Genomic DNA, 54604 nt, shown 5'->3' with positions numbered 1-54604 from the left:
ACGCTCGCGCGGATGAAGCCCGAGCGCTGGGACCGGGTGCTCGACATCAACCTCTCGGCCGAGGAGCGGATCGACGACGTGCTGCTCGAGGAGGGCGTCCTCGCCGCCGGCTCGCGCATCGTGTGCGTCTCCTCGATCGCCGGCATCGCCGGCAACAACGGGCAGACGAACTACGGCACCTCGAAGGCCGGCGTCGCCGGGATGGTCCAGGCGCTCGCGCCGGTCCTCGCGAAGCAGCGGATCACGATCAACGCCGTCGCCCCCGGGTTCATCGAGACCCAGATGACCGCCGCGGTCCCGATCGCGATCCGCGAGGCCGGGCGCCGCATGAACTCGATGTCGCAGGGCGGCCTGCCCGTCGACGTCGCCGAGGCGATCGCGTGGCTCGCCGCGCCCGACTCCGGCGGCCTGAACGGCAACGTCGTCCGCGTCTGCGGCCAGTCGCTGCTGGGGGCGTGAGCGCATGACGACGATCAAGGAGCTCAGCGGCGAGCCGTCCATCCTCGCCGGCTACGGGAAGGCGTTCGCGTCGGCCCTGCCGGTGGTCGGGTCCCTCCCCCTGCCGATCGGGCTGCCCGGCGGCGGCGGGGACCTCCCCGACCTCGAGCTGCGCGCCCCGCTGACCACCGACCTGAACCACCTCGCGGCCTACGCGAAGGTCTGCGGCTTCACGCTGCGCGACACGCTGCCGGCGACGTACCTCAACGTCCGGGCCTTCCCGGTCCACATCGCGCTGATGACCGACGGTTCCTTCCCGTTCGGCCCCGTCGGCCTCGTGCACCTGACGAACACGATCGAGCACCGCCGCCCGGTCGGCGTGCGCGAGGAGCTCGCGCTCCGCGTCTGGGCGACCGGCCTGGACCTGCACCCGAAGGGCCGGACGGTCACGCTCCACACCGAGGTGTCGGACGCGGCCGGCGAGGTCGTGTGGACCGCGGCGTCGACGATGCTGCGGACCGGCGCGCCGAGCGGGCCCCGGGCCGAGCGCGGCCCCGACCCCGAGGTCCCCGCGTCGGTGACGTGGAGGGTCCCGGGCGACCAGGGTCGCCGCTACGCCGCCGTCTCCGGCGACCGCAACCCGATCCACCTGTACGGCCTCACGGCGAAGGCCTTCGGCTTCCCGCGGGCGATCGCCCACGGGCTGTGGACGAAGGCCCGCGCCGTCGCCGCGCTCGAGGCCCAGCTGCCCGACGCGTTCACGGTGGACGTGGAGTTCCGCAAGCCCGTCCTGCTGCCGACGACCGTGACGTTCGGGTCGGTCACGGACGCGAAGACCGGCGTGACGTCGTTCGCCGTCAAGGACCGCAGGAAGGGCTCGGCGCACCTCGTCGGGTCCGTCACGCCCCTCAAGCCCGTCAAGAAGCCGCGCGCCACCGCGCGCCGGGCGCCCAAGACCACCAAGAAGTCAGGAGCAACGTCATGACCACCGTCGCCGAACGCAGCATGGGCATCGGGCTGAAGGCCCTCCGCCAGATCGCCGCCCTCGAGGTCATCGACCGCGTCGGCCTCCGCGGTCCCGCCGAGCGCGCCCTCTACTCCGTCACGAAGAACGGCATGGGCGCCGCGGCGTCCGCCGGCCGCACGTTCACGATCGTCCGCGGCAGCGGCAAGCCCGAGCGCGCGCGCCCGGCCTCGCCGAAGGGGGTCTTCGACCTCACGCCCGACGAGGACCAGCAGATGATCGTCGAGGCGATGAAGGAGTTCGCCGCCGCCGAGCTGCGCCCCGTCGCGCTCGCGGCCGACACCGCCTGCGCCGCCCCGGCGGAGCTGCTCGCCTCCGCGAGCGAGCTCGGCCTCGCGACGCTCGGCGTCCCCGAGGAGCTCGGCGGCTCGGCCGCGGAGCGCTCGGCCGTCACCGGCGTCCTCGTCGCCGAGGCGCTCGCGCACGGCGACCTCGGCCTCGCCGTCGCGACGCTCGCGACGAGCGCCGTCCCGACCGCCCTCGGGCTGTGGGGCGACGCCGACCAGCAGGCGACGTACCTCCCGGCCTTCACGGGTGACGAGGTCGCGGTGAGCGCGCTGGCGATCCTCGAGCCGCGGCCGCTCTTCGACCCCTTCGTCCTGGAGACGAAGGCGCGCCCGGCCGACGGCGGCGGGTACGTCCTCGACGGCGTCAAGTCGCTCGTGGCCCGCGCGGCCGACGCCGAGCTCTTCCTCGTCGCCGCCGAGCTGCAGGACCGCGGCCCGGCGCTGTTCCTCGTCCCGACGAGCGGCGGCGGGGTGAGCGTCACGGCCGAGCCCGCGATGGGCGTCCGTGCCGCGGCGACCGCGACGGTCGCGTTCGACGGTGTCGTCCTCCCGGAGGCCGCGCTGCTCGGCGGCGCTGACCAGGACGTCTACGCGGAGTGCATCCACCGCGCGCGCCTCGCCTGGTGCGCGGTGGCCGTCGGCGCCTCGCAGGCCGCCCTCGACTACCTCGTCCCGTACGTCAACGAGCGGGTCGCCTTCGGCGAGCCGATCGCCAACCGGCAGGCCGTCGCCTTCACGGTGTCCGACATCGCGATCGAGACCGCCGGCATGCGCCTGGCGACGTGGCGCGCCGCGTCGCGGGCCGACGCGGGCAAGGACTTCTTCCGCGAGGCGGCCGTCGCCCGCCAGCTGTGCGTGAAGCACGGCGCGGAGATCGGGTCCTCCGCCGTCCAGCTCCTGGGCGGGCACGGCTACACGAAGGAGTACCCGGTCGAGCGCTGGTACCGGGACCTCCGCACCGCCGGCGTCTACGAGGGCGCCCTGCTCGTCTAGGGCCGCCGCTCCCATCGACTTCGAAAGCTGAGAGACACATGATCAATCTCGAGACCCCCAAGAAGTTCCAGCCCCTCATCGGGCAGGCCCACACAGTCGCGCAGGAGGTCCTGCGCCCGATCGCCCGCAAGTACGACGTCGCCGAGCACGAGCGCCCCAAGGAGCTCGACTTCCTCGCGGCGATCCTCAACGGCATGAGCGACTCCGGCGCCACGAGCGGCGCGGGCGCCGCGGGTGCCGGCAAGGGCGAGGACAAGCCCGCGAGCGGCAACGGCAACGGACACGCCGAGGGGACCCGCAACGGGTCGAACCTCTCGACCGCCCTGTCGATCATGGAGATGTGCTGGGGCGACGTCGGCCTCCTGCTGTCCATCCCCGGCCAGGGGCTCGGCAACTCGGCGATCGCCGCCGTCGCCACGCCCGAGCAGCTGAAGGAGTTCGGCGGGCGCTGGGCCGCGATGGCGATCACCGAGCCCGAGGCCGGCTCGGACTCCGCCTCGATCCGCACGACCGCCGAGTACGACGAGGCGACCGACGAGTACGTCCTCAACGGCGAGAAGATCTACGTCACCGCCGGTGAGCGGGCCGAGCTCGTCGTCGTGTGGGCATCGCTCGACCGCTCCGTCGGCCGCGCCGCGATCAAGTCGTTCATCGTCGAGCGCTCGAACCCGGGCATGAAGCTCGACCGCCTCGAGCACAAGCTCGGGATCCGGGCGAGCGACACCGCCGCGTTCATCCTCCAGGACTGCCGCGTCCCCGCGAGCGCGCTCCTCGGCTCCCCCGAGGTCGACGTGAAGAAGGGCTTCGGCGGCGTCATGCAGACGTTCGACAACACCCGCCCGCTCGTCGCCGCGATGGCCGTCGGCTGCGCGAAGGCGTGCCTGGACTTCACCCGTGAGGCGCTCGAGGAGGCCGGCGTCGCCGTCGACTACGACAAGCCGCTGCTGTCGCAGTCGGCCGCCGCGGCGAAGTTCCTCGCCATGGAGGCCGAGTACGACGCTGCGCGCCTGTTGACGATGCAGGCGGCGTGGATGGCCGACAACAAGAAGCCGAACTCCGTCCAGGCGTCGATCGCCAAGGCGAAGGCCGGCCGCACCGGCACGGACATCGCGTTCGGGTGCATCGAGCTCTGCGGCGCCCTCGGCGTCACCGAGACCGAGCTGCTCGAGAAGTGGGCCCGCGATGTGAAGATCCTCGACATCTTCGAGGGCACCCAGCAGATCCAGCTGCTCATCATCGCCCGGCAGCTGCTCGGGCGGACGAGCGCGCAGCTGAAGTAGGGGTTGGGCGCGAGCGGCGGGTCGGCGGGGCGTCCGGCGCCGCGTCCGCGTCCGCGTCCGCGCGGGGGACACACCCCCTCCGCTCCGCACGGCTCGTCCCTCGCCTTGTGCGGGAGCCGCTGCGGGGGTGTGTCCCCCGGCGCTCCCGCTGCCGCTCCCGGCTACCTGTCCCCGCCGCGCGGTGGGGTGGGGGAGCGGGGTGGCGGGGTGTCGGGTGGCGGGGTGGTTCGCTCCATCACGACGTGCGGCCCCATGGGCGGCAGGTCGAAGACGCCGGAGGTCGCGGTGAATCCGGCGCGCTCGTAGAGGCTCAGCGCCGGGGTGCGGGCGTTGCACCAGACGCGCACGGCGCCGTGGGCGGCCGCGTGGTCGAGGAGGACCGCGAGCACCGCGCTGCCCGCCCCGCGGCCGCGGGCCTCCGGGGCCGTCGCCATCCCCCGCACCCGCCACGCGGCGTCGCCGGGCGCCGCGTCGGGGTCGGGGTGGACGAAGCCGACGGCGACGAGCGCGCCGTCGTCGCCGCGGACCCCGGCGGCGAGGGCCAGCGGGTCGTCCGGCTCCGCGGCCGCGAGCTCGGCCGGCGACTGGTGCGGGCGGAGGATCGCGCGGCGCAGGTCACGCGTGTCCGCGAACGGGACGGGCCCGGCGGGGTGCCTCACTTGTCCCGCGTGGCCCGGAGGATCGCGCCGAGGAGCGTCGCCGCGACGAGCGCGAGCATGAGCGCGGGCTGCAGGCCCCGCACGCCGCCGTGGGCGACGAGCGCCGCGGGGAGGCCGGCGGTGAGCGCGCCGACGAGCGGCCACAGCAGCAGGTACCCGATGACCATGAACCCGCTCGCTCCGGTGGGGTCCGCGGTCGCCATCGAGAGGACGCTCATCGGCAGGCGGCCACCGCGGCGGGCGCTCAGCGCGGCGGCGAGCGTCGCCGGGACGGCGCCCGCCAGCGCGGCGACGACGAGGGCCCCGCCCGGGTGCAGGATGCCCCCGGCGGCCGCACAGCCGCCGGCCCCCACCGCGACGCTCAGGACGACGAGGACGAGCGGGAGCGTCACGTGCGCGAGCAGGATGTGGCCCCACGAGGCGCGCAGGAGGATGCGGGCGCGGCCGGGCTTGTCGATCTCCTCGCGCAGCGGCTCCAGGACGCGGGTGGCCGCGATGAACAGGAGCAGGCCGCCGACGAGGGCGGCGGTCACGCGGTCGGGCGTGACGAGCAGGAGGGTCGTCGCCCCCGCGCCGAGGACGAGCGCCTCGGCGACGCGCGCCGGCGTCCTGCGCAGCGCGCTCGCGCTGCGCCAGGCGAGCTGCCCGGGCAGCGAACGGCGGCGGACCCAGCGGAGGTTCGCCGTGCCGCGCGCCTGCTTGCCGTTCGAGGCGGTCTGCAGCGCCTGGCGCATCGAGCGGGTGTCGAAGGCGACGAGCGACGCGGCCGCCCCCGCGCGGGCCTCGGCGCGGCGCAGGTGGCGCTCGACCGGGCAGGTGCCGCACGCGCGCAGCGCGACGGTCGCGGCGGCGGCCGCGGTGAGGACGAGCAGGCCGAGCGCGAGCGGCCACCCGCCGCCGCGGACCGGCGCCACCGCCCAGCCCCAGGGCCCCGACCAGCGTGCGACCCGGACGACGGCGTCGTCGTGGCGGCCCGCGAGCCCGAGCGCGATCGCCGCCGCGAGCGCGAGCCACGTCAGCGGACCAAGCGTGCGCTCGAGGCGGGCGGAGGCCTGGACGCCCCAGGCCGCCGCGACGCCGATGACGCCGACGGCGGCGATCGCGGCGACGAGCCCGGCCCCGCGCGCGGCGGAGAACCCGTGGCTGTGGCCGGCGAGGCCGACGACGGCGACGCCCCCGATGAGCGCGCCCGCCAGCGCACCTTCCGCCATCGACACCGCAAGGCGGCGGGCGGCGAGCCCGCGCCGGCTGAGCGGGGCCGCGAGGAGGTGCGCGACGTCGGCGACCGCGAAGACGACCGGCCCCTGGTAGGCGCCCCAGCGGGCGGTGATGACGACGCCGAGCAGGACGATCCCCGTTCCCCACGTCGCGGTCCCGTCCGCCGACATGACCTGCGCGAGCGCGGTGTGGACCGCGTCGAAGAGGCCCGACCCGAAGATCGCGCAGACGAGGACGAAGGTGTAGACCTTCTCGGCGCGCTGGCCGAGCGAGGGGCCGGCGACCGTCGCGTCGATCCAGGCGCGGACGTCCTTCAGCCGCTGCTCGCGGGTCGTCACTGCCATCCGCGCTCCCGCGCCCGCTGGCGGACCTTCGCCCACGCACCGGTGTCGAGGACGACGCCCTCCTGGAGGACGACGGCGCGATCGGCGAGGCCGTCGGCGAACGCGAGCTGATGGGTCGTGAAGAGGACGGCGACGCCGGCCTCCTTCGCCTCCTGCAGCAGCTCGACGAGCAGCTGTTGGGACGGCGGGTCCAGGCCGACGACCGGTTCGTCGAGGACGAGCAGCTTCGCGGGGCGCACGAGGGCGCAGGCGAGGGCGGTCTTCTGGCGCATGCCGCGGGAGAGCTCGCGCGGGAGGAAGTCGCGGCGCGGCTCGAGGCCGAGGCGGTCGAGCAGCTCCGGGATGCGGACGACGAGCTCGTCGTCCGGGACGCCGTGCGCGAGGCCGACGAGCTCGAGGTGCTCGGCGATCGTCAGGTCGTCGTAGAGGAGCGGGTTGTCGGGGACGAGCGCGAGCGCGGCGCGGGCCTGCTCGCCGTCCGGCTCGACGTGCGGGTCGGCGCCGGCGATCTCGACCGTGCCGCTCGTCGGCGCGAGCATGCCGGCGATGATGCGCACCGCCGTCGACTTGCCCGAGCCGTTCGCGCCGATGAGCGCGACGCACTCGCCCGGGCGCACGTCGAGGGTCAGGCCGGCGAGCGCCTCCAGGCGGCCGTAGCTGTGGGCGATGCCGCGTGCGCGCAGCACCGTCTCTGCCGTCGTCGTCGCGCTCATCGGCGCTCGACCCTAGCGCTCAGGCCTGCAGGTCGTAGCGCCAGTCGTGGCACCGCAGCGTGAGGTCCGTCGCGGTCAGGGGGAGGTCGACCGCGCCGCGCAGCTCGAAGCCGAGGCTCCGGCACACGCCGTTGGAGCCGGCGTTGTCCACGCCGGGGTAGGCGTGGACCCAGCGCAGGCGCCGCTCGGCCCGCGCGAGGTCGAGCACCTGCGCGGTCGCCGCGCGCGCCACGCCGCGGCCCCAATGCGCGGGCAGCACCGACCACCCCGTCTCGAACACGTGGGCGCCCTGCCACTCGCGCTCCCAGTAGCCGACCCAGCCGATACCCGCACCGGAGGCGACGTCGACGACGCGCATGACCGGGTCGCCCGACGCGAGGTAGCGGGCGTGGCGGGCCTCGATCTGCTCGACGGTGTCGGGGCCGCCGAGGTGCTCCATCATCGCCGGGTCGCCCATCAGGCCGTGGAGCAGCGGGAGGTCGCCCTCGCCCCAGGGCTCGATGCGGACGTCGGCGCGCGCAGACGGGGCCATGGTGCCGAGGGTAGCCGCGGATAGGCTCGTGCCCATGTCCCGCCGCGCCGCCGCCGTCCTGCTCACCGCCGCCGCCTTCCTCGTGGCGTGCGTCCTCACCGCCGCCCCGGCGTCGGCCGTCACCTACGCGCCGGTGAGCCGGCCGGGCCCGGCGCTGAGGGTCCCGAAGGCGCTGCTCGCCGCGTCGCTCACGTGCGGCGGAGCGGTCGACCACGCGACGCGCGAGCCGGTGCTCCTCCTCCCCGGGACGGCGACGACGCCGCGCACCGACTTCGGCTGGAACTACGAGCCGGCGCTCACCGCGGCGGGGATCCCGTGGTGCGCGGTGACGCTGCCGCACAGCTCGCTCGGCGACATCCAGGTCGCGGGCGAGTACGTCGTGAACGGCATCCGCCGGCTGCACGCGCGCAGCGGCCGCCGCATCGGGATCATCGGGCACAGCCAGGGCGGCATGATCGGCCGCTGGGCGCTGCGCTGGTGGCCCGACACCCGGCCGATGGTCGCCGACCTCATCGGCAACGCCCCGTCGAACCACGGCACGATCGACGCGCAGGCCTTCGGGGTGGAGTGCGCGACGGTCGGCTGCTCAGCGGCGATCCTGCAGCAGCGCGACACCGCGGCCTTCATCAAGGCGCTGAACTCGCGCCAGGAGACGTTCGCGGGGATCGACTACACCGTGAACTACTCCGCGTACGACGAGATCGTCGTCCCGAACACCGGCGCGCGGCTCACCGGGCCCGGCCGGATCGCGAACACGCGGATCCAGGACGTCTGCCCGGGCGACCTCGCGGAGCACCTCGCCATCGGCACCTACGACAACACGGCGTGGGCGCTCGCGCTCGACGCGCTGACCCACGACGGGCCGGCCGACCCGGCCCGCCTGAACCGGACGGCGGTCTGCGCGGATCCGCTCATGCCCGGCGTCGACCGCGCGTCCTTCCTCGCGGACTACGGCTCGGCGGCCGCCGCGCTCGGGGCGGCGATCGCGGGTGAGCACGGCGTCCGCGCCGAGCCCGCGCTCGCCTGTTACGTCACCGCGTCGTGCCCGCGCCGGGCGCGCCCGCGTCCCGCGCGTCGTCCCCACCGCGGCGGCTGACCCGTGAGATGCGGTGGACGACGACCGCCGCGATGAGGACGGGGACGACCGCGAGCCACACGACGGGGTCGCTCAGCGAGAACGAGCGTAGGCGCGTGCCGACGGCGATCACGACGAGCGAGATCGGGATGTTGCCGACGAGCGACGTCCACGCGAATGTGAGGAACGGGACCCGCGCCGCACCGGCGACGTAGCCGACGAGGCTGTAGGGGACGACCGGGATGAGGCGGGCGGCGAGGAGGGCACCGGCCCCGCCCCGCGCGACGGCGGCCTCGGCGCGCTCGAGCCGGTGACCCCCCGCAAGGCTGCGCAGTAGCGGGCGGCCGGCGTGCTGCCCGATCCAGTAGCTCGCGACGCCGGACAGCAGCCAGCCGCCGAGGACGATCGGGATCGCGGGCAGGAAGCCGTAGACGTAGCCGGCGGTCCCGCTGACGAGCTCGGCCGGGAAGAAGACGACGGCGTGGACGAGCATGACGGCGACGAGCACGAGGACGCCGACGGCGCCGAGGTCGCGGAGCTGGCGCCGCAGCAGCTCGCCGTCGCCGTGCAGGGCGTGGCTCGCCGCCTCGCGCAGGGCCGGGATCGCGAGGATGACGAGCGCCGCGAGCACGAGGGCGGCGACGGTCAGGCCGAGGCCGAGCCAGCCGGCGTCGCCCGAGCGGCCGGGGACGACCGCGGGCGCGGGCGCGGCGCCGCCGGGTGCGGCCGCGGGCTCGGGACGCGGATCGGCGACGGGGTCGGGCACCGCCTGCGAGCGTAGCGACGGGCCCGAGCCGTCTGCCGCAGCTCGTGTGAACGACCGCGGGGACCGACCGCGCAGCCGGGCCGCCGGCCCGGGTTATGGGAAGATCCGCGGGCCATGAGCACCCCGAGCACCAGCCCCCGCGTCGCCTTCATCCGTGCCCGCTGGCACGCCGACATCGTCGACCGCGCCGAGGAGTCCTTCCGCGCCGAGATCGGCCGGCTCACCGACGGCGGGGCGACCGTCGACGTCTTCGACGTGCCGGGCGCGCTCGAGATCCCGCTCCACGCGAAGGCGCTCGCGCGGAGCGGCCGCTACGACGCGCTCGTCGGCTGCGCGCTCGTCGTCGACGGCGGCATCTACCGGCACGAGTTCGTGGCCGGCGCGGTTCTCGACGGCCTCATGGCGGTCCAGCTCGAGACCGAGGTCCCGTTCTTCTCGCTCGTCCTCACCCCGCACCACTTCCACGAGGCCGAGGAGCACCGCAGCTTCTTCTCGGACCACTTCATCGTGAAGGGGCGCGAGGCGGCGAGCGCCTGCGTGCAGACGCTCGCGGCGCGCGCGGCGCTGCCGGCGGCCGCGACGGCCTAACCCGCCGCGCGGACCGCGGCGGCGGTCACCCGCCGCGGCAGCAGCACCGTCAGCGCGAGGAGCGACCCGAGCGCGGCCGTCGCGATGACGACCGCCATCGGAACGCCGTGCCGCAACCCGGCGACGCCGACGAGCGGCGCCGCGAGCGCGCCGAACGAGTACTGGCTGAGGCCCAGGAGCGCCGACGCGCTGCCCGCGGTCCGGGGGTGCCCGGCCATCCCGACGGCGGCGGCGTTGGGGAGGATGAGCCCGATCGAGGCGACGACGAGGAAGAGGCAGACGAGCACGGCGGCGAGGCCGGCGTGGGCGATGCTCACGACGAGCAGCCCGACGGCGCCGGCGGCCGCCGCCCGCACCCCGACGGTCAGCAGCCGGGCGGGCGCGACCCGGCCGACGAGCCGCCCGCTCGTCTGGCTGCCGAGCAGGATGCCGAAGGCGTTGAGGGCGAACAGCGCGCTGAAGGTCTGCGGGGAGACGCCGTACACCTCCTGCAGCACGAACGGCGACCCCGCGATGTAGGCGAACATCGCCGCGAACGACAGGCCGCAGGCGAGCGTGCAGGCGAGGAACGTCCGCTCGTGCAGCAGGTCGGCGAAGACCGCGGTCGTCTCGCGCACGCCGCCCGTCCGGCGCCGCTCGGGGGCGTGGGTCTCGGGGAGGGCGCGGGCCGTCGCCGCGGCGAGGGCGAGGCCGATCACGGCGAGGACGCCGAAGACGCCGCGCCAGTCGGTGAGGCGCAGGACCTGCCCGCCGAGGACGGGCGCGAGGATCGGGGCGAGGCCGCTGACGAGCATGAGGCGGGCGAAGGCGCGCGCGGCCGCGTCCCCCTCCGCGACGTCGCGGACGACCGCCCGCGCGATGACGATCCCCGCGGCGCCCGCGACGCCCTGCACGTAGCGCAGGAGCGTGAGGGCGAGGACCGACGGCGCGAGCGCGCAGAGCGCCGACGCCGCCGCGTAGGCGAGCAGGCCGAGGAGGAGGGGACGGCGGCGGCCGTGGGTGTCGCTCAGCGGCCCGACGAGCAGCTGGCCCGTCGCGAGGCCGGCGAGGCATGCGGTGAGCGTCAGCTGCGCGGCCGACGTCGACGCCCCGAGGTCGTCCGCCATCGCGGGCAGGCCGGGGAGGTACATGTCCATCGAGAGCGGCCCGAACGTCGACAGGCACCCGAGGAGCAGCAGGAGGTGGCGGGGGTGGCCGTCGCTCACCGGGCCCAACCTAGCGGCGGGGCGCGCCCGGGCCATCGCGGGGCGCGGCCGGGGCGCGCCCGGGCCGTCGCGGTGGACCGGCGGTCAGTCGTCGCCGCGGGCCGCGCGGGAGTCGCGCGAGGAGGCGAAGCCGCGGTGGCGCAGCCAGTCGGTGACGCCCGGCGCGAAGACGTCCGCGACGTTCATCGCCTGGCCGACCGGCGGCGTGAGGCGGCGCGGGCGCTCGACGATCGCGCGGGTGAGGTAGCCGGCGGCCTCGTCGGCGCTGATGGCGGGCACGCCGCGGTAGGCGCCGGTCGGGGCGATCATCGGGGTCCGGACGAGCGGCATGTGGATCGTCGTCACGCGGATGTCCTCGCCGAGGACCTCGGCCTGGAGGCTGTCGCCGAACGCGTCGAGCGCCGCCTTGGAGGCGACGTAGGCGCTGAACCGCGGGACGCGCGTCAGGACGCCGAGGGTCGAGACGTTGATGATGTGCCCGTGGCGGCGCTCCTGCATCGCCGGGAGCAGCCCGAGGGTCAGGCGGACGGCGGCGAAGTAGTTCAGCTGCATCGTCCGCTCGTAGTCGTGGAAGCGGGTCGTCGAGTTCGCGACGGACCGGCGGATCGACCGGCCCGCGTTGTTGACGAGGATGTCGATGTGGCCGTGGCGGGCGAGCGCGTCTGAGGCGAGCGCGTCGATCGCCTCGAGGTCCGCGAGGTCGACCGGGTGCACGCTCGCGTGGCCGCCGGCGGCCTCGACCGCGGCGGCGACGTCCTCGAGCTTGGACTGCGTGCGGGCGGCGAGGGCGACGGTCCCCCCGGCGGCGCCGATGGCGCGGGCGGTCGCCTCGCCGATGCCGGACGAGGCGCCGGTGACGAGCGTCACGCGGCCGGTGATCGCCCTGTCGAGCGGCCAGCTCCCGAGGGTGCGGCCGCCGGTGCCGACGGGGCGCATGACGAGGCGGTTGGCGAGCCCGGCGGAGTCGGCCGCAAGGCGCTGCAGGGCACGGGACGAGGAGGCCATGCGCCAGATGTTACGCCTCCGTAGCTCACCCGTGTTTCGACCGTCCGCCGTCAGGGGAACAGTGGTTCTCATGCCGTGGTTCGAGGTCATCCCCCTCGTCGTCGCCGTCATCTGCCTCATCGACGCCGTGCTCGTCACCGGGCTCTACGTCACCGTCCGCCGCAACGAGCGGCGGTCGCGGGCGCGCGGCAGGGTCGTGCAGCTGTGGCCGGCCCCGGGCCGCGACGCGCTCGGGCGCGCGCGCCGCGTGCCCCAGCCGTAGCCGGTCGCTGGTCGCGGCCGGGCCGGGCCGAGGGGCGCCGCGGCGAGGTGTGTCCGCGCAGCGCGCCTCCGGCGACGTGGGCGGTCACACCCGCCGGGCGAGCAGCACGCGGAGGTCGCGCAGCACCCGCTGCGGGTGGTGCATCACGTCCTGCCACGTGAACCGCGGCGTCGCGAAGCCGAGCTTCTGCAGTTCGCGGTCACGCTCGCGGTCGGTCGCGAACCGGAGCGAGCGGTCGTGGCTGTCGCGGCCGTCGAGCTCCATCGCGACGCGAGGCCCACGGAACACGACGTCCACGCGGATCATGCGGCCGCTACCGAGGGTGACGGGGCCGTTGACCTCGTGTGGCGGGAGGTCCGCCTGCCCGCCGAGCAGCGCGCTGAAGCGCTCGAGCAGGCTGAGGTACTCCGCCTCCGGGATCGTGTCGTAGGGGACGAGCGCGCGGCGGAGCTTCGCGATGCCGTCGCGGCCGCGGGCCGCGCGCAGCGCCGCGTCGAGCCGCGGGAGGTCGAGGAGGCCGCGGCGCTCGAGCCCGTCGAGGACGGACTGCAGCTCGGCGACCGACGCTCGCGCGGCGAGGTCCGTGAGCGTCCGCGGCCACCAGGCGAAGCGCAGGCCGGCGGCGTCGGTGTAGATGTCCGCCGGGTCGAGCGCTCGGGTGCGGAGGACGTCGACGCCGTCGAGGGTGAGCGGACCACCGCGGACGAGCACCTGCGGGCGCGCCGGCCACGCGGCGGCTCCGACGACCGCGGCGGCGGACCAGCCGCCGAGGCCGCCACGGTCCCCCACCGCGAGGGCGGCAAGCCAGGACTCGCCGTACGGCGCGAGCCGGCGGTGCGGGCCGAGGGCGTAGACGGCGCGGTGGCGGCGATGGAGGTCGCCGCGGGCCACGCGGGTCTCGACCATGGACGGTGTCAGCCCGGCGCAGCGCAGCTGCGAGACGCCGATGGCCCCACCCTGACGCCCGGCCGTCGCGGCGGCCTTCGTGCAAGCCGTGACCGCCCGCCGGCGAGGTGTGTCCGCTGAGCCCGGCTGAGTCGACCTGGGAGGACACACCCCGCCAGGGTGCCGCACCCCGCTGCGACGGATCTACCCGCGAGGTGTGCCGATTCTGCGCGGCGGGCCGGCGGCCGCGCGGGCCGGCGGCCGCGCAGGCGCCTCAGCTGCGCTTCCGCGGCTGCGGGAGGTCCGTGATCGTCCCCTCGATGAGGTCGGCGGCGAGGCCCATCGTCTCCGAGAGGGTCGGGTGCGGGTGGACGGTGAGGGCGAGATCGCCGGCGACGGCGCCCATCTCGAGCGCGAGGACGGCCTCGGCGATGAGGTCGCCCGCGTGCACGCCGACGGCGCCCGCGCCGAGGATGCGGTGGGTCTCCGGCTCGACGAGGAGCTTCGTCGTCCCCTCGCTGCGCCCGAGCGACAGCGCACGCCCGGACGCGGCCCACGGGAACGACGCCACCTCGTAGGCGATGCCCTGGGCCTTCGCCTCGGTCTCGGTGAGGCCGGTCCAGGCGACCTCGGGGTCCGTGTACGCGACGGACGGGATCGTCCTCGCGTCGAAGACGACGTCCTCCCCCGCGATGACCTCGGCCGCGACCTTGCCCTCGTGGATCGCCTTGTGGGCGAGCATCGGGCCGGGCACGAGGTCGCCGATCGCGGAGATGTGGGGGACGTTCGTCCGCAGTCGCGCGTCGACCGGGATGAAGCCGCGGGCGTCCACCTCGATGCCGGCGGCGTCGGCGTTCAGCCGCCCGCCGTTGGGGCGCCGGCCGACCGCGACGATGACGCGGTCGAAGGTCGTCGTGTCCGGGGTCTCCTGGCCGGCGAAGCGGACGTGCAGGCCGTCCTCCTCGGCCGCGATCGCCTCGACGCGGGTGCCGAGGTGGATGCCCGCGTAGCGCTCCTTGACCCGCTTCTGCAGCGGGCGGACGAGGTCGGGGTCGGCGCCGGGGAGGAGCGCGTCGGCGAGCTCCACGACGGTGACGGACGAGCCGAGCGCGTCGTAGACGCAGGCCATCTCCAGGCCGATGATGCCACCGCCGACGATGAGCAGCCTCGCCGGGATGTCGCGGAGCTCGAGCGCCCCGGTCGAGTCCATGATGCGCTCGTCGTCCGGGAGGTCGGGGAGCGCGACGGCCTCGGACCCCGCCGCGACGATGCACTGCTGGAAGGCGACGGTCTGCACGCCGTCGTCGGTGACGACCTCGAGCTGGTGCGGCCCGGCGAACGTCGCGCGGCCCTGGAGCGTGCGGACCTTGCGCTGCTTCGCCATGCCGGACAGGCCGCCGACGAGCTTGCCGACGACACCGTCCTTGAACTCGCGCAGCGCGTCGAGGTCGATCTCGGGCGCCGCGAAGGCGACGCCGTGGGCGCCGGAGTCCTCGGCGTCGGTGATGAGCTTCGCCACGTGCAGGAGCGCCTTGGACGGGATGCACCCGACGTTCAGGCAGACGCCGCCGAGCTTCTCGTAGCGCTCGATCATCAGCACGTCGAGCCCGAGATCCGCCGCGCGGAACGCCGCCGTGTAGCCGCCGGGCCCCGAGCCCAGCACCACGAGCTGCGCCGTGTGGTCGGAGTCGGGGAGGTCGGCGGGGGCCGGGGACGGAGCGGGAGCGTTCGGCACCCCCTCCGGAGCGGCTCCCGTGACCGGAACCCGCCCGCCCGAGCGAGTCGGAGCGGAGGAGGACGTCACCGGCGCGGACGCGGAGCCGGCGGCGTCGGAGTCTTCGCCGTCCCCCGCCTCGACCTCCAGCGTCAGCAGCGCCACCCCCTCCTTCACGCCGTCCCCCACCTTCACGAGGATCTCGACGACCTTGCCCGCCGCGGGCGACGGGACCTCCATCGTCGCCTTCTCGGACTCGAGGACGACGAGCGAGTCCTCCGGGGCGACGACGTCGCCGGGCGCGACGAGGATCTCGACGATCGGGACGTCGTCGAAGTCCCCGATGTCGGGGACGGGGACCGTGATCGTGGTCGTGGCCATCTAGAGGAGCACCCGCCGCAGGTCGGTGAGGGTCTGGCAGAGGTGGACGACGAACCGCGCGGCGAGGGCGCCGTCGATGACGCGGTGGTCGTACGAGAGCGACAGCGGGACCATGAGCCGCGGCTGGAAGGCGCTGCCGTCCCAGACCGGTTTCATGGCGCTGCGGGTGACGCCGAGGATCGCGACCTCGGGGGCGTTGACGATCGGCGAGAACGACGTGCCGCCGATGCCGCCGAGCGACGAGATCGTAAAGGTCGAGCCCGTCATCTCCTTCGGGCCGAGCTTGCCCGCCCGGGCCTTGCCCGAGAGCTCGGTGAGCTCCCGCGCGACGTTGAGGATCCCCTTCTGGTCGACGTCGCGGATGACCGGGACGACGAGCCCGTTCGGCGTGTCCGCCGCGAACCCGAGGTGGTAGTAGCGCTTGAGGATCAGCCCGTCGCCGTCGAGCGACGAGTTCAGCCGCGGGTAGGCCTTCAGCGAGGCGACGCAGGCCTTCAGCAGCAGGGCGACCATCGTCACCTTCGCGCCCGCCTCCCCCTGCTTCGCCTGCTCGGCGTTGATCTCCTTGCGGAACGCCTCGAGGTCGGTGATGTCCGCCTCGTCGTTGTGCGTGACGTGCGGGATCGCGACCCAGTTGCGGTGCAGGTTGGCCGCCGACAGCTTCTGGATCCGCGTCAGCTCGACCCGCTCGACCGGCCCCTGCTTGGCGAAGTCCGGCGTCGGCCACGGCGCGAGCGGGAAGCCGAGGATCGAGGTGGCGTCGCCGGCCGGCACGCCCCCGGGCACGATCGGCTTCGCGGTGTCGGCGGCGGCCCGCAGGTCGCTCGCCTGGATGCGCCCGCCGCGGCCCGTGCCGGTGACGGACGTGAGGTCGATGCCGAGCTCGCGGGCGCGGCGGCGCACCATCGGCGAGGCGTAGACCGGCGCGCCGGGAGGGGCGGCGGGGGCGGCGGGCGCGGGTGACGCGGCCGGAGGCGCGGGCGCCCCGCCGAGGTCCGCGGGCGGCGCGTCCGGCACCTCGACGTGGTCGGGCAGCTCCTGCGCCGGGGCGACACCGAGGTCGTCCTCCGTGTTCGACGGCGCGGCCTCCCCCTCCTCGACGGTGAGGATGAGCGACCCCTCCTTCACCGTGTCGCCGATCTTCACGTCGATGGACGCGACCCGGCCCGCGACCGGCGAGGGCACGTCCATCGTCGCCTTGTCGGACTCGAGCGTCACGAGCGGGTCCTCGATCGAGACGGTGTCGCCGATCTCGACGAGGATCTCGATGACGGGGATGTCGTCGAAGTCGCCGATGTCCGGCACCTCGACCTTCGTCACCTGCGCCACGGTGCCACCGCCTCGGGATCGATGTCGTATGCGGAGATCGCCTGGGCGGCGTCCTCGCGGCGGCCGAGCGCGTGGAGCGCCGCGACCACCACGTGGCGCCGGTCGACCTCGAAGAAGGAGCGCAGGGCCCTGCGGTAGTCGCTGCGACCGAAGCCGTCCGTGCCGAGCACGGTGTAGGGCGCGTCGACGTACGGCCGGATCTGATCGGCGAACGCCCGCATGTAGTCGCTCGCGGCGACGACGGGGGCGTCCCCGGGCAGCGTCGTCCCGACGTGCGAGACGCGCGGCGGCTCGGTCGGGTGCAGCCGGTTCCAGCGCTCGGTCGCCATCCCGTCGCGGCGCAGCTCGTTGAAGGACGTGGCGCTGAAGACGTCCGCGTCGATGCCGTGGTCCTCCTTCAGCACGGCGGCGGCCGCCTCGACCTCGCGGAGGATCGTGCCCGAGCCGAGCAGCCGGATCGCCCCGTTCCCGTCCCCGGCGATCCGGTGCAGGCCCTTGAGGATGTCCGCCTCCGCGCCCTCGGGCATCGGGGGCTGGACGTAGTTCTCGTTCATGACCGTGAGGTAGAAGAAGACGTCCTCGTGCTCGGCGACCATCCGCCGCAGCCCGTCCTGGACGATGACGGCGACCTCGTAGCCGTAGGTCGGGTCGTACGCCACGCAGTTGGGGATCGTCGAGGCGAGCAGGTGCGAGTGGCCGTCCTCGTGCTGCAGGCCCTCGCCGTTTAGCGTCGTGCGTCCCGCCGTCCCGCCGATGAGGAAGCCGCGGGCCCGCGAGTCGCCCGCCGCGTAGGCGAGGTCCCCGACCCGCTGGAACCCGAACATCGAGTAGTAGATGTAGAAGGGGATCATCGCGACGCCGTGGTTCGCGTACGAGGTCGCGGCGGCGATCCACGAGGACATCGCGCCGGGCTCGTTGATGCCCTCCTGGAGGATCTGGCCGTGCTTGTCCTCCCGGTAGAACATGAGCTGCTCGGAGTCCTCCGGCGAGTAGAGCTGACCCACCTGGCTGAAGATCCCGAGCTGGCGGAACATGCCCTCCATGCCGAACGTCCGTGACTCGTCCGGCACGATCGGGACGACGCGGCGGCCGAGCTGCTTGTCGCGCACGAGCGTCGCGAGCACGCGGACGAAGGCCATCGTCGTGGAGATCTCCCGCTCGCCAGAGCCCTCGAGCTGCCCGTGGAAGGCCGACAGCTCAGGGACGGGCAGCACCTCGGTGGTCGGCCGGCGCTGGGGCAGGTAGCCGCCGAGTGCCTTGCGGTGCTCCTGCAGGTAGACCATCGCCGGGTCGTCGTCGGACGGCTTGACGAACGCGGTGTCGTCGATCCGCTCGTCGGTGATCGGCAGGTCGAACCGCGTGCGGAACGCGCGGATCGAGTCGCGCGTCATCTTCTTCTGCTGGTGGGTGATGTTCTGGCCCTCGCCGGAGGTCCCCATCCCGTAGCCCTTGATCGTCTTCGCGAGGATGACCGTCGGCTGGCCGGAGTGCTTGGAGGCGGCGGCGTAGGCGGCGTACACCTTCTGCGGGTCGTGGCCGCCGCGGTTGAGCGCCCACACCTCCTCGTCGCTCATGTGCTCGACCATCTTCAACAGCTGCGGGTCCTTCCCGAAGAAGTGCTCGCGGACGTAGGCGCCGTTGCGGGACTTGTACGTCTGGTAGTCGCCGTCGACGGCCTCCTCCATGCGGCGGACAAGGCGCCCGTCGGTGTCGGCGGCCAGCAGCGGGTCCCACTTGGAGCCCCAGATGACCTTGATGACGTTCCACCCCGCGCCGCGGAAGTTCGTCTCGAGCTCCTGGATGATCTTGCCGTTGCCGCGCACCGGGCCGTCGAGCCGCTGCAGGTTGCAGTTGATGACGAAGATGAGGTTGTCGAGCTTCTCGCGCCCGGCGAGGGAGATCGCGCCCATCGACTCGGGCTCGTCCATCTCGCCGTCGCCCATGAAGGCCCAGACCTTGCGGCCCGACGGCCTGCCGAGGTCGCGGCCCTTGAGGTACTTCATGAACCGCGCCTGGTAGATCGCCATGAGCGGGCCGAGGCCCATCGAGACGGTCGGGAACTGCCAGAAGCCCGGCATGAGCCACGGGTGCGGATAGCTGCTCAGCCCGGGCTTGCCCGCGTCGGTCTCCCGGCGGAAGCGGCGCAGCTGCTCCTCGTCGAAGCGGCCCTCGAGGAAGGCGCGGGCGTAGATGCCGGGCGAGGAGTGGCCCTGGATGTAGACGAGGTCGCCGCCGCCGTTCTCGTCGGTCGGGGCACGCCAGAAGTGGTTGAAGCCGGTCTCGTAGAGGACCGCCGCGGACTGGAAGGAGGCGATGTGGCCGCCGAGCTCGGAGGACTCCTTGTTCGCCTGCAGCACGAGCTCCATCGCGTTCCAGCGGACGAGGGAGCGCAGCGCCCGCTCGACGGCCGGGTCGCCCGGGAGCTGCTCCTCCTGGTCGACGGCGATCGTGTTGACGTAGGGCGTGGGCCCCTCCGTGTGGGGGTGGGCGCCGAGGCGGGAGGAGAGCGCGAGCAGGTGGTCGAGGATCTCGCGGGCCCGGTCGGGGCCGCTCTCGCGGGCGACCGCGTCGAGCGCCTCGAGCCATTCGCGGGTCTCTTGCGGGTCTACGTCACTGGGGGTCATGCAGGCTCCGGCGGCCGGGGAGGGGTGATCGGCGTCGCCTCCGTCCTACCAGCTTGCCCCGGCCCCTGCCACCCGTGCCACCCGGAAACCACCCGGGACGGGGGACACCGGGGTCTTCCGGGATTTCGGCGTTTCTTCGTTCTTCCTTCACTCGGTCTGGGGTCGTGCTGGTTCCGTGGAGGACGTCCGCACAGGCCGCGGCCTGAGTCCCTTCACCTTCCGGAGCCCGTTCTTGCCCGATCTCGCCCGCCTCCACCCCCGCCCGGCACCACGCGAACGGACCGCGCGTGTCCGGCGCGGGCTGCTCGCCGCGTCGGGCGCCGTCGTCCTCGCCGCGGGGCTCGGGGCCTGCGGGTCGTCCGCGGCAACATCGACGGGCGGTGCGGCGGGCACCTCGGCGGCGGGCGCGCCGGACGCCGGGCAGGCCGGTGGCCCCGGGCGGATCTTCGGCGCGGCGCGGGACCCGAAGGTCGCCGCGTGCCTGAGGAAGCAGGGCGTGAGGCTGCCGACCGGGCGGCGGCGGCCGCCGCGCGGCAGTGCTGGTCCGTACGGCGGCCCGGGCGCCGGGCCGGGCGCCGGGCCTCCGCCGGCGGGGGCGGGCGTGCCGCCGGCGGGAGCCGGGACGCCGCCGGCCGGCGCGCGTCGCTTCCGGCGCGGCGGGACGGCGCAGTTCCAGCAGCTTCGCAAGGCGCTCGCGGCGTGCGGCGTGAGCGTGCCGCAGGCGCCGGGCGGGGTGCCGGGCGCAGCGGCGCCCGCGACCCCGGCCACGACGACGGGGGCGCCGACCTCCTGATGGCACGCCGTCCCTCCCTCGTCGAGCTCGCCGTCGGCGCGGTCGCCACCGCGGGCGTGATCGTCGCTGCGACCTCGGTCGGGTCCTCGACCGCGAGGACGAGCCCCCGCGAGCAGCTCGTCGCGGTCAAGCGCGGTGTCGTCGAGAGCACGGTCTCCGGCACCGGCAACCTCTCGCCGTCCTCGGAGCGGGAGCTGAACTTCGGCGCGAGCGGCACCGTCACGAAGGTGTACGTCAGGGCCGGGCAGCACGTCGGCACCGGCCAGCTGCTCGCCCGGATCGACGACGCATCCGCCCGCGTGGACCTCGCGGCGGCCGAGGCGACGCTCGCGAGCGCGCAGGACACGCTCACCGCCGCGACGGCGGCGGCCTCGACGACCACCGCGTCGCTCCCGGTCGCGGCGAGCGTCCACACTGAGTTCGCCTCGGCGACGCTCCCGGCCGGGACGACCACGACCCCGGCGGCCACCACCGCACCCGCGGCCACCACGCCCACGACGCCGTCGCCGGCCCCGGCCGCCACGACGACGGCACCCCGGACCACGACGCCGGCGCGGACGACCACCACCCCCGCCGCGACCACGACCGTCCCGCGGGCGACGACCTCCGGCGGCTCGGGCTCACGGAACGCGCCGGGTGCGGGCGGTGCCTCCGGCGCCGGGTCAGGCGGCACGTCGAGCAGCGGCTCCGGCAGCGGCTCGGCGACCCCTGCGACGTCGAAGGCGGCCGCGGAGGCCGCCGTCGCCTCGGCGCAGCTCAGCGTGACGAAGGCCGAGGCGGCGCTCCAGGAGACCGTCCTGCGGGCGCCCTACGCCGGCACCGTCGCCGCGGTCGGCGGCCGGGTCGGCGACAGCGTTACCGCCGGGTCGGGCTCGTCCTCCTCGTCGGGCGGCTCAGGGTCGTCCGCGTCCTCCGGCGCCGGCGGCGGGGCCGCCACCGGCGGGAGCGGGTCCCCCGGCGGCTCGGGCGCGTCCGCCGCGGCCGGGTTCATCACGCTCGCGCAGCTCAGCCGCTACACGATGCAGGTGTCCCTCAGCGAGTCGGACATCGGCAAGGTGAAGGTCGGCCAGCGCGCGACGGTCACCGTCAACGCCGCGTCGGGCGCCGAGTTCGCCGCTCGGGTGAGCGACGTCTCGGTCCTCGCGTCGTCCTCCTCGGGCTCCTCGGCCGTGAGCTACCCGGTGACCCTGCGGCTCACCCAGTCGGGCTCGAAGCTCAAGGCGGGCATGAGCGCGTCCGCCGACATCGTCGTCGGCCAGGCGAGCGGGCTGATCGTCCCCACGGCCGCGATCACCGGCGGCTCGGTCACCGTCGAGCGCAGCGGGGTCCGCAGCACGCAGCCGGTGCAGACCGGGGTCGCGGGCGACACGAGCACGCAGGTCGTCGCCGGGCTGCGGACCGGCGACCAGGTCGTCGTGCGGCCGCTTGCCGCCGGGAGCGGGACCGGCTCCGCGGCCGGCGGCTTCGGCGGCGGCCGCGGGCTCGCGGGCGGCGGCATCGGCACGGCCCTCGGTGGCGGGGCGTCGGCGGTCGGTGGCGGCTTCGGCGGCGGGTTCGGCCGCGGCGCGCGCTTCCGCGGGGCGCCATGAGCACCGCCCGGGCCCCCCTGGCGCCCCGCCGCCCGCCGGTCATCGACGTCCGCGGCGTCGAGCGGGTCTACCACGTCACGAACGAGGTCGAGGTCCGCGCGCTCGCCGGCGTGAGCCTCCGGATCGGGCGCGGCGAGTCGGTCGCGATCATGGGTAGCTCGGGCAGCGGGAAGTCGACGCTCATGCACATCCTCGGGTGCCTCGACACGCCGACGGCCGGGCGCTACCTCCTCGACGGCGTCGACGTGCGCGACATCGCGGAGGACGACCTCGCCGACCTGCGCGGCCGGAAGATCGGCTTCGTCTTCCAGGCCTTCAACCTCGTGCCGCGGACATCCGCGCTGCTGAACGTCGAGCTGCCCCTGGCCTACGCGGGCCTCGGTCGCGCCGAGCGCCGCCGCCGGGCGACCGACGCGCTGCGCGCCGTCGGTATGGGCCGCCGCCTGGACCACCCGCCCTCCGAGCTGTCGGGCGGCCAGCAGCAGCGCGTCGCCGTCGCCCGGGCGATCGTGACGAACCCGTCGCTCGTCCTCGCCGACGAGCCGACCGGCAACCTCGACTCGCAGTCGACTGCCGCCGTGCTGGCGATCTTCGAGGAGCTCAACGCCGAGGGCCGGACCGTCGTCCTCATCACCCACGAGGACCACGTCGCCGCCCGCGCGCGGCGGATCGTGCGGCTCGGCGACGGCCTCGTCGTCGAGGACACCGGCCCCGTGGCGGCGCCCGCGTGAGGGGCCTGGAGACGCTCCGCGTCGCCCTCGCGGGCATCGGCGCGAACAAGCTGCGCTCGGGCCTGACGATCCTCGGCCTGACGATCGGCGTCGCCTCGGTGATCGTCCTCGTCGCGGTCGGCAACGGCTCCAGGCGGCAGGTGCAGGCCGGGATCGACGCGCTCGGCTCGAACGTCCTCATCGTCTCCGCCCAGAGCGGGCCCGGCGGCCCCGGCGGGCTGTTCTTCCGCCGGGGCGGCGGGGGCGCGGACGTCACGCTCACGACGAAGGACGCGGCGGCGCTCGTCGATCCCTTCAACGCGCCGGCGGTGAAGAGCGCCGCGCCGGTCATCACCGCGACCGGGACGACGCTCGTCGCCGGCTCGACGAGCTACGCACCGGCGTCGTTCGTCGGGACGACGCCACCGTACGCGGCGACCCGCGACTACCGGGTCGCGACCGGCGCGATGTTCACCGCCGCGGACGTGAAGAAGCACGCCCACGTCGTCGTCGTCGGGCCGACCGTCGTCACGAACCTCTTCGGCGGCGCCGACCCGGTCGGCCAGACGCTTCGCGTCAACGGGTCGAGCTTCACCGTCGTCGGGGAGACGAAGGCGAAGGGCTCCAACGGCATCGCCGACCAGGACGACGTCGTCATCGCGCCGCTTACCGCCGTGCAGGACACGATCAGCGGCTACACGACGATCGACAACCTCACTGTGCAGGCGACGTCGGCGGGCGCCCTCGACGACGCGCAGGCGCAGGTCACCGCGATCCTGAACGAGCGCCACCGCGTCACCGACACGACGAACCCCGGCTACCAGGTGACGAACCAGGGCTCGGTCCGTGCCGCGTCCGACGCGTCGACGCACGTGTTCACGACCCTGCTCGGCGCGGTGGCGGCGATCTCGCTGCTCGTCGGCGGGATCGGCGTCATGAACATCATGCTCGTGTCCGTCACCGAGCGGACGCGCGAGATCGGCATCCGCAAGGCGATCGGCGCGCGGCGCTCGGACATCCTCGCCCAGTTCCTCACCGAGGCCGTCCTCGTCTCGATGTTCGGCGGCGTCGTCGGCGTCGCGGCGGGCATCGCCGGCAGCCAGTTCACGATCGCGGGCGTGACGCCGGCCATCGCGGCGCCGTCCGTCCTCCTCGCCTTCGGCGCCGCCCTCACGAGCGGCCTCGTCTTCGGCACCTACCCAGCCGCCCGTGCGGCGCGCCTCTCACCGATCCAGGCGCTGCGCTTCGAATGACCACCCCAGACGACACCCCGGAGCACCCGATGTCCGAGACCCAGACCGACCCGCCGGCCACACTCGACGACCGCTACGCCTGGGAGGACGACGAGCACGACGAACTGCCGGCCCGCCCGCGCCGCCGCGGCCTGACGCCGGCGACGGGCATCCTCGCACTGGTGGCGGTGGGCGCCGGCGGCTTCATCGGCGGCGTGCAGGTGCAGAAGCACCACGACCCGAGCGGGGGCGGCGAGACGGTCGGTGCGGGCGCCGCGCGGGCCGGACTGCCGCCGGGTGGGTTCGGCGCGCGGACGGGGCGGCCGGGCGCCGGGGCCGGCGCGGGTGCGGGTGCGGGCGGTGGCGCGGCCGCCACCGCCTCCGGCTTCACCGCCGGCACCGTCTCGAGCAAGGACGGCGACGTCCTCTACGTGAAGTCCGCCGACGGCACGACCGTGAAGGTCCGCACGACGTCGTCCTCCAAGCTCACGCGCAACGCCGCCGCGTCGGTCAAGGGCATCTACCCGGGCGACACCGTCCTCGTCACCGGCACGACGGCCGCCAACGGGACGATCAAGGCGACCCGCGTGACCGCGACGGCCGCGAGCGCCGCGTCCGCCGGCGGAGGCTTCGGCGGCTTCGGGCGGTTCGGCGGCGGCGCGGGCGCCGGCGGCGGCGCGGCGGCCGGCGGCGGCGCGACAGCCGGCGGCGGCGCGACCGCGGCGGGAGGTGGCCCGCCCGGCGGCGGCGCGGGCGCCGTGGGAGGCCCGCCCGTGGGCGGCCCGCCGGCAGGCTTCGTGCCGCCGGGCGGCTGAGCCCCACCGCCGCCGCCACCGGGACGCCGTCCATTTCCCCCGATCAGGGTCGGTAGAAATGGACGCGCCCCCACGGCTGCGTCGGACGCCGTCCATTTCCCCCCATCAGGGTCGGGAGAAATGGACGTGCCTCCACGGCTGCGTCGGACGCCGTCCGTTTCCCCCATCAGGGTCGGGGGAAATGGACGGCCTGGCGTTGTGCGGTCAGGTTGGTGATCGGACGGCGGCGTCAGGCCCGCAGCAGGTCGGCCGCCGGACCCGGCGCGGCCTCGGGCTCCCGCGCCGCCGCGACCCGCGCCGCCGCGACCCCCGCCGCCGCCAGCTCGAAGCGGACGACGGCACCGCCGTCCGGGGCGTTCGCGACGGTCACGGCGCCGCCGTGGGCCGTGACCGCCTGCCTGGCGATCGCCAGGCCGAGGCCCGAGCCCGCCCGGTCGCGCGCGCCCGCCCCACGGAAGAAGCGGTCGAGGACCTGGCCGACCTCGCCGGCCGCGAAACCCGGCCCGTGGTCGCGGACGACGAGCGTCCCGCCCGCGAGCGTCACCGCGATCGGCGCGCCGGGTGCATTCCACGCGACGGCGTTGTCGAGGACGTTGTTCACCGCACGGGCGAGGCGGTCGTGGGAGCCGACGACGAGCGTCGGCTCGAGCTCGACGACGAAGGCCTGGCCGGGAGCGTGGCGGCGCGCACGGGCGACCGCGCCTGCGACGAGCTCGTCGAGCGACAGCGTCGACGGCGCGCCCTCCGGCCCCTCGCCACGCGCGAGGTCGATGAGGCCGTTCATGAGGAGGGTCAGCTCCTCCGCCTGATGCGTCGCGCGCTCGACGAGCGTCGCCCGCAGCTCCGGCGAGAGGTCGGGGTTCGCGCCGAGCACCTCGATGTTCGTCCGCAGGCTCGTCACCGGCGTGCGCAGCTCGTGCGAGGCGTCGGCGATGAGCTGGCGCTGCGCGTGCACCGACGCGTCGAGCGCGCGCATCGACACCTGCAGCGTGTCGAGCATCTCGTTGAAGCTCGTCGCGAGGCGGCCGATCTCGTCGCCACCCGGCGCCTCGATGCGCCGCCCGAGGTCCTGCGTCGCGGCGACGTGCTCGGCCGTCTCGGTCAGGCGCGCGAGCGGGCGCATCGCCCGCGCCGCGACGATCCGCCCGAGGACGACGGCAAGCGCGATCCCGCCGAGCGCGACGATGAGCAGCAGCCAGCGGATGTGGGCCAGCGTCGTGTCGACCTCCTTGAGCGGACGGCCGAGCTGGACGGCGCCGCCGCCGGGCAGGCCGGTCGTGAGCAACCGCACCCGCGTCCCGCCGACGCGAGCGACGCGGAGCTCGGCGCCCGCGCCCCGCCGCGCGATGGCGCGGGCCGTGCCGTCGACCGGCAGCCGGTCCGACCCGCGGCCGGGCGGGCCCGTCGCCCGCGTCCCCGCCGCGGTGAGGAACTGGTCGTAGAAGTCGATGTCGCCGCGGCGCTGGGGCGGGCGGACGAAGAGGCGGCTACGGGCGACGCCGAACCCGGGCGAGCCGCCGCCGGCCCGCAGCGACGGCGTCGCCGTGCCGCCCGTGACGCCGACCGCGGCGGCGGGCGGCGGCAGCAGGGGCCGGCGGACGAAGGAGACGAACTGGCTCGCGCGGCCGCGCAGCGACGAGTCGACCTGGCCGAGCAGCTGCCCCCGGACCGTGACGTACGCGAGCGTCGAGGCGAGAAGGATCGAGACGGCGACCGCGGCCCCGGTGAGCAGCGCGATGCGACGCCTGAAGCTCACGGCTCCCGCCGGAGGACGTAGCCGATCGCGCGCACCGTGTGGATGACCCGCGGCTCGCCGCCGTCCTCGAGCTTCCGCCGCAGGTACCCGACGTACACGCCGAGCGAGTTGGAGGCGACGCCGAAGTCGTGGCCCCACACGCGCATGAGGATCTGCTCGCGGGAGAGGACCTGCTCGGGGTGCTCGAGGAAGCACTCGAGCAGCAGCCACTCGGTGCGTGTGAGCTCGAGGAGCCGGTCACCCCGGTAGGCGCGGTGCGCGCGCCGGTCGAGGCGGACGTCGGAGAACGTCGCCTCGTCCGCCCCGGCCGCCGGGCCCGTGAGGTTGCGGCGCATGATCGCCCGCACGCGCGCGGTCAGCTCGCGGAGGGCGAACGGCTTGGCGAGGTAGTCGTCCGCCCCCGCCTCCAGGCCGGCCACCCGGTCGTCGAGCTCGTCGCGCGCGGTGAGCATGAGGATCGGGACCTCGTTGCCCGACGCACGCACCCGGCGGCAGACCTCGAGCCCGTCGACGTACGGCATCGACAGATCGAGGATCACCGCGTCGAACGAGCGGCTGCTCAGCGCCATGATCGCCTGCAGCCCGTCGTCGACCGCGAGGACGTCGAGCTGCTCGAGCTCGAGGGCGATCGTCAGCGCCTCCCGGACACCCGGCTCGTCGTCGACGACCATCACGGTGGGGTGCGGGACGGCGCTCAAGCCCCCGAGGATGCCGGACGGCGATGAAGCGTTCCGTAAATCCGGCTGGGAATCCCCTGAGAACCCGCCCCTACACGTGCGCGTGCTCGTCCGCCTCGAGCGCCTGGCTGCGCGCGCTGAGCGAGCGGCCGAGCGCCGCGACCTCGGCGTCCATCTGCGGGAGGAGCTCCGGCACGGCCCTGCGCACGTCACGCTCGCCGACCGGCGTGGAGACGAGCGGGCGGATCCAGCGGAAGAGGCCGACCCAGCCGGGGACGTTCACGCGGCTCCGGCGGGCCTCGATGCCGGCGACGAAGCGCTTGCCGCAGGCCTCGACCGAGGTCGTGTTCTTCAGCGGGCCGGGGAGCGTCTTCAGCATCTTCGTGAAGGACGGCAGGTCGGCCTTCGCGTCCTGCACGAGCGGCGTGTCGATCCACGCCATGTGCGCCGAGCCGACGTCGACGCCGAGGTGGGCCACTTCGAGCCGCAGCGAGTTCGCGAAGTACTCGGCCCCGGCCTTGGAGGCGTGGTAGGCGGCGAGGCCCGGCGACGCCGAGTAGGCCGCGAGCGAGGAGACGACGAGGACGTAGCCCTTGCGCTCGATGATCGACGGGAGCGCCGCGCGGACGGTGTGGAAGACGCCGAGGAGGTTCACGTCGAGCACGCGCTTGAACGTCGCCGGGTCGACCTGGAGGACCGAGCCGTAGCTCGCGATGCCGGCGTTCGCGACGACGACGTCGATGCCGCCGAAGCGCTCGACCGCGGCCGCCGCGGCGGCCTCCATCGAGGCGAGGTCGCAGACGTCCGCGACGACCGGGAGGACGTGGTCGGACCCGAGGCGGGCGGCCAGCGCGTGGAGCGGGGCCTCGTCGAGATCGGTGAGGACGAGCTTCGCCCCCTGCGCCCGCAGGCGCGTCGCGACCTCCGCGCCGATGCCGCGCGCGCCGCCGGTGATGAGGACGACCTTGCCGTTCAGGGAGCTCATAGTACGGGAGCGTACCTTCATTTCCGGCCGCGGGCCACTCGCCGCACTCAGGAAGTTCCCAGGAGCCCTTCAGCGTTCACGAAGGTCACGGGAGCAGCATGCTCGTCATGCCCCCGACCGTCGATGCGCCGCCCGCCCCGACCGAGGTCCTCCCCCTGACCGAGGTCACCGTGACGTTCCCCTGCTTCGGCACGAAGGTCACGGTCATCGCGTCCGCCCCTGCCGAGGACGCCGCGCGGGCGGCCATCGACGCTGCCCGCCGCATCGCCCTCGACGTCGACGCGCAGCTCTCCCGCTTCCGGCCCGACAGCGAGCTGTGCCGCCTGAACGAGGACCCGCGGCGCGCCGTCCCGGCCGGCTACCTCCTGCGCCGCCTCGCCGCGGCCGCCCGCTGGGCCGGCGAGGCGACCGACGGCCTCGTCGACGCCACGTGCCTGCCGGCCCTCGAGGACGCCGGCTACCGCGGCCACTTCCCCGACACCCACCCCCACGCCGCCTTCGGCCCGGCCTGGGCGCGCGCCGCCCGCAACCCCGCCCCGCTCGCCGGCGGCTGGCGGCTGCTCCGCGTCAACGAGACGGAGGTCATCCGCCCCGCGGGCGTCCGCCTCGACAGCGGTGGCCTCGCGAAGGGCATCGCCGCGGACCTGATGGCCCACGCGCTGCGTGACTGCGACGCCTGGGTCGTCGACTGCGCCGGCGACCTGCGCCTCGGCGGCACCGCCGACCTCGAGCGCCGCGTCGACGTCGCGGACCCCGCGGGCGGCGAGCCGATCCACGCCTTCTCCCTGCGCGCCGCCGCCGTAGCGACGAGCGGCACGACGCGCCGCGCGTGGGCGGGCGACGGCCGCACCGACGCCGCCGGCCCGGCCGACAGCCACCACCTCATCGACCCCCGCACGGGCGCCCCGGCCGACACGGGCCTCATCCAGGTGACGGCGCTCGCGCCGACGGGGCTGCTCGCCGAGACCCGCGCGAAGGCCGCGCTCCTCTCCGGCGTCGAGGGCGCCGCCGCCTTCCTCCCCGACGGCGGTGTCCTCGTGCCGGCCCGCGGCGAGCCGATCGTCCTGCCGCACGGCGTGCGAGGAGCCGGCCGATGACGGCGGCGGCCGCCGCCGTCGCGACGTCGCCGCACCTCTTCTGGATCACGAGCCGCGCCGCCGGCACGGTCGCGCTCGTCCTCGCGAGCGTCTCGGTCGGCGCCGGTATCCTCATGGGCACGCGCCTCGTCCGCGGCACCCGCGCGGGCGACCTGCGCGCGCTGCACGAGGTCCTCTCGCTCGCGACCCTCGTCGCCCTCGCCGTCCACGGCCTCTCGCTCCTGGGCGACTCCTTCCTCCACCCCGCGCCCGCGGACGTGCTCATCCCGTTCGTCTCCCCCTACCACCGCTGGTGGAGCGCCCTCGGCCTCTGGGCGAGCTGGGCGCTCGTCGCGCTTGGCCTCGGCTACTACGCCCGCGGCCTCATCGGCCACGCGCGCTGGCGGACGGCGCACCGCTTCACCGCGCTCGCCTGGGCGATGGGCGTCGCGCACTCGCTCGGCATGGGCACCGACGCGGGGACGACGTGGTTCCTCGCGCTGACGGCGCTCGCGGTCGTCCCGCCCGCGCTGCTCCTCCTGCTGCGCCTCGGCGGCCTGCAGCGGGCGACGGCGCCGGCGGGCCCGTCGGCCCGGGGCGGCGCCGGCCCCGCCGCCGTCGACCCGCAGCCCCAGCCGCCCGCCCCGGCGGCGGCGCGTGCGCCCGCACGCCTCTTCTGACGGTTCGCGAACCGACAACGGCGGGTAGGGACGCCTCATGTCCACCGCCGCCCCCGACCGCGCCGAGATCGCCACCGCGCTCCACGCCGCCACCAAGCGCCTCCTCGACGAGGAGCTCCTGCCGAACGTCGCCGCGTGGGACCGCGACGACGAGCTGCCGGACGCGACGCTCGCGCAGGTCGTCGGCCTCGGCATCACCGGCGCGCTCGTCCCCACCGAGTTCGGCGGGCCCGGCCTCGGCGTCAAGGACCTCGTCCACGTCTGGCGCACGCTGAGCCAGGGGTGGATCTCGATCACCGGCGCGGTGAACCCGACCGGCCTCGCCATCACGCTGCTGACCCGCCACGGCACCCCGGAGCAGCGGGCCCGCTGGCTGCCGGGGATGGCGAGCGGCGAGGTCCTCGCGTCGTTCTCGATCACCGAGCCGCAGGCGGGCAGCGACCTGCACCGGCTCGAGACGACCGCGCGACCGCACCCGGACGGCGGCCTCGTGCTCGATGGCGCCAAGCGCTGGGTCGCGGGCGGCCGGTCGAGCCAGGTCATCTTCCTGCTCGCCGGCGTCGAGGGCTCCGAGAAGCCCTCGTGCGTCGTCCTCCCCACCGAGGGCCGCGGGACCGCGTCCTGGCGGGTCGAGGACCTCGACAAGATGGGCTATCGCGGCGTCGAGTCCGCCGCCTACGTCTTCGACGGCCACCACGAGGCCGGCGCGGAGATCCTCGGCGGGGACGCTGATGGCCTCGGCCGCGGCGCGCGCCAGATGCTCGACGCGCTCGACGTCGGCCGCGTGAACGTCGCCTGCCGCGCCCTCGGGATCATCGACCGCTGCCTCGTCTGCGCCGTCGGCGAGTCGACCGGGCGCGCGATCGGGGACGGCGTCCTCGGCGACCACACCCACGCGCAGCTGCGCGTCGGCGAGATCGTCTCGCAGCTCATGGCGGCCGAGGCGCTCATCCTCCGCGCCGCCGAGGCGGTCGACCAGCAGCGCGAGGACGCCGGGCGGCTGGCCACCGCCGCGAAGATCGTCGCGTCGGACGCCGCGGTCTGGGCGGTCGACCATGCGGCGCGCCTGGCGGCGAGCCGCTCCTACGGAGCCGACGACGAGCTCGCGCGCCTGCGCCGGGACGCTCCGCAGACGCAGATCGGCGAGGGCGCGAACGACGCGCTGCTCATGGCCCTCGCCAAGCCGCTGCTCGCCGAGGGCTGAGCGGGCCGGGGGTCAGATCTGCGGGCCGTCCGGCGACGGGTCCGGCGCGGGGGTCGGCGGCACGGGATCGGGCGACGACGGGGGCAGCGGCCCGGGCTCCGGGGTGGGCGTCGGCGGCACCGGGTCGGACGGGCCCGGCGCGATGTCCGGTCCGCCGGGATGCGGCGGCATCGTCCCCGGGACCTCGAGCTTCGGCGGGTCGAGCGTGATGGTCATGTTCTGAGGGCTACCCAACGCGCCGGTGCGTCACTCCACGCGTTTGCCGGGGGGCCCCACGGGGCAGCCTCACACCATGAAGCTGCTCATCATCGCCGGTGAGGTGCCCGACGCCGCCACCGTCCGCGACGCCGCGGAGCGCGACGCGGAGGTCTACGTCGTCGCGCCCGCCCTGGAGGACTCCCCCGTCCGCTTCTGGGTGAGCGACGTCGACGACGCGATCGCCCGCGCCCGCGAAATCGAGCAGGCCTCGGTCGCGAAGCTCCGCGGCGCGAACGTCGAGGTCGGCGGCGAGGTCGGCGAGGCCGAGCCGCTGCAGGCCGCCCGCGACGCGCTCGCGGTCTTCCCGGCCGATCGCGTCCTCATCCTGACCCACGAGGACGACGAGCGCGCGTACCGCGAGGACGAGCTCGACGCCGCGCGCGCCGAGCTCGGCGTGCCCGTCACCGTCCGCCGCGTCGCCCGGACCACGTCCTGACCCCGATGCCCGAGGACCCCGACATGGAACTGAACGACCTCCCGACCGTCGACGTCGACCGCCTGGCCGAGCGCCGCCGCGAGGAGCGGCGTGCCGTCGAGGAGGCCGGCGGCGGCGAGTCCGAAGGCTTCGAGCAGGCCGAGGCCGAGCTCATCGAACACGCCTCGCACGGCGACGACCACGGCACCGCCGCGATCACGCACGACGCCCGCGACGAGACCGAGGACGCGGGCGAGGAGCACGGCGAGGCCGACGGGGAGCGCCCGGCCGACCGGTAGGCCTCAGGCCGCGCGCCGCTGCCCGGCCTGCACGGCGGCCGCGGTGACCGCGGCCCCGCCGGCGGCCACCCCCAGCGCGCCGGCGTCCCCCGTGAGGTGGCTCAGCGCCGCCAGCAGGTACGGCACCGCGAACCCGATGTACGTCAGCGCGTAGTACACCGCGAGCGTCGCGCCGCGTTCCTCCGGGGCGGTGAGGCGCTCGCTCTCGCGCAGTCCCGACACGAGACACAGCCCGTAACCCGCCCCCAGCGGGAACGCCGCCAGGACGACGAGGGCAAGGTGCTGCCCGTCGACCGCCGCCGCGCCGATGAGCGCCCCCGCGACGGCGGCGACGAGCCCGTAGCGCCCGGCCCGCAGCGGGTACCGGTCCTCGAGCCGGCGGGCGTACGGCTGCACCGCCACCCCGGTCCCGAGCGTCAGCCCGCAGATGACGCCGGTGAGCCCGACCGACACGTGCCCGACCCGGCCGGGCAGCACCGCGATGGCGATCGCGGCGCAGCCGAAGACCCACGGCGCGGTCGGGGCGACCACGCGGCCGAAGCGCGCCGTCCGCACCGCGCGGGAGAGGCGCAGCTGCACGCGCCCGTGGCCGCCCGTCGTCGTCTCCGGCGCGGCCGGGAGCAGGACGAGCGCCGCGAGGCCGAGGACGATGTGGGGGACGTAGGGCACGACGAGCGGATGGCCGATCCACTGGGCCATGAGCCCGGAGACGACCGGGCCGGTGCCGAAGCCCGCGGTGAGGGCGATCGCCGCGCGCCGCGCGCCGGTCCCCTCCGGTGTGCCCGCCGACAGCTCCTGGACCCAGGCGCTGCCCGCCGCGAAGACGACGCCCGAGCAGGCGCCCGCGAGCAGCCGCGCGAGCGCGAGGCCCTCGGCGCCGTGACGGCCGAGGACGAGACCGAAGGTCGCCAGCGGCGAGAGGGCGACGAAAGCGACCGTCAGCGGGCGGCGGCCGTAGCGGTCGGAGGCCGGGCCGCCGAGCAGCAGCCCGGGGACGAGGCCGAGCGCGTAGATGCCGAAGAGGGCGGCGAGCGTCCCCGCCCCGAAGTGGAGCTCGTGCTTGTAGGCGACGAGCATCGAGGAGAACTGGTTCGCGCCCCAGCCGACGGCGAACATGCCGAAGGCGACGCGCCGCCAGGCGTGCGGCCCCGGCCCCGGCGTGGCTTCCCGCCCCGTCACGACCGGGGTACCGCGATCGGGGTGGGCTCGTCGCGGCCGCGCAGCGTCACCGCGTCGCCGACGGCCCAGCGCGCGGCCTCCTCGGCACTCGCCCGCTCGACGGCGGCGCCCGAGGCGCACACCCGCCCCGGGCGGTCCTTCGCCTGCTCGGTGAGTCGCGCCGCCTCGTTCACCGGGTCGCCGATGACCGTGTACTCGAAGCGGTCCGCAGCCCCGACGTTGCCGGCGACGACCGTGCCGGCGGACACGCCGATCCCGGCCGGGACGTCGGGCAGCTCCGCGGTCAGGCGAGCCTGCAGCGTGCGGGCGGCGGCGAGCGCGGCGGACGCCGGGTCCGCGTGCTCGAGCGGCGCGCCGAAGACGCAGAGCGCGCCGTCCCCCTCGAACTTGTTCACGAGCCCGTCGTGCTCGAGGACGACCTCCACGACGATCGCGAAGAACGCGTTGAGGGCGCCGACGACCTCGGTCGGGCCGCGGCGGACGGCGAGGGTCGTGGAGCCGATGATGTCGACGAAGAGCATCCCCGCCTCGCGCTCCTCCCCGCCGAGCTGCGCCCCCTCGTCGAGCGCACGTCGGGCGACGTCCCGCCCGACGTGCCGGCCGAAGAGGTCGCGCAGGCGCTCGCGCTCGCGCAGGCCCGCAGCCGTCCGGTTGAAGCCCGCCTGCGCGTAGCCGATCTCCGACACGTCCTTCACGGTGAGCGCGACGTCGAAGTCCCCGGCGTCGAGACGGTCGAGCGCGTCGCGGAGCTCGCGGAGCGGCTGCGAGATCGAGCGCGCGAAGAGGGCGATCGCGCCGAAGCCGACGACGACCGCGACGGTGCAGAGGACGATGACCGACCGCGCGAGGTCGTGGGCGGTCATGTCGACCATGAGCGCGCTGACGCCGAGCGCGAGCGCGCCGACGACCGGGACGATCGTCCCGATGAACCACGACGTCAGCGCCTGCAGCGCGACGCCGGAGCTGTCGCCGTGGCGGGGCGGCGCGGCCTCGAGGAGGCGCGCGCGGATCGGGCGGAGCAGGCGCTGGGTCAGGAGGAAGGCGATCGCGACGGTCGAGACGCCCCCGAGGCTCACCGTGATCCCGATCTCGACGGCGAACTTCGTCGACGTCGTGAGGTTGCCCGTGACGGCGATGACCGCCGCGACCGCCCAGAGCGCGCCCTGCTGGGCCTGCAGGCGGATCGGCAGCTGCAGGGTGCGGCGGCGCTCGCGCGCGGTCGGCGCGCGGTCCTCGATGAGCCAGTCGTCGATCGCCCCCGCCGCGCGCAGGCCGGCCCACAGGCCGAGCGGGAAGACGACGGTGACGTAGGCGCCGCCGATGGCGACGTTGCGCCACGCGGCGTGGGAGGTGACCTCGGGCGGCACGGGGAAGGCGAGGCCGAGGAGCCCGAGGACGATGAGCGCCCCGATGAGATGCGAGAGCAGGACCGCCGCGGCGATGACCGTCCGGGTGGCCCGGATGAGCACCGGGCCCGGGAGGTCGCCCGCCTCGCCGGCCAGGACCTGGCGCAGCGCGGGGATGCCGGCGTCGTTCACCCGGCGAGCGTACCCGCGGCGCTAGCGTCCCCGTTCGATGACCGGCCGCGGCGCAGACATCGCCCTCGACACGCTCGACACGCAGCGGCCCGCGGAGGTCGTCGTGCTCGACGACGCGCGCGTCGGCGACGACCCGGTCCGCGAGCCGCACCGGCACGACTACCACGAGCTCATCTGGCTGCGGGAGGGCTGCGGCGAGCACCTCGTCGACGGCGACCGCCACGCGGTCGTCCCCGGGGCGATCACCGTCGTCGGCCGCGGGCAGGTGCACCAGTTCCTCGGCGCGAGCGGCATGCACGGCGCGATCCTCCGCTTCCGCGACGAGCTCGTCAGCGGCGGCGCGCAGCGGGTCGCCGCGGGCTGGCTGCTCACCGGCGCGCCCGGCCGGACGATCGCCGTGCCGCCCGGCGAGCAGGACCGCCTCGAGTCGCTCCTGCTGACGCTCGGCGCCGAGCTGCGCCGCCCGGCCGACGTCTACAGCGCCGACCTGCAGGGCAACCTCATCGCCACCGTCCTGTTGTGGCTCGAGCGCTGGTACGACGGGGCGCGCAGCGAGCGCGGCGACGCCGATGACGCGGGCGTCGGGCTGCAGCGCCGCTTCGCCGCCCTGCTCGAGGACGACTTCCGCCGCCACCACGACGCGACGCACTACGCCGACGCGCTCGGCGTCCCCCGCGCCGCCCTGTCCCGCACGCTCGTCCAGCTCACCGGGCGCACGACGAAGGACCTCGTCCTCGACCGCGTCATGCTCGAGGCCGCGCGGCTGCTGCGCTTCACCGACCGGACGATCGGCGAGGTCTCCTACGCCGTCGGCTTCACCGACCAGCTCTACTTCTCGCGGGCGTTCAAGCGCCACTTCGGGGTCGCGCCGATGGGCTACCGCGAGGCCGCGCGCGGGCGCTGAGCGCCGTCCTCCCGAAAGTCCATGCATCGGCGCGGGGTGGCCATTCCGGGCGGGGCCCCGCGGCCCGACACTGGGAGTACGCCGCATCCCATCCCTCCGAAGAACGAAGAGCCGACGCCCGCCATGACCCAGCCCACGAGCACCCCCTCCCCCGTCGCCACCGCCGCGCCGGTCCTCCCCGCCACCCTCCGGCTCGGTGCCGTCCACCTCGTCGTCACGCAGCTCGACCGCTCGGTCGCCTGGTACCAGACCGCCCTCGGCCTGCGCGTGCACCGCCACGACTCAGACGTCGCCGAGCTCGGCGACGGCACCGTCACGACGCTCGTCCTCCACGAGGATCCCGTCGCCCATGCGCCCGGCCACCACGCCGGCCTCTACCACGTCGCCCTGCTCCACCCCGAGCGCGAGGAGCTCGCCCGCGCGGCACTGCGCCTCGCCGCCGGGCGGGTGCACATCCAGGGCGCGTCGGACCACGGCACGCACGAGGCGATCTACCTCGCCGACCCGGACGGCAACGGCCTCGAGCTCGCCGCCGACCGGCCGCGCGAGCAGTGGCCGACGCCGGAGCAGGAGTTCTCGGAGTTCCAGCGCGGCGGCCCGCTGCCGCTCGACTTCGACGCGCTGCTCGCGACCGTCGCGGGTGAGGCGCCGAGCGCCCAGGTCCGTCCCGGTCTGCGGACCGGCCACCTGCATCTCCACGTCGGCTCGGTCGAGCGCGGCCTCGGGTTCTACCGCGACCTGCTCGGCTTCGAGGTCTGGGGCAGCCTGCCGTCGGCCGCCTTCGTCTCCGCCGGCGGGTACCACCACCACCTCGCCTTCAACGTCTGGCGCGGGCCGGACGTCCCCGCCCTCCCGCCGCACGTCGTCGGGCTGCGCGAGTGGACGATCGAGCTCGCCGAGGCCGGCGAGATCGCCGAGGTCCGCGGGCGCCTGGAGGCCGCCGGGGTCCCCCTCGCGGACCGCCCGGGCGGGTTCGCCGTCCGCGACCCGTGGGACATGACCGTCGTGGTCACCCTCGCCGGAGCGGACGCCTGATGCGCCTCGAGGACCGCCCCGACGCCCAGGGCCCCGTCGTCCCCGCCGCGACGGCGGAGCGCCGGATCGACCCGCGTGTCCACATCGGCCACGTCCACCTGCGGACCGCCGACATCGACCGCGTGCGCGCGTTCTACGTCGGCGTCCTCGGCTTCGACGTCATCTTCGAGGCGCGCAACGTGCCCGGCTGGGGGACGACGGGCGACATCCTCTTCCTGTCCGCCGGCGGCTACCACCACCACCTCGGCTTCAACACGTGGAAGTCGGCCGGCGGCGGCCCGACGCCCGACGGTGTCGCGGGCCTGCACCACGTCGCGCTCAACTACCCGACGCGGGCCGCGCTCGGCGACGCCGTCCGGCGGCTGCGCGCCGCCGACTGGCCGCTGCGCCAGGTGAGCGACCACGGCACCCACCTCGCGATCTACGTCTCGGACCCGGACGGCAACGACCTCGAGCTCGTCTACGACCGCCCGATGGACGAGTGGCCGCGGCAGGACGACGGCACCATCGCCTTCGTCATGGACGGCGACATCGACCTCGACGGGCTGGTGGCGGAGGCGGAGGCGGTGGGCTGATCTCCGCCTGCGTGGGCGGCGGGCCGGGCGTCTGCCGGCGTTCGGCCCCCGCCGTCTCCGCCGCCATCAGCGCTGCGCACCCTCGCGCGGCGCTGACGGCAGACCAGGACCGACAGCCGGTCCTACTGCGTGACCTTCGCCTCCGCCGGGTTCGCCTGGACGTCCTCGGCCTTCGAGTCGGCCGCGCGCGGCGCCTTGCGGACAACCTTCTCGCAGGAGCCGTTCGGGTTGGCCGCCGTCGCGTCGGTGATGACGTCGACCTGGTCGAGGAGCGCGGTGTCCTTGCCGTCGCCGCAGGTGATGCGGTCGACCTCGCCGTCGCGGGTGCGGAACGTGTCGTTGCCGTTGCCGCCGTTCAGCGTGTCGCCGACCTGGTCGACCGCGCCGTTCGGGCCGGGGTGCACGTCGCCGCGGGCCTGCGCCCAGAGGACGTCGTTGCCGTCGCCGCCGTTGGAGGTGTCCTGCCCGAGGTTCGCGAAGATGACGTCGTTGCCCGCGCCGCCGTCCTGGACGTCGTCGCCGGAGCCGCCGGCCATCCGGTCGTTGCCGTTCTCGCCGAACAGCGTGTCGTTGCCGGTGCCACCGCCGATGCGGTCGGCCGAGTCGCCGCCGTGGATCGTGTCGTTGCCCGGGCCGCCGTAGAGGCGGTCGAAGGACGTCAGGTCGCCGGTGCCGTTCGCGTCGCCCGAGATGGTGTCGTCGCCGGCGCCGCCGTTGATGAGGTCGTTGCCCTGGACGCCGGCGATCGTGTCGTTGCCCGCGCCGCCGAACAGCCGGTCGTTCCCGGCGCCGCCGTTGATGCGGTCGTCGCCGCCGAAGCCGAAGATGCGGTCGTTGCCGGCGTTGCCGTTGATCGTGTCGGCGACGTTCGTGCCGCGCAGTCGCTCGTTGCCCGGACCACCGTTGATGGTCGCGGCGAGCGCGCTGGCCGGAATGAGGGCGAGCGTCGCCGCGGCGGTGACGGCGGCCTTGCGGTAGGTGAACAGGTTCATGATGGGTTCCTCCTGGGTGGGATGCGGGGTGCGGAGCGCGGGGTGCCGCTCGCCGCTGGGGACAGTTATCCCGGCTGGCGGGCCTCGGATGTACGCACTCTCACCGCGTCCTCACGGTTCGTGAGATGTTTGTGAGAACACCACCGTCCCTGGCGCCTTGCGCGCCGACGCAGTCCATCGTGTACTCCATGCCGCGACGTGTCCTCTCCCTCCTCACCGCCCTGACGCTCATCGCCGTCCCCGTGACCGTCGCGACCGCGGCGAACCGGACCGGTGGACCGCGCGCGGACACCCTCGTCGGGACGAACCGGGCCGACGTCCTCAACGGCCGTGGCGGCAACGACACGCTGCGCGGCCTCGGCGGCAACGACCGGCTGAACGGCGGCGGCGGGGCCGACCTCCTCAGCGGCGACGCCGGGGCCGACCGCCTGAACGGCGGCGCGGGCAACGACCAGCTCCTCGGCGGCGCCGGCAACGACATCATCGTCGGCGGCCCGGGCGCGGACATCGTCGTCGGCGGCTCCGGCAACGACACGATCAACACCGCCGGCGACGGCGCGGTCGACACGATCAACTGCGGCGCCGGGCGGGACACGGTCGTCGCCGACGCCGGCGACATCGTCCAGAGCGGCTGCGAGCGGGTCAAGCGGCGATAGATGCCGGCCGACGAGACCCGCCCCGTCGTCCTGCTCGTCGACGACGACCCCGCCATCCGCCGCACCCTCGCGATCGGCCTCGAGCTCGAGGGCTTCGCCGTCGTCGCCGCCTCCGGGGGGCGCGCCGCGCTGGAGGCCGCCGCGCAGGTCCGCCCGGCGGCGATGCTCCTCGACATGACGATGCCGGACCTCGACGGCCTCGAGGTGCTCGCGCGGCTGCGCGCCGGCGGCGACGACGTCCCCGTCTGCGTCCTCTCCGCGCGTGACGAGGTGGACGACCGCGTCCTCGGCCTCCAGGCCGGCGCCGACGACTACGTCGTGAAGCCGTTCGTGCTCGAGGAGATCGTCGCACGCCTGCACGCCCTTCTCCGCCGTCGCCCCGCGGGCACCCAGCAGGTTCTCGTCGTCGGGGACATCACGCTCGATCCCACCACGTTCGTGGCGACGCGCGCCAGCCGCCCGCTCGAGCTCACCCAGCGCGAGTTCGCGCTGCTGCACCTCTTCCTCCGCCACCCCGGCGAGGTCATCGACCGCGCGAGGATGCACGAGGAGGTCTGGGGCTACACCTTCGACCCCGGCACGAACATCGCGGACGTCTTCGTCGGGTACCTGCGCCGCAAGCTCGAGGCGGACGGCGGCTCCCGCGTCCTGCACACCGTGCGCGGCGTCGGGTTCATCCTCCGCGGGTAGGACCCTCCGACCGTGCGCAACCTCCGCGGACGCCTGACACTCCTCGTGCTCGCCGTCCTGACGGGGATCCTCGCCGTCGCCGGCGTCCTCGTCACCCGCGACGTCGGCCGCTCCGAGCGACGGGTCATCGACGACCGCCTGCGCCGCACCGCCGACCTGTCGCTCGCCAGCGCCCAGTCCGCGCTCCAAGAGGGTCTACCGGGGGTCGACAAGCGCCTCGACGCCGTGCTCCGCGCGACCGGGAGCTCCCTGCGGCTGTCCCTCGCCGGGAAGCCCCTCGTGCAGTCGGGTGCGTCCCTCCCCAAGGACCTGCAGGTGCCGCTCGGATTCTCGACGCGGCACATCGACGGCCGCGACGTGCGCCTCTACGCGACGTCGCTGCGCAGCGCCGACCTCGGCGGCCTCGCGCGGCTCGTCGTCGGGTCGAGCCTCCGCCAGGTCGAGCACCGGCAGACCGCCCTGCGCCGGAAGATGCTCGGCCTCGGCGCGCTCATGCTGCTCGTGTCCGGCCTCGGCGTCTTCTTCGCCGCCGACGCGATCCTCCGCCCGCTGAAGCGCCTGCGCGGCGCGACCGCCCGCATCGGCGGCGACGGCGACCTGCACGAGCGGGTCCCGGTCGACGGGCCGCTCGAGCTCCGCGGCCTCGCGGGCGACTTCAACGACATGCTCGTCCGCCTCGAGCGGTCGGCCGACGAGCGCGCCGCCGCCCTCGCCGCGACACGGCGCTTCGCCGCGGACGCCGGTCACGAGCTGCGCACGCCGCTGACGAGCGTTCAGGCGTCACTCTCGATCATCGCCCGGCATCCGGGCATGGACCCGGCGCAGCGCACCCAGCTCGCCGAGGACGCCCTGGCCGACCAGCGCCGCCTCGTCCACCTCCTCGACGGCCTGCAGGCCCTCGCCCGCGGCGACGCGAACCCCGTCGAGCACGCGTCCGTCGACCTCGGCGAGGTCGTCGACGCGGCGCTGCAGGCCGCCCGAACCCGCCACCCCGACGTCACCTGGGAGGCCGACGTCGCCGGCGCCGAGCCGGGCGGCGCGCTCGTCGTCCGCGGGTGGGACCCGGGGCTCCGCCTGCTCGCCGACAACCTCATCGGCAACGCGGCCCGCCACGGACGGCCGGGCGGCACCGTCCGCGTGACGCTCGGCCCGGACGGCCCGGGCGGGGCGCCCGTGCTCACCGTCGAGGACGACGGCGACGGCGTCGCCCCGGAGGACCGCGAGCGGATCTTCGAACCCTTCGCGCGCGCGGCCGCGACCGACGGGCCGGGGTCGGGCCTCGGGCTCGCGCTCGTCGCCCAGCAGGTCGGGCACCACGGGGCGGCGATCACGGTCGACACCTCGCCCGCGCTCGGCGGGGCGCGGTTCACCGTCCGGTGGGCGCCTCAGCGCACGGCGCCGAGCAACGTCACCGCGAAGGCCGCGAAGCCCTCCGGCGTGTAGGCGTCCGGCTCGGTGAGGACGAGGCGCATCGCCTCCTCGCCGGCGGCCATGAGCATGCGCGCGGCGAGGTCGGGGTCGGCGTCCTCGAGCCCCGGCTGCTGCGCGAGGAACCAGCGGATGAGCTCGGTGATCTGCCGCCGGACGAGCGCCCGGCCCGCGTCGACCTGCTCGCGGACCTCGCGCGGCGTCTCGCCGGCTGGGAGGAGGATGAGGCGCCACGCCTCCGGCCGGCTCTGGACCGCCGAGAGGATCCCGCGGGCCGCCTCGCCGAGCAGCTCGTCGGGCTTCGCCGAGGCGAGGTCGGCGGGCATCGCGGTCTCGAGCGTCGCGAAGGCGCGCTCCCGCTCGCGCTCGAGGAGCGCGGTGAGGAGCGCCTCGCGGCTCGTGAAGGTGCGGTAGACGACCGGCTTGGCGACGACGGCGTGACGGGCGATCGCCTCCATCGTCGCGCCGCGGTAGCCGTGCTCGCCGATGAGCGCCAGCGCGGCGTCGAGCAGCTGCTCGCGCCGCTCGGGAAGCGGCACGCGGGGCGCGTACGGGCGGCGTCTGGGGGCGGTCGACATCGTCTTCAGCTTGACAGGAGGGGCCGACAGGCAACAAGATACGGTACCGTAACTTGAACCAGCCGCCGCCACCGGAGACCATCCGATGCAGACCGAAGCCGTCACCATGCCTCCCACCGACCACCCCTCGAGCCAGCCGCGTGCCGTCGCCCTCGTCGCCGCGATGGCGATCGGCTCGATCCTCATGTGGATCGTCATCCCCGGGGCCTGGATCCTCGTCGCCGCCCACTTCTCCCACACGGGCCGCCCGACGCTCGCCCCGCTCGTCATGTTCTTCGTCGGGGCGCCGCTGACGATGATCCCCACCGCGAAGCTCCTCGGCCACCTCGACCTCCGCCACCAGGAGCTCATGGGCCAGCTCGACGAGCGTCGCAAGCCGGCGCCGTGGCAGCGCTCGATGCGGGACGCGGACGACCAGGGCCCGAAGTCGGTCCTCGCCGTCGTCATGGTCACGAGCGTCGCGATCGCCTTCGTCGCCCTCGGCGTCTGGTTCTTCTTCTTCGCCGGCTCGAGCCTCCCGTCATGACGCTCACGAGCCGCCCGGGCTCCCTCGCGGAGCTCGCGGCCGCCGCGGCCGCCGACCCGGCCTCGGTCACCCCGGCCGAGCTCGCCGCAGTCGTCGCGGTCACGCCGCCGCACGAGCTGCGGGCCGCCGCCTCCGGGGAGCTGCGCGACCTGACGATCGACATCGTCCTCGGCCGCCTGCCCGAGTTCGTCACCCCGGAGCGCTGGCAGGGCGACCCGCTGCGCCTCGCCCTACGCCTCACCGGGCGCCGCGGCGGCGGGAGCGACACGGTCGTCCTCACCCTCGACGGCGCGACGGCCGCCGCCGTGCGCGGCGACGCGGGCACCCACGCCCCCGCCGACGTGAGCATCGAGGCGGACGCGGTCGACCTGCTGCTGCTCGTCACCGGGCAGGAGCACGCGGCGCTGCTCTTCCTCCGCGGCGGGCTGCGGCTCGACGGGGACGTGCGGCTCGCGATCGCCGCGGCCGCCTGCTTCTCGGTCCCCGGCGTCGCCGACGGAGCCGAGGCGGGCCCCGGCGGGGACCTCGACCCGCTCGCGATCGACGCGAACGCCGTCTCCCGCGTCGTGAAGGACCTCTCCGACAAGGACCTCCGCGCGCGGATGGCCGGCGGCGTGCGCGACATCGTGCTCGGCGAGATCTTCGCCCGCTTCGCCGACCACCTGCGCCGCGAGCGGACCGCCGAGGTCGAGGCCGCCGTCGCCTGGCGGATCAGCGGCCGCGAGGACGGCGGGGTCGACGAGTTCACGACGCTCATCGACCGCGGGTCCGTCCGGCTCGTCGAAGCGCACGAGCACAGGCCGCGCGTCTCGATCCAGGTCGAGGCGGCGGACTTCCTCAAGCTCGTCACCGGCAACGCGAACCCGGCGATGATGTTCATGCGCCGGAAGATCAGCGTCCGCGGCGACCTCGGCTTCGCCGCGCAGCTCACCGGCATGTTCCGCATCCCCGGGTAGCCCGGCCCGCGGCGCCGTCCGCTCCTATGCTCCGCGGACATGACGCTCCAGCGGATGGACAACGTGCTCATCGTCGTCGAGGACCTCGAGGCGGCGATGGCGTTCTTCGTCGAGCTCGGGATGGAGCTCGAGGGCCGGACGGTCGTCGAGGGCCCGTGGGCGGACCGGGTCGTGGGGCTCGACGGCGTCCGGGCCGACATCGCGATGCTGCGGACGCCGGACGGCCACAGCCGGGTCGAGCTGTCGCGGTTCCACAGCCCGCCGGCGGTCCGGGCCGAGCCGCAGGACGCGCCGTCGAACGCGCTCGGCATCCGCCGCATCATGTTCGCCGTCGAGGACATCGACGACGTCGTCGCGCGCCTCCGGGCCCACGGCGCCGAGCTCATCGACGAGATCGCGCAGTACGAGGACGCCTACCGGCTCTGCTTCGTGCGGGGCCCGGAGGGCATCCTCATCGGGCTCGCCGAGCAGCTCGGCTGACCGGCGGCCGGCTCAGGCGCGCGCGAGCGCGAACGGCGTCCCCTCGGAGTCCCGGCAGATCGACCACCGCTCCCCCGGGTGCACGTGGGTGCCGCCGAGCTCCAGCACCTGCGCGAGCGCCGCGTCCATGTCGTCCACCGTGAGGTAGGGCAGCGAGCCGGTGTCACCGGGCCCGCGGCCGCGCTCGTGGACGCCGAGCACGGCACCCTCGGAGCCCGTCTGCCAGCCGCTGCCCTGCTCGGGCGTGCGTGGCGCGAGCGTCAGCCCCGTGAGCCCCTCCCAGAAGCGCCGGGCGCGCTCGGAGTCGTCGGCCGGGAACTCGATGAGGGAGAGGCGCGCCGTGGACATGCGGTCAACCTAGCGGCCGCCGCCCGGCGGGTGCGGCACGGACCGGCGGTGGCGGGCTACCGTGGGGGCCGTGCCCCGCCGCCGCACCCCCACCGCCGCGCTGCTGGTCGCGGCGCTCGCCGCCGGGGCCGTCACGGCCGGTGGCTGCGGCGGCGCGTCCGGCCCACCGAAGGACCTGACGAAGGCGTCCGCCGCGCAGATCCTACAGGCGTCCGCGGACGCGGTCGGGAAGGTGCACAGCTTCCACATCGCCGGGACGATCCACGACGCGGACGGGACGACGACGATCGCCGCGGACGTCACCGACGCCGGCGGGATCTCCGCGACCTACGCCGACCGCGACGGCTCGCACGCCGTCATCGTCGCCCGCGGCCGCGCCTACGTGAAGGCCGACCGGCGCTTCTGGCTCAGCGGGCGGGCGCCGACCGCCTCGGCCCGCAAGCTCGCCGCGCTGCTCGGCGGCCGCTGGGTGAAGCTACCCGCGGCCCGGTCGGCGTCGATCGCGAAGGATCTCGAGCACCTCCTCCCCCGTGAGCTCGCGCACTGCCTGCCGCACGGCGTGGGGACCCTGACGAAGGTCGGCGTGCGGACCGAGGGCGGCCGGCCGGTCATGGTCATCCGCGACGCGGGCGACGTCCCCGGCGGCGCGCCGGGGCTGCTGTCGGTCCCCCTGCACGGGCGCATCCTGCCGCTGCGCGAGCAGCAGACCGGGCCCGCCCGGGCGGGCGGCTCGTTCGATCCGCGGTGCGACGACAGGACGGACACGAGCACGAGCTCCGACGCGACGCTGAGCGCGTACGACGCCGTCCCGCCGGTGACGCCACCCGCGGACGCGCTCGACCTCGAGCACCTGCCGCAGCAGCCGCCCGGGGGCGGCATCGGGCTCGGCGGCGGCCTCTCGGCCTGAGGCCCGCCCGCCGGCGGCCCCGAATCCCGCCGGCGTGCGGTCAGGACACGCTCATGGGCGTGTCCTGACCGCACGCCGCCCGGGCGGCGGGCTAGGGCAGCGGCACCGTCGTGGTCGGTGTCGTCGTCGCCGTCGTCCCGGTCGTCGCCGGGGTCGTCGGCGTCGCGGGCGCGGTCGTCTGCGTGGTGGCCGGCGGCGCCTGGGTGGTGGGCGCGGTGGACTGCGTCGTGGCAGGCGTCGCCTGCGTCGTGGCAGGGGTCGTCACGGTCGTCGTCGGCGTCGTCTGGGTGACGGTCTTCCCCGGGACGACGACGGTGTTCGTCTTCACGGTCGTCGTGTGCTGGACGGTGTGGGTGCCGCCACCGAAGAGCGTCGTCTTGCCGCCGCCGGACGCCGCGCTGCCGGCGATGAGCTCGGGCAGCGTGTAGAACGCGGCGCAGATCGCGAAGCCGAGCAGGCCGGTGAGGACCGCGATCCGCCAGTGGATCTGGCGGCCGCGCGTGCGGGTCGTCGTGACCGGCTGCGGCTCGACCGCGACGATCGCGGGCGGCGGGATGTCGCTCCCGGGCGTGGGCGCGGCGTCGGCGGGGACGCTGCCCATGACGGCCGTCGGCGCGTCGGGGGCCGCGAGGCGCCGGCGGCGGCGCGCCGTGACGGCCGGGACGGGGACGACCGTCGTCACGACCTCGGTCGGGCGGCGGAGCGCCTCCTTCACGAGCGCGACGAGCACGGGCGTGAAGGCCGCCGACGCGAGCGTGCCGGGCTTCCACACCTTCGAGCAGACGTAGGCGGCCACCGCCGACGCCAGCGCGGTGATGATGAGCGTGGGCAGGTCGACAGCGCCCTGGCTGCGCGCAGGGGTGCCATGGGCTGGGGCCGCGGGCGGGACGGGCTGCGGCTGCGTCGGTGGGACCTCGGTCATGCAGAAGAAGGCGAACGTGCCTACCCATCAGTTGTAGCGCACACCGCCTGAACGGCACGTGAGCGATCCCACAGACGTCGTTCAGCGGACGACGCGCAGGGTGACGCGGGCGGCGCGGCAGCCGGTCCTCGCCGCGCCGACCGTGCGCGTGCCAATGGTGCCGAAGCGCACCCGCAGCCGCGCCCGGCCGGCCGCGTCGGTGACGGCGACCCGGCGACCGACGCGGACACGGACGCCGCGGCGGCACGCGGTCGCCGCCGAGCGCACGGTGACGTGCAGCGTGACGGCGCGCCCGCGGTGGACCCGGCCCGGCGTGACCGACACGCGCATCGCCGGCCGCGCCGCCGGAGGGGCCGACGTCCCGGGGGCGGCCGGCAGGCCGGAGAGGCGGACGTGGCGGATGCGGCCGTCCTCGGAGGTGAGGAAGGCGTCCCGGGCGCCGTCGTAGGGCGGGAACCCGGACGCGAAGCGGACGCTGTCGACCGGCCCGCCGGTGTGGGCGACGACGCACGACGCGCCGGTGGTGCGGTCGATCCGGACGAGCGCGCCCGTGTTCACCGCGACGTAGAGCGCCCCGTCCGGACCGATGGCGGCGTCGTCGGGGAGCTGCGGGATGGCGGGCGGCGGGCTGAGCTGCGTGAGCGTCGTGTGGACCGCGGGATCGTCGAGCGGAACCCTCGCGATCCCGGAGGCCGGGTCGCTGAACTGCGTGACGTAGAGCTCGCCGTCCGCGTAGGCGATGCCGTCCGCCCCGGCGATCTGCGTCGCGGCGGTGAAGGCCTCCTCGCGTGTCCCGTCCGGGCGCAGCTTCACGAGCCCGGGGTGGATCGTGTCGGCGACGTAGAGGTTGCCCGCGGGGTCGAAGGCCGCCCCGTTGACCATGTCCAGGCCCGCGGCGAACGGCGTGAGCGCCGGGCTCTGCGACGCCGGGTCGAAGCGGAGGACCGCGCCGCCGCCCCCGCCGGGGACGACGTTCGCGGGGCTGTCGCCGGAGAGAACGTACATGAGGCCACCCGGCCCGAGGAGCGAGGCGCCGGGGCTCGCGACCGGGATGCCCGGCCCCTGGCGCCGGCGCGAGTCGAACCGCACGAGCCGGTTCTGCGTCAGCTCGGACACCCACATGCCGCCGCGCCCGTCGAAGCCGATGTTCTCGAGCCAGAAGGCCCCCGGCGGCCCGACGACCGTCCAGACGTCGACGGACCCCGAGATCCCGAGCGCCGAGCAGTCGGCGGCGGGCGCGGCCGCTCGTGACGGGGCGGGCGCGAGGAGCGCGGCGGCGCACGCGAGCCCGGCCGTCGCGACGACGGTCCCGCGGCGGGTGATCGTGGCGATGCGGGCGCGGGCGGCGGCGGGCATCGCGCGACCGTATCCGACGACGGCCCGTCCGCCGCAGGCGGCCCGCGAACCCCCCTGCACGCGGGAGTGCCGGGTCGGCGCCGTCCGTGCGATAGAACCCGGGGGTGCTCCGTCGCGGCCCGCGCTCCTCCGTCCCTCCGGCGCGGACCTCCCTCCTGCCCGGCGGCGGCGCGCGGCACCGCCGGCCCGGCCGCGGCACCTCCTTCCGGCCCCCGCGCGAGCGGCGGCTGCCGGGCGGTCCGCTGCTCCTCGTCCTCCTGCTCCTCGCGGGCGCCGGGGCCGGCGCCTACGTCCTCCTGCGGGCCCACACGGCCGACACGTCGCGCCGCGACGCCGCGACCCGCTTCGTGCGCGCCTGGGACCGGGAGGACTACGCGGCGATGTGGCGGGCGACGAGCACCTCCTCGCGGACGGCCCACCACCTGCGCGGCTTCGAGGAGGCCTACCGGGCGGCGGCGAAGGCCGCGGGCGTCACCCGCGTGCGCACCGGCGCCCTCGGCAGGACGAAGGACGGCGCCGCGCCCGTCCCCGTCGTCGTGACGACGAAGCGCTTCGGGACGCTGCGGGGCGTCGTCCGCCTGCCGCTCGAGGGCAGGGGCAAGGACGCGGGGGTCCGCTGGGACGCCTCGCTGCGCCTGCCGGGGCTGCGCCACGGTGAGGCCGTGAAGCTCCGTCACGGCGCGCCACCCACGCGGGGGAAGATCTTCGCCGCGGACGACTCGCCGCTCGACGCCGACACCCTCGGCGCCTCGATCGCGGGGACGGTCGGCCCGCCGGCCACGGGCCTCCAGCGCCTCTACGCCGACCGCCTCGGCGGCGCGCCGTCGCAGCGGCTGCTCTTCGGTGACCGCGAGATCCGGAAGATCGCGGCCGTCCCGGGGCAGAACCTCCACACGACGATCCGGCCCGCGCTGCAGCGGGCCGCGGCCGCCGCGCTCGGAGGCCGCCTCGGGGGCGTCGCGGTCATCCGGCCGCGCAACGGCGCGGTCCTCGCGGTCGCCGGGATCGCGGTCTCCGCTCCGCAGCCCCCCGGGTCGACGTTCAAGATCATCACACTCTCCACGGCCCTCCAGAAGGGCATCGCGTCCCCGTCGTCGAGCTACCCGGTGCGGACGTTCGCCGTCCTGTCGGGGACGAAGCTCCGCAACGCCTCCAACGAGGCGTGCGGCGGCTCGCTGACCAACGCGTTCGCCGTCTCCTGCAACTCGGTCTTCGCGCCGCTCGGGGCCCGGCTCGGGGCGAAGACGCTCGTCGCGAGCGCGCGCCGCTTCGGGTTCGGGGAGACGCCGAAGATCCCGGCGATCAAGCCGAGCACGATCGCGGACGCGAAGGACCTGCGCGACGACCTCGCCGTCGGTGCCGCGGCGATCGGCCAGGAACGCGACCTCGCCACGCCGCTGGAGATGGCGACCGTCGGCGCCACGATCGGGGCCGGCGGGGTGCGCGCCCGGCCGCACCTCGGTCGCCGCGACCCGGTCGTCCGCAAGCGGGTCATCGGCGAGCGGGTCGCCCACCAGGTGCGCGCGATGATGCTCCAGGTCGTGCGGTCGGGCACGGGGACCGCGGCGGCGCTGCCCGGCGTCGAGGTCGCCGGCAAGACCGGCACCGCCGAGCTGCGCCCGACCGCCGACGGCACACCGGACCCGAAGAACACGGACGCGTGGTTCGTCGCCTTCGCCCCCGCGAACGACCCGAAGGTCGCGGTGGCGGTCATGCTCGTCGGCGCGGGGCAGGGCGGCGCGAGCGCCGCCCCGATCGCCCGCAAGGTCCTCGCCGCGGCGCTCGGCTAGCCGAGCGCGCGCCGCGCAACGGCAGCGAGACCCGCCCCGCGGCCGTCGCTCCGGGAGGTGAGTGGCATCCCGGGGCTGCCCACGAGCATCAGGATTCCACCCACCCCCTTGAACCACCGAGGGCCCCGCAACGCGGGGCCCTCGGGCACGACCAGACAGCAGGTGGTGGCTAGACGGCCGCGGCCACCGGGGTGTCGCTGTACGTCTCGCCGGCCTCGGCCTTGGCGACCAGGGACGCCGGCGGCTCGAAGCGCGCGCCGTACTGGGCGGCGAGCTCGCGGGAGCGGGCGACGAAGCCGGCCACACCGGGCTGGGTGGGGTCATATCCGTTGATGTACTGCAGGACGCCGCCGGACCAGGCGGGGAACCCGATGCCGAAGATCGAGCCGATGTTCGCGTCCGCGACGGACTCGATGACACCCTCGTCGACGCACTTGACCGTCTCCAGGGCCTCGGCGAAGAGCATGCGCTCCTCGAGGTCCTTGAGGTTGATCGTGAACGGATCGACGGTCACCGGGAAGAGGTCCTTGAGGCCCTTCCAGATGCCGGCGCGCTTGCCGTCGGAGTACTCGTAGAAGCCCGCGCCGGCGAGCTTGCCCGAGCGCTCCTCGGCGATCATCCTGTCGATGACCGCGAACGCCGGGTGGTCGACCCACTCGCCGCCCTCGGCCTCGATCGCGTCCTTGGACGCCTTGCGGATCTTCGCCATGAGCTGCAGGTTCAGCTCGTCGCTGAGCTGCAGGACGGGCGCCGGGTAGCCGGCCTGCGAGGAGGCCTGCTCGATCGACTGCGCCGGGATGCCCTCGGTGAGCATCGCGATGCCCTCGTTGATGAACGTCCCGATGACGCGCGAGGTGAAGAAGCCGCGCGAGTCGTTCACGACGATCGGCGTCTTCTTGATCTGCTTCGCGAAGTCGAGCGCGCGGTAGAGCGTCTCGTCGCTCGTCTTCTCGCCCTTGATGATCTCAAGCAGCGGCATCTTGTCCACGGGGGAGAAGAAGTGCAGGCCGATGAAGTCGTTCGGGCGGGAGACGCCCTCGGCCAGGCCGGTGATCGGCAGCGTCGAGGTGTTGGAGCCCAGCAGCGCGCCCTCGGCGAGGTGCGGCTCGATCTCGGCGAAGACCTGCGCCTTGACGGCCGGGTCCTCGAAGACCGCCTCGATGACGAGGTCGGCGCCGTCGGCGTCGGCCGCGTCCGCGGTCGGGTGGATGCGGGCGAGCAGCGCGTCGGCGTCCTCCTGCGAGGAGCGGCCCTTCGCGACGGCCTTGTCGACGATGTTCTTCGAGTAGCCCTTGCCGCGCTCGGCCGCCTCGAGGGAGACGTCCTTCAGCACGACGTCGATACCGGCCTTCGCCGACACGTAGGCGATCGCGGCACCCATCATGCCCGCGCCGAGGACGACGACCTTCTTCGAGCGGAAGGTCTCGACGTCGTCGCCGCGGCCGCGCTTGCCGTTCACCTGCTGCAGGTCGAAGAAGAACGCCTGGATCATGTTCTTCGCGACCTGGCCGGTGGCGAGCGACGTGAAGTAGCGACCCTCGATGACGAGCGCGTTGTCGATGTCGACCTGGGCACCCTCGACGGCGGCGGACATGATCGCCACCGGGGCCGGGTAGTTCGCGCCCTTCAGCTGCTTCTTCAGGTTGGCCGGGAAGGCCGGGAGGTTCGCCGCCAGGGCGGGCGTCGACGGCGTGCCGCCGGGGATCTTGTAGCCCTTGACGTCCCAGGGCTGGACGGCCTCGGGGTTCTCGGCGATGAACTTCTTCGCCGCCGGGATGAGGCCGTCCGGCGAGTCGACGAGCTCCGCGACGACGCCGAGCTCCTTCGCCTTCTCCGGGCGCAGCTCCTGGCCCTGGAGCAGGACACCCATGAGGCCCTGGACGAGGCCGAGCTTGCGGGTGATGCGGGTCACGCCGCCGCCGCCGGGGAGCAGGCCGAGCTTGACCTCGGGGAGGCCGAGCTTGATCTTCGGGTCGTTCACGACGACCGTGTGGTGGCAGGCGAGCGTGATCTCGAGCCCGCCGCCGAGCGCGGCGCCGTTGACGCAGGCGACCACGGGCTTGCCGAGCGTCTCCAGCGCGCGCAGCTGGCGCTTGACCTCGGTGACGTGCGCGGTGAACTCCGCGGCGTCCTCGGGGGTGACCTTCTTCAGGTCGTTCAGGTCGCCGCCGGCGAAGAAGGTCTTCTTCGCGGACTGGATGATGACGCCCGCGATGTCGTCCTTCTCGGCCTGCAGCCGCTCGACCGTCGCGGCCATCGACGCGACGTACGCCGCGTTCATCGTGTTCGCCGACTGGTTCGGGTCGTCGAGCGTGAGGATGACGATGTTGTCGTCACCCTTCTCGTAGCGGATCGTGGTGCTCTCGCTCATGTGCTGTCTCTCAGTTCTCGTGAGGAGTGATCAGAGGGCCGGGGCCGCTCAGATCGCCTCGATGACGGTCGCGATGCCCATGCCGCCGCCGACGCAGAGCGTCGCCAGGCCGTAGCGCTTGCCACGCCGGTGCAGCTCGTCGATGAGCGTGCCGAGGATCATGCCGCCGGTCGCGCCGAGCGGGTGACCCATGGCGATCGCGCCGCCGTTGACGTTCGTGATCTCGGGATCGATGTCGAGGTCCTTGATGAGCCGCAGCGCGACGGCCGCGAACGCCTCGTTGATCTCGACGAGGTCCATGTCGGACGCCTTCAGGCCGGCCTTCTCGAGCGCCTTGCGGGACGCCGGGGCGGGGCCGGTGAGCATGATCGTCGGGTCGGCGCCGGAGACGGCGGTCGCGAGGATGCGGGCCTTCGGCTTCATGCCCGCGCGCTCGCCGGCCTTCTCGTTGCCGAGGATCAGGAGCGACGCGCCGTCGACGATGCCGGAGGAGTTGCCGGCGTGGTGGACGTGGTCGATCTTCTCGATCCAGTGGTACTTCTGCAGCGCGACGGCGTCGAAGCCGCCCATCTCGCCCATCGCGGCGAACGACGGCTTGAGCTTGGAGAGCGACTCGACCGTCGTGCCCTTGCGGATGAACTCGTCCTTCTCGAGGACGATCTGGTCGTTGATGTCCTTGACCGGGATGACGGAGTCGTCGAAGTACCCGGCCTCCTGGGCGGCCGCGGCGCGCTCCTGGGACCGCGCGGCGAACGCGTCGACGTCGTCACGCGACCAGCCCTCGATCGTCGCGATGAGGTCCGCGCCGATGCCCTGGGGCACGAAGCCGGTGTTGATGTTCGTCTCGGGGTCCATCGCCCAGGCGCCGCCGTCGGAGCCCATCGGGACGCGGGACATGGACTCCACGCCGCCGGCGAGGACGAGGTCCTCCCAGCCGGAGGCCACCTTCATCGCGGCCGTGTTGACGGCCTCGAGGCCCGAGGCGCAGAAGCGGTTGAGCTGGACGCCGGCGACGGTGTCCGGAAGACCGGCCTTGATGGCCGCGACCTTGGCGATGTCGCCGCCCTGGTCCCCGATCGGGGAGACGCAGCCGAGGACGAGATCGTCGATCTGGTTCGGATCGAGCTTGTCCTGACGCGAGAGGGTCTCGTGGATGAGGCCGACGACCAGGTCGACGGGCTTGGTCCCGTGGAGGGACCCGTTGCTCTTGCCCTTGCCGCGCGGCGTGCGGATGGCGTCGAAGACCAGCGCTTCGGTGCTGCTCATGATCAGGCTCCTGTGCTCGATTCGAGAGGCTTCTCTGCGGGCGATGCCCGCTTGGGGACACCTCCGGTCACGGGCGCGAGGGCCTGCGACACGGTGGATGGTAGCCGTCGCAGGCCGCCGAGGCGTTGTGGTCCTGAAACGAGTTCACCTCCGCGAGGGAGGAATCTCCCCCACCGGGGGCACCGACCGGCCCGACCGGGGCGGGCTGCTCTACGATCGCCCGGATGGACGCCGTCACCCCGCTGCGGGAGCGCTTCGCCCACGAGCTCGCGGGACACTGCGGGTCGGGCTCGCTCCGCGACCTGCTCCGCTTCCACGGCCTCGACTACGGCCGCGGCCCGCTGTCGGAGGGCGCCGCGTTCGGCCTCGGCGCCGGGCTGGGCTTCCTCTACGTCGAGGTGCCGCAGGTCCGGCCCCCGGTCTACCTCGTCGGGCGCACGGCGAGCCTCGAGGAGGACATCGCCCGGATCCTCGGCCTCGGCCTCGAGGTCCGGGAGACGGACGACGCCGCCGAGGGCTGGGCGTGGGTGCGCGATGCGGTCGCCGCCGGCGCCCCGCCGCTCATCCTCGCGGACATCCAGGAGCTCGAGTACCTCCGCGTGCGGATGTCGAACACCCGCCACTCGATCGTCGTCGTCGACCACGACGAGGAGGCGGGGCTCGTGTGGATCGCCGACAACGATCGCGAGGAGCTGCAGGAGTGCTCGGTCGCGTCGCTCGCGGCCGCGCGCGCGTCACAGGGGTTCCCGGGCCCGAACCACCACCGGGTCTACGACTACACGTGGCCCGCGCAGCTGCGCGACCCGCTGCAGGCGACCCGGGACGCCGTCACGGCCGCCGTCGCGAACATGCGCACCGGCGGCGACGCGCTCGCCGGCCTCCCCGGCTCGACCGGCCTCGCCGGCGTCGACACCTTCGCCGCCGCCTACGCCCGCTGGCCCGAGACGTTCGGCGAGGACCTGCCCGCCGTGCTGAAGGGCCTGTGGGTCTTCATCGTCAAGGCGGGGACCGGCGGCGCGATGTTCCGCTCGCTGCACGCGCGTTTCCTCCACGACCTCGCGGCCGTCCTCGACGACGCGGTCCTCGCCGAGGCCGGCGCGGTCTACGACGAGCTCGCGGCCGCTTGGGTGACGCTCTCGGTCGACGCCGGCGAGGGCGAGTTCGAGGCAGGCCTGGCCCACGTCGAGGAGGTCGTGCGGCTCGAGCACGAGGGGGTCGCCGCGATGGAGCGGTGGCTCGCGCACTGACGATCGCCCGGTAGGCACGGACATCTGCGGCTGAAGCCCGTCCATTTCCCCCGACCAGGGTCGGGGGAAATGGACGGGCCCTGGCATCTGCGCGGCGACCCGGTCACGCGGCGGTGGACCGCACGCGAGGGGTCAGACCTCGACGAGCTCCCGCTGCGGCGCGGGTGAGCGCACCGTCTCCCAGCCCGACCGCTCGCGATCGAAGTGGTCCCAGTCGATGCCGTCGGTCGGGCTCGGGTCCTTCGGCGGCTCGTCCTCGGGACGCAGGCCGCCACCCCCGCCACCGCCGTCGTCCTCCTCGGAGCCGTCGGCGTCCGCGACCGGTTTGTCAGGCGCGTCCGCGGACGCCATCCAGCACGTCGCGAGGGCCAGCGCCGTCGCGACGCCGAGCGCCGCGAGCGCCGGCGTGAGCACGACGTAGCCGGGCAGCGACGACATCATGGCGAGGACGATGACGGCGAGCGCACCGAGGAACGTCACGGCGCTGGCGGCCATCAGCGACAGACAGATGGTCCCTGCGCGGGCAGGGTGCATCTCCGGTGTCGGGACGATGACCGCGATGACGATCATCGCCGCCACGAGGGCGATCGAGGCATGCACGTACGGCGGCACACCGCCATGCTGCCAGAGAACGCGGGGGGCGTGGGCCGGTGGACGGATGAATGACGGGCAACCTGGCGCTCAGCGCACCGCGGGGCCCGTCTCCCGCGTTCGCGCCTTGACGGCCTTCCGGGCGATCGACCAGCGGTGCGTCTCGTTCGAGCCGTCGTAGATCCGGAAGGGCCGCACCTCGGCGAGGTACCGGCCGAGCGGCTCGACGGTGATGCCGTCGCTGCCGCAGAGCTGGATCGCCGAGTCGATGACGCGATAGGTCGCCTCCGACACGTGGACCTTCGCGATCGACGAGGCCAGGCCGCCCTCGGCGCCGGAGTCGAGGACCGCGGCGGTCCGGGCGATGATCGCGCGGCTCGTCTCGATGTCGATGACGCAGTCGGCGATGAGGCGCTGCGCGAGGCCGAGGTCGGCGAGGCGGGAGCCGAACGCCTCGC

55 protein-coding genes (2 of these 55 running past the window's edge) are annotated in these 54604 nt (G+C 74.8%); 29 read left to right on the top strand and 26 right to left on the bottom strand.

Going from position 1 to position 54604, the window contains the following annotated elements:
• The 4 genes in view from NBH00_RS04630 to NBH00_RS04615 are tightly spaced (at most 38 nt apart) and all read left to right on the top strand, a layout consistent with a single transcriptional unit that may run on beyond the window.
• Positions 1 to 459 carry the final stretch of a 3-oxoacyl-ACP reductase gene (locus NBH00_RS04630; protein WP_254572181.1) on the top strand. Its footprint begins 948 nt before the window's first position, so the window shows 459 of its 1407 coding nt (coding positions 949-1407); its start codon lies beyond the left edge, outside the window; it ends in the stop codon at positions 457 to 459.
• Positions 460 to 463: 4 nt separating this feature from the next.
• Complete coding sequence (locus tag NBH00_RS04625) at positions 464 to 1423, top strand: MaoC family dehydratase (protein WP_254572180.1); 960 nt, start codon at positions 464 to 466, stop codon at positions 1421 to 1423.
• A gap of 20 nt (positions 1424 to 1443) precedes the next feature.
• A complete protein-coding gene (locus tag NBH00_RS04620) occupies positions 1444 to 2742 on the top strand; it encodes an acyl-CoA dehydrogenase family protein (RefSeq protein ID WP_367401301.1) in 1299 nt (432 codons plus the stop codon).
• Positions 2743 to 2780: 38 nt separating this feature from the next.
• Positions 2781 to 4022 (top strand): acyl-CoA dehydrogenase family protein, encoded by a 1242-nt coding sequence (locus tag NBH00_RS04615; protein ID WP_254572178.1) that lies wholly within the window; start codon positions 2781 to 2783, stop codon positions 4020 to 4022.
• Between the two features lie 161 nt (positions 4023 to 4183).
• On the opposite strand, the gene NBH00_RS04610 is transcribed toward NBH00_RS04615, so the two are convergent.
• From NBH00_RS04610 to NBH00_RS04595, 4 genes are read right to left on the bottom strand one after another with little or no spacing between them, the layout of a single operon-like run.
• A complete protein-coding gene (locus NBH00_RS04610; protein ID WP_254572177.1) occupies positions 4184 to 4681 on the bottom strand; it encodes a GNAT family N-acetyltransferase in 498 nt (165 codons plus the stop codon).
• Positions 4678 to 6243: a hypothetical protein gene (locus NBH00_RS04605; protein WP_254572176.1), complete on the bottom strand. Its 1566-nt coding sequence runs from the start codon at positions 6241 to 6243 to the stop codon at positions 4678 to 4680. Before NBH00_RS04605 ends, NBH00_RS04610 begins: the two co-directional genes overlap by 4 nt.
• Entirely contained in the window at positions 6234 to 6956 is a 723-nt protein-coding gene (locus NBH00_RS04600) for an ABC transporter ATP-binding protein (protein ID WP_254572175.1), read from the bottom strand. The genes NBH00_RS04605 and NBH00_RS04600 overlap by 10 nt, the downstream gene beginning before the upstream one ends.
• 19 nt (positions 6957 to 6975) lie before the next feature.
• Positions 6976 to 7488 (bottom strand): GNAT family N-acetyltransferase, encoded by a 513-nt coding sequence (locus NBH00_RS04595; RefSeq protein ID WP_254572174.1) that lies wholly within the window; start codon positions 7486 to 7488, stop codon positions 6976 to 6978.
• A gap of 34 nt (positions 7489 to 7522) precedes the next feature.
• Between NBH00_RS04595 and NBH00_RS04590 the strand changes: the two genes are divergently transcribed.
• A complete protein-coding gene (locus tag NBH00_RS04590; RefSeq protein ID WP_254572173.1) occupies positions 7523 to 8584 on the top strand; it encodes an esterase/lipase family protein in 1062 nt (353 codons plus the stop codon).
• On the opposite strand, the gene NBH00_RS04585 is transcribed toward NBH00_RS04590, so the two are convergent.
• On the bottom strand, positions 8520 to 9329 hold the full coding sequence (locus NBH00_RS04585) for a TVP38/TMEM64 family protein (RefSeq protein WP_254572172.1): 810 nt from the start codon (positions 9327 to 9329) through the stop codon (positions 8520 to 8522). The genes NBH00_RS04590 and NBH00_RS04585 overlap by 65 nt on opposite strands.
• Before the next feature lie 114 nt (positions 9330 to 9443).
• Between NBH00_RS04585 and NBH00_RS04580 the strand changes: the two genes are divergently transcribed.
• On the top strand, positions 9444 to 9917 hold the full coding sequence (locus NBH00_RS04580; RefSeq protein ID WP_254572171.1) for a 6,7-dimethyl-8-ribityllumazine synthase: 474 nt from the start codon (positions 9444 to 9446) through the stop codon (positions 9915 to 9917).
• On the opposite strand, the gene NBH00_RS04575 is transcribed toward NBH00_RS04580, so the two are convergent.
• Together NBH00_RS04575 and NBH00_RS04570 are read right to left on the bottom strand one after the other, a co-directional pair.
• Complete coding sequence (locus tag NBH00_RS04575) at positions 9914 to 11122, bottom strand: multidrug effflux MFS transporter (protein ID WP_254572170.1); 1209 nt, start codon at positions 11120 to 11122, stop codon at positions 9914 to 9916. The genes NBH00_RS04580 and NBH00_RS04575 overlap by 4 nt on opposite strands.
• An 84-nt stretch (positions 11123 to 11206) precedes the next feature.
• On the bottom strand, positions 11207 to 12127 hold the full coding sequence (locus NBH00_RS04570) for an SDR family NAD(P)-dependent oxidoreductase (RefSeq protein WP_254572169.1): 921 nt from the start codon (positions 12125 to 12127) through the stop codon (positions 11207 to 11209).
• Positions 12128 to 12197: 70 nt separating this feature from the next.
• On the opposite strand from NBH00_RS04570, the gene NBH00_RS04565 reads away from it, so the two are divergent.
• Positions 12198 to 12389, top strand: coding sequence for a hypothetical protein (locus NBH00_RS04565; protein ID WP_254572168.1), 192 nt, complete (start codon positions 12198 to 12200; stop codon positions 12387 to 12389).
• Between the two features lie 84 nt (positions 12390 to 12473).
• On the opposite strand, the gene NBH00_RS04560 is transcribed toward NBH00_RS04565, so the two are convergent.
• The 4 genes from NBH00_RS04560 to aceE form a co-directional block, all read right to left on the bottom strand.
• The gene (locus NBH00_RS04560) at positions 12474 to 13295 is read right to left on the bottom strand and encodes an endonuclease domain-containing protein (protein ID WP_254572167.1); all 822 of its coding nucleotides are present in this window, start codon (positions 13293 to 13295) and stop codon (positions 12474 to 12476) included.
• Between the two features lie 253 nt (positions 13296 to 13548).
• Positions 13549 to 15369 carry a dihydrolipoyl dehydrogenase gene (gene lpdA / locus NBH00_RS04555; protein ID WP_367401284.1) on the bottom strand — a complete coding sequence of 607 codons (1821 nt, stop codon included), beginning with the start codon at positions 15367 to 15369 and terminating at the stop codon, positions 13549 to 13551.
• Complete coding sequence (gene aceF, locus NBH00_RS04545; RefSeq protein ID WP_254572166.1) at positions 15370 to 16698, bottom strand: dihydrolipoyllysine-residue acetyltransferase; 1329 nt, start codon at positions 16696 to 16698, stop codon at positions 15370 to 15372.
• Positions 16686 to 19322 (bottom strand): pyruvate dehydrogenase (acetyl-transferring), homodimeric type, encoded by a 2637-nt coding sequence (gene aceE, locus NBH00_RS04540; RefSeq protein ID WP_254572165.1) that lies wholly within the window; start codon positions 19320 to 19322, stop codon positions 16686 to 16688. Before aceE ends, aceF begins: the two co-directional genes overlap by 13 nt.
• Positions 19323 to 19554: 232 nt before the next feature.
• On the opposite strand from aceE, the gene NBH00_RS04535 reads away from it, so the two are divergent.
• From NBH00_RS04535 to NBH00_RS04515, 5 genes are read left to right on the top strand one after another with little or no spacing between them, the layout of a single operon-like run.
• Positions 19555 to 20115 carry a hypothetical protein gene (locus NBH00_RS04535; RefSeq protein ID WP_254572164.1) on the top strand — a complete coding sequence of 187 codons (561 nt, stop codon included), beginning with the start codon at positions 19555 to 19557 and terminating at the stop codon, positions 20113 to 20115.
• The gene (locus tag NBH00_RS04530; RefSeq protein WP_254572163.1) at positions 20115 to 21704 is read left to right on the top strand and encodes a biotin/lipoyl-binding protein; all 1590 of its coding nucleotides are present in this window, start codon (positions 20115 to 20117) and stop codon (positions 21702 to 21704) included. The genes NBH00_RS04535 and NBH00_RS04530 overlap by 1 nt, the downstream gene beginning before the upstream one ends.
• Positions 21701 to 22435 (top strand): ABC transporter ATP-binding protein, encoded by a 735-nt coding sequence (locus NBH00_RS04525; protein WP_254572162.1) that lies wholly within the window; start codon positions 21701 to 21703, stop codon positions 22433 to 22435. The genes NBH00_RS04530 and NBH00_RS04525 overlap by 4 nt, the downstream gene beginning before the upstream one ends.
• A complete protein-coding gene (locus NBH00_RS04520) occupies positions 22432 to 23667 on the top strand; it encodes an ABC transporter permease (RefSeq protein ID WP_254572161.1) in 1236 nt (411 codons plus the stop codon). The genes NBH00_RS04525 and NBH00_RS04520 overlap by 4 nt, the downstream gene beginning before the upstream one ends.
• 29 nt (positions 23668 to 23696) lie before the next feature.
• Complete coding sequence (locus tag NBH00_RS04515) at positions 23697 to 24461, top strand: hypothetical protein (protein ID WP_254572160.1); 765 nt, start codon at positions 23697 to 23699, stop codon at positions 24459 to 24461.
• A 229-nt stretch (positions 24462 to 24690) separates the two neighbouring features.
• Here the strand turns inward: NBH00_RS04515 and NBH00_RS04510 are convergent, their stop codons facing one another.
• From NBH00_RS04510 to NBH00_RS04500, 3 genes are all read right to left on the bottom strand, one after another.
• Positions 24691 to 26217 carry a sensor histidine kinase gene (locus NBH00_RS04510; protein WP_254572159.1) on the bottom strand — a complete coding sequence of 509 codons (1527 nt, stop codon included), beginning with the start codon at positions 26215 to 26217 and terminating at the stop codon, positions 24691 to 24693.
• Entirely contained in the window at positions 26214 to 26888 is a 675-nt protein-coding gene (locus tag NBH00_RS04505) for a response regulator transcription factor (protein WP_254573694.1), read from the bottom strand. Before NBH00_RS04505 ends, NBH00_RS04510 begins: the two co-directional genes overlap by 4 nt.
• A gap of 97 nt (positions 26889 to 26985) precedes the next feature.
• On the bottom strand, positions 26986 to 27879 hold the full coding sequence (locus tag NBH00_RS04500; RefSeq protein WP_254572158.1) for an SDR family oxidoreductase: 894 nt from the start codon (positions 27877 to 27879) through the stop codon (positions 26986 to 26988).
• 107 nt (positions 27880 to 27986) lie between these two features.
• On the opposite strand from NBH00_RS04500, the gene NBH00_RS04495 reads away from it, so the two are divergent.
• From NBH00_RS04495 to NBH00_RS04485, 3 genes are read left to right on the top strand one after another with little or no spacing between them, the layout of a single operon-like run.
• Positions 27987 to 28976, top strand: a complete 990-nt coding sequence (locus tag NBH00_RS04495; RefSeq protein ID WP_254572157.1) for an FAD:protein FMN transferase — start codon at positions 27987 to 27989, stop codon at positions 28974 to 28976.
• The gene (locus NBH00_RS04490) at positions 28973 to 29635 is read left to right on the top strand and encodes a ferric reductase-like transmembrane domain-containing protein (protein WP_254572156.1); all 663 of its coding nucleotides are present in this window, start codon (positions 28973 to 28975) and stop codon (positions 29633 to 29635) included. The genes NBH00_RS04495 and NBH00_RS04490 overlap by 4 nt, the downstream gene beginning before the upstream one ends.
• Positions 29636 to 29672: 37 nt before the next feature.
• Complete coding sequence (locus NBH00_RS04485; protein WP_254572155.1) at positions 29673 to 30839, top strand: acyl-CoA dehydrogenase family protein; 1167 nt, start codon at positions 29673 to 29675, stop codon at positions 30837 to 30839.
• A gap of 12 nt (positions 30840 to 30851) precedes the next feature.
• Here NBH00_RS04485 and NBH00_RS25190 read toward each other — a convergent pair whose 3' ends face one another.
• Entirely contained in the window at positions 30852 to 31055 is a 204-nt protein-coding gene (locus NBH00_RS25190) for a hypothetical protein (RefSeq protein WP_302182696.1), read from the bottom strand.
• A 76-nt stretch (positions 31056 to 31131) separates the two neighbouring features.
• Here NBH00_RS25190 and NBH00_RS04475 point away from each other — a divergent pair, with 76 nt between their 5' ends.
• Positions 31132 to 31533, top strand: coding sequence for a hypothetical protein (locus NBH00_RS04475; RefSeq protein ID WP_254572154.1), 402 nt, complete (start codon positions 31132 to 31134; stop codon positions 31531 to 31533).
• 23 nt (positions 31534 to 31556) lie between these two features.
• Positions 31557 to 31811 (top strand): hypothetical protein, encoded by a 255-nt coding sequence (locus NBH00_RS04470; protein ID WP_254572153.1) that lies wholly within the window; start codon positions 31557 to 31559, stop codon positions 31809 to 31811.
• Between the two features lie 3 nt (positions 31812 to 31814).
• Here NBH00_RS04470 and NBH00_RS04465 read toward each other — a convergent pair whose 3' ends face one another.
• Entirely contained in the window at positions 31815 to 32990 is a 1176-nt protein-coding gene (locus tag NBH00_RS04465) for an MFS transporter (protein ID WP_254572152.1), read from the bottom strand.
• Positions 32987 to 34528 carry an adenylate/guanylate cyclase domain-containing protein gene (locus tag NBH00_RS04460; protein ID WP_254572151.1) on the bottom strand — a complete coding sequence of 514 codons (1542 nt, stop codon included), beginning with the start codon at positions 34526 to 34528 and terminating at the stop codon, positions 32987 to 32989. Before NBH00_RS04460 ends, NBH00_RS04465 begins: the two co-directional genes overlap by 4 nt.
• A 37-nt stretch (positions 34529 to 34565) precedes the next feature.
• On the opposite strand from NBH00_RS04460, the gene NBH00_RS04455 reads away from it, so the two are divergent.
• From NBH00_RS04455 to NBH00_RS04445, 3 genes are all read left to right on the top strand, one after another.
• Positions 34566 to 35432, top strand: a complete 867-nt coding sequence (locus NBH00_RS04455) for a helix-turn-helix transcriptional regulator (RefSeq protein ID WP_254572150.1) — start codon at positions 34566 to 34568, stop codon at positions 35430 to 35432.
• 123 nt (positions 35433 to 35555) lie between these two features.
• Positions 35556 to 36467, top strand: coding sequence for a VOC family protein (locus tag NBH00_RS04450; protein WP_254572149.1), 912 nt, complete (start codon positions 35556 to 35558; stop codon positions 36465 to 36467).
• A complete protein-coding gene (locus tag NBH00_RS04445) occupies positions 36467 to 37042 on the top strand; it encodes a VOC family protein (protein ID WP_254572148.1) in 576 nt (191 codons plus the stop codon). The genes NBH00_RS04450 and NBH00_RS04445 overlap by 1 nt, the downstream gene beginning before the upstream one ends.
• Before the next feature lie 122 nt (positions 37043 to 37164).
• Here NBH00_RS04445 and NBH00_RS04440 read toward each other — a convergent pair whose 3' ends face one another.
• On the bottom strand, positions 37165 to 38034 hold the full coding sequence (locus NBH00_RS04440; protein ID WP_254572147.1) for a calcium-binding protein: 870 nt from the start codon (positions 38032 to 38034) through the stop codon (positions 37165 to 37167).
• A gap of 188 nt (positions 38035 to 38222) precedes the next feature.
• Here NBH00_RS04440 and NBH00_RS04435 point away from each other — a divergent pair, with 188 nt between their 5' ends.
• From NBH00_RS04435 to NBH00_RS04425, 3 genes are read left to right on the top strand one after another with little or no spacing between them, the layout of a single operon-like run.
• On the top strand, positions 38223 to 38690 hold the full coding sequence (locus NBH00_RS04435; RefSeq protein ID WP_254572146.1) for a calcium-binding protein: 468 nt from the start codon (positions 38223 to 38225) through the stop codon (positions 38688 to 38690).
• Complete coding sequence (locus tag NBH00_RS04430) at positions 38691 to 39380, top strand: response regulator transcription factor (RefSeq protein WP_254572145.1); 690 nt, start codon at positions 38691 to 38693, stop codon at positions 39378 to 39380. It abuts the gene before it with no gap.
• 12 nt (positions 39381 to 39392) lie between these two features.
• Positions 39393 to 40823 carry a sensor histidine kinase gene (locus NBH00_RS04425; protein ID WP_254572144.1) on the top strand — a complete coding sequence of 477 codons (1431 nt, stop codon included), beginning with the start codon at positions 39393 to 39395 and terminating at the stop codon, positions 40821 to 40823.
• Here NBH00_RS04425 and NBH00_RS04420 read toward each other — a convergent pair.
• Positions 40766 to 41386 (bottom strand): TetR/AcrR family transcriptional regulator, encoded by a 621-nt coding sequence (locus NBH00_RS04420; protein ID WP_254572143.1) that lies wholly within the window; start codon positions 41384 to 41386, stop codon positions 40766 to 40768. The genes NBH00_RS04425 and NBH00_RS04420 overlap by 58 nt on opposite strands.
• A gap of 85 nt (positions 41387 to 41471) precedes the next feature.
• On the opposite strand from NBH00_RS04420, the gene NBH00_RS04415 reads away from it, so the two are divergent.
• The 3 genes from NBH00_RS04415 to NBH00_RS04405 are packed head-to-tail and all read left to right on the top strand — an operon-like array spanning position 41472 to position 43348.
• Positions 41472 to 41912, top strand: coding sequence for a hypothetical protein (locus NBH00_RS04415; RefSeq protein WP_254572142.1), 441 nt, complete (start codon positions 41472 to 41474; stop codon positions 41910 to 41912).
• Positions 41909 to 42868, top strand: a complete 960-nt coding sequence (locus NBH00_RS04410) for an SCP2 sterol-binding domain-containing protein (RefSeq protein WP_254572141.1) — start codon at positions 41909 to 41911, stop codon at positions 42866 to 42868. The genes NBH00_RS04415 and NBH00_RS04410 overlap by 4 nt, the downstream gene beginning before the upstream one ends.
• A gap of 39 nt (positions 42869 to 42907) precedes the next feature.
• The gene (locus tag NBH00_RS04405; RefSeq protein WP_254572140.1) at positions 42908 to 43348 is read left to right on the top strand and encodes a VOC family protein; all 441 of its coding nucleotides are present in this window, start codon (positions 42908 to 42910) and stop codon (positions 43346 to 43348) included.
• Positions 43349 to 43360: 12 nt separating this feature from the next.
• Here the strand turns inward: NBH00_RS04405 and NBH00_RS04400 are convergent, their stop codons facing one another.
• Entirely contained in the window at positions 43361 to 43696 is a 336-nt protein-coding gene (locus tag NBH00_RS04400) for a VOC family protein (protein ID WP_254572139.1), read from the bottom strand.
• Positions 43697 to 43766: 70 nt separating this feature from the next.
• Here NBH00_RS04400 and NBH00_RS04395 point away from each other — a divergent pair, with 70 nt between their 5' ends.
• The gene (locus NBH00_RS04395; protein ID WP_254572138.1) at positions 43767 to 44603 is read left to right on the top strand and encodes a hypothetical protein; all 837 of its coding nucleotides are present in this window, start codon (positions 43767 to 43769) and stop codon (positions 44601 to 44603) included.
• Between the two features lie 91 nt (positions 44604 to 44694).
• On the opposite strand, the gene NBH00_RS04390 is transcribed toward NBH00_RS04395, so the two are convergent.
• Both NBH00_RS04390 and NBH00_RS04385 read right to left on the bottom strand, forming a co-directional pair.
• On the bottom strand, positions 44695 to 45525 hold the full coding sequence (locus tag NBH00_RS04390) for a hypothetical protein (RefSeq protein WP_254572137.1): 831 nt from the start codon (positions 45523 to 45525) through the stop codon (positions 44695 to 44697).
• 81 nt (positions 45526 to 45606) lie between these two features.
• A complete protein-coding gene (locus tag NBH00_RS04385) occupies positions 45607 to 46881 on the bottom strand; it encodes an NHL repeat-containing protein (protein ID WP_254572136.1) in 1275 nt (424 codons plus the stop codon).
• Between the two features lie 104 nt (positions 46882 to 46985).
• Between NBH00_RS04385 and NBH00_RS04380 the strand changes: the two genes are divergently transcribed.
• Positions 46986 to 48671, top strand: coding sequence for a penicillin-binding transpeptidase domain-containing protein (locus tag NBH00_RS04380; protein WP_254572135.1), 1686 nt, complete (start codon positions 46986 to 46988; stop codon positions 48669 to 48671).
• Between the two features lie 169 nt (positions 48672 to 48840).
• Here the strand turns inward: NBH00_RS04380 and NBH00_RS04375 are convergent, their stop codons facing one another.
• Positions 48841 to 51042, bottom strand: a complete 2202-nt coding sequence (locus NBH00_RS04375) for a 3-hydroxyacyl-CoA dehydrogenase NAD-binding domain-containing protein (protein ID WP_254572134.1) — start codon at positions 51040 to 51042, stop codon at positions 48841 to 48843.
• Positions 51043 to 51090: 48 nt separating this feature from the next.
• Positions 51091 to 52308, bottom strand: coding sequence for an acetyl-CoA C-acetyltransferase (locus tag NBH00_RS04370; protein ID WP_254572133.1), 1218 nt, complete (start codon positions 52306 to 52308; stop codon positions 51091 to 51093).
• 224 nt (positions 52309 to 52532) lie between these two features.
• Here NBH00_RS04370 and NBH00_RS04365 point away from each other — a divergent pair, with 224 nt between their 5' ends.
• Positions 52533 to 53555, top strand: a complete 1023-nt coding sequence (locus tag NBH00_RS04365) for a BtrH N-terminal domain-containing protein (protein WP_254572132.1) — start codon at positions 52533 to 52535, stop codon at positions 53553 to 53555.
• A gap of 132 nt (positions 53556 to 53687) precedes the next feature.
• On the opposite strand, the gene NBH00_RS04360 is transcribed toward NBH00_RS04365, so the two are convergent.
• Together NBH00_RS04360 and NBH00_RS04355 are read right to left on the bottom strand one after the other, a co-directional pair.
• On the bottom strand, positions 53688 to 54167 hold the full coding sequence (locus NBH00_RS04360) for a hypothetical protein (protein WP_254572131.1): 480 nt from the start codon (positions 54165 to 54167) through the stop codon (positions 53688 to 53690).
• Between the two features lie 69 nt (positions 54168 to 54236).
• On the bottom strand, positions 54237 to 54604 hold the final stretch of the coding sequence (locus tag NBH00_RS04355; protein ID WP_254572130.1) for an acyl-CoA dehydrogenase family protein. The gene runs 826 nt beyond the window's last position; the window shows 368 of its 1194 coding nt (coding positions 827-1194); the start codon falls outside the window, past its right edge; its stop codon occupies positions 54237 to 54239.

Origin of the sequence: Paraconexibacter antarcticus (assembly GCF_024220175.1) — a bacterium.
Taxonomy (GTDB): Bacteria; Actinomycetota; Thermoleophilia; order Solirubrobacterales; family Solirubrobacteraceae; genus Paraconexibacter; species Paraconexibacter antarcticus.
The sequence above is the reverse complement of the archived record's forward strand: the minus strand, read 5'-3'. Positions and strand labels throughout refer to the sequence as shown.

Coding starts and splice junctions, on each gene's coding strand:
- NBH00_RS04495 (WP_254572157.1), top strand. CDS start 27,987: ATGCCCCCGACCGTCGATGCGCCGCCCGCCCCGACCGAGGTCCTCCCC.
- NBH00_RS04475 (WP_254572154.1), top strand. CDS start 31,132: ATGAAGCTGCTCATCATCGCCGGTGAGGTGCCCGACGCCGCCACCGTC.
- NBH00_RS04385 (WP_254572136.1), bottom strand. CDS start 46,881: ATGCCCGCCGCCGCCCGCGCCCGCATCGCCACGATCACCCGCCGCGGG.
- NBH00_RS04600 (WP_254572175.1), bottom strand. CDS start 6,956: ATGAGCGCGACGACGACGGCAGAGACGGTGCTGCGCGCACGCGGCATC.
- NBH00_RS04410 (WP_254572141.1), top strand. CDS start 41,909: ATGACGCTCACGAGCCGCCCGGGCTCCCTCGCGGAGCTCGCGGCCGCC.
- NBH00_RS04415 (WP_254572142.1), top strand. CDS start 41,472: ATGCAGACCGAAGCCGTCACCATGCCTCCCACCGACCACCCCTCGAGC.
- NBH00_RS04390 (WP_254572137.1), bottom strand. CDS start 45,525: ATGACCGAGGTCCCACCGACGCAGCCGCAGCCCGTCCCGCCCGCGGCC.
- NBH00_RS04615 (WP_254572178.1), top strand. CDS start 2,781: ATGATCAATCTCGAGACCCCCAAGAAGTTCCAGCCCCTCATCGGGCAG.
- NBH00_RS25190 (WP_302182696.1), bottom strand. CDS start 31,055: ATGACCATCACGCTCGACCCGCCGAAGCTCGAGGTCCCGGGGACGATG.
- NBH00_RS04365 (WP_254572132.1), top strand. CDS start 52,533: ATGGACGCCGTCACCCCGCTGCGGGAGCGCTTCGCCCACGAGCTCGCG.
- NBH00_RS04620 (WP_367401301.1), top strand. CDS start 1,444: ATGGGCATCGGGCTGAAGGCCCTCCGCCAGATCGCCGCCCTCGAGGTC.
- NBH00_RS04560 (WP_254572167.1), bottom strand. CDS start 13,295: ATGGTCGAGACCCGCGTGGCCCGCGGCGACCTCCATCGCCGCCACCGC.
- NBH00_RS04405 (WP_254572140.1), top strand. CDS start 42,908: ATGACGCTCCAGCGGATGGACAACGTGCTCATCGTCGTCGAGGACCTC.
- NBH00_RS04525 (WP_254572162.1), top strand. CDS start 21,701: ATGAGCACCGCCCGGGCCCCCCTGGCGCCCCGCCGCCCGCCGGTCATC.
- NBH00_RS04450 (WP_254572149.1), top strand. CDS start 35,556: ATGACCCAGCCCACGAGCACCCCCTCCCCCGTCGCCACCGCCGCGCCG.
- NBH00_RS04515 (WP_254572160.1), top strand. CDS start 23,697: ATGTCCGAGACCCAGACCGACCCGCCGGCCACACTCGACGACCGCTAC.
- NBH00_RS04435 (WP_254572146.1), top strand. CDS start 38,223: ATGCCGCGACGTGTCCTCTCCCTCCTCACCGCCCTGACGCTCATCGCC.
- NBH00_RS04370 (WP_254572133.1), bottom strand. CDS start 52,308: ATGAGCAGCACCGAAGCGCTGGTCTTCGACGCCATCCGCACGCCGCGC.
- NBH00_RS04580 (WP_254572171.1), top strand. CDS start 9,444: ATGAGCACCCCGAGCACCAGCCCCCGCGTCGCCTTCATCCGTGCCCGC.
- NBH00_RS04440 (WP_254572147.1), bottom strand. CDS start 38,034: ATGAACCTGTTCACCTACCGCAAGGCCGCCGTCACCGCCGCGGCGACG.
- NBH00_RS04485 (WP_254572155.1), top strand. CDS start 29,673: ATGTCCACCGCCGCCCCCGACCGCGCCGAGATCGCCACCGCGCTCCAC.
- NBH00_RS04500 (WP_254572158.1), bottom strand. CDS start 27,879: ATGAGCTCCCTGAACGGCAAGGTCGTCCTCATCACCGGCGGCGCGCGC.
- NBH00_RS04430 (WP_254572145.1), top strand. CDS start 38,691: ATGCCGGCCGACGAGACCCGCCCCGTCGTCCTGCTCGTCGACGACGAC.
- NBH00_RS04400 (WP_254572139.1), bottom strand. CDS start 43,696: ATGTCCACGGCGCGCCTCTCCCTCATCGAGTTCCCGGCCGACGACTCC.
- aceE (WP_254572165.1), bottom strand. CDS start 19,322: ATGACCCCCAGTGACGTAGACCCGCAAGAGACCCGCGAATGGCTCGAG.
- NBH00_RS04565 (WP_254572168.1), top strand. CDS start 12,198: ATGCCGTGGTTCGAGGTCATCCCCCTCGTCGTCGCCGTCATCTGCCTC.
- NBH00_RS04490 (WP_254572156.1), top strand. CDS start 28,973: ATGACGGCGGCGGCCGCCGCCGTCGCGACGTCGCCGCACCTCTTCTGG.
- NBH00_RS04625 (WP_254572180.1), top strand. CDS start 464: ATGACGACGATCAAGGAGCTCAGCGGCGAGCCGTCCATCCTCGCCGGC.
- lpdA (WP_367401284.1), bottom strand. CDS start 15,369: ATGGCCACGACCACGATCACGGTCCCCGTCCCCGACATCGGGGACTTC.
- NBH00_RS04605 (WP_254572176.1), bottom strand. CDS start 6,243: ATGGCAGTGACGACCCGCGAGCAGCGGCTGAAGGACGTCCGCGCCTGG.
- NBH00_RS04470 (WP_254572153.1), top strand. CDS start 31,557: ATGGAACTGAACGACCTCCCGACCGTCGACGTCGACCGCCTGGCCGAG.
- NBH00_RS04420 (WP_254572143.1), bottom strand. CDS start 41,386: ATGTCGACCGCCCCCAGACGCCGCCCGTACGCGCCCCGCGTGCCGCTT.
- NBH00_RS04530 (WP_254572163.1), top strand. CDS start 20,115: ATGGCACGCCGTCCCTCCCTCGTCGAGCTCGCCGTCGGCGCGGTCGCC.
- NBH00_RS04570 (WP_254572169.1), bottom strand. CDS start 12,127: ATGGCCTCCTCGTCCCGTGCCCTGCAGCGCCTTGCGGCCGACTCCGCC.
- NBH00_RS04455 (WP_254572150.1), top strand. CDS start 34,566: ATGACCGGCCGCGGCGCAGACATCGCCCTCGACACGCTCGACACGCAG.
- NBH00_RS04595 (WP_254572174.1), bottom strand. CDS start 7,488: ATGGCCCCGTCTGCGCGCGCCGACGTCCGCATCGAGCCCTGGGGCGAG.
- NBH00_RS04505 (WP_254573694.1), bottom strand. CDS start 26,888: ATGGTCGTCGACGACGAGCCGGGTGTCCGGGAGGCGCTGACGATCGCC.
- NBH00_RS04375 (WP_254572134.1), bottom strand. CDS start 51,042: ATGAGCGAGAGCACCACGATCCGCTACGAGAAGGGTGACGACAACATC.
- NBH00_RS04590 (WP_254572173.1), top strand. CDS start 7,523: ATGTCCCGCCGCGCCGCCGCCGTCCTGCTCACCGCCGCCGCCTTCCTC.
- NBH00_RS04445 (WP_254572148.1), top strand. CDS start 36,467: ATGCGCCTCGAGGACCGCCCCGACGCCCAGGGCCCCGTCGTCCCCGCC.